This is a genomic window from Dyella sp. Tek66A03, from assembly GCF_052567735.1.
On record NZ_CP199584.1, the window covers coordinates 3,033,228 to 3,088,609 of the forward strand.

Annotated in this window: 52 protein-coding genes, 3 tRNA genes, 1 other RNA gene and 1 riboswitch (2 of these 57 cut by a window edge); of the genes, 21 read left to right on the forward strand and 35 right to left on the reverse strand. The window is 63.3% G+C overall.

The window, feature by feature from the left end; genetic code table 11:
* Positions 1-424, forward strand: partial view of a carbon-nitrogen hydrolase gene (locus ACT01B_RS13340; protein WP_445143740.1) — the 3' end only. 467 nt of this gene lie to the left of the window's left edge; 424 of the gene's 891 nt are visible here — the last part of the coding sequence; its start codon lies beyond the left edge, outside the window; the stop codon is at positions 422-424.
* 93 nt (positions 425-517) lie between these two features.
* Positions 518-1,750 (forward strand): TraB/GumN family protein, encoded by a 1,233-nt coding sequence (locus ACT01B_RS13345; protein WP_445143741.1) that lies wholly within the window; start codon positions 518-520, stop codon positions 1,748-1,750.
* 101 nt (positions 1,751-1,851) lie between these two features.
* Here the strand turns inward: ACT01B_RS13345 and ACT01B_RS13350 are convergent, their stop codons facing one another.
* A complete protein-coding gene (locus ACT01B_RS13350; protein ID WP_445143742.1) occupies positions 1,852-2,949 on the reverse strand; it encodes a glycoside hydrolase family 18 protein in 1,098 nt (365 codons plus the stop codon).
* 255 nt (positions 2,950-3,204) lie between these two features.
* On the opposite strand from ACT01B_RS13350, the gene ACT01B_RS13355 reads away from it, so the two are divergent.
* Together ACT01B_RS13355 and ACT01B_RS13360 are read left to right on the forward strand one after the other, a co-directional pair.
* Positions 3,205-3,528, forward strand: a complete 324-nt coding sequence (locus tag ACT01B_RS13355) for a c-type cytochrome (protein WP_445143743.1) — start codon at positions 3,205-3,207, stop codon at positions 3,526-3,528.
* A gap of 18 nt (positions 3,529-3,546) precedes the next feature.
* Positions 3,547-3,900 carry a c-type cytochrome gene (locus ACT01B_RS13360; protein WP_445143744.1) on the forward strand — a complete coding sequence of 118 codons (354 nt, stop codon included), beginning with the start codon at positions 3,547-3,549 and terminating at the stop codon, positions 3,898-3,900.
* A gap of 79 nt (positions 3,901-3,979) precedes the next feature.
* On the opposite strand, the gene ACT01B_RS13365 is transcribed toward ACT01B_RS13360, so the two are convergent.
* Entirely contained in the window at positions 3,980-4,588 is a 609-nt protein-coding gene (locus tag ACT01B_RS13365) for an NfuA family Fe-S biogenesis protein (RefSeq protein ID WP_445143745.1), read from the reverse strand.
* A 138-nt stretch (positions 4,589-4,726) separates the two neighbouring features.
* Here ACT01B_RS13365 and ACT01B_RS13370 point away from each other — a divergent pair, with 138 nt between their 5' ends.
* Together ACT01B_RS13370 and ACT01B_RS13375 are read left to right on the forward strand one after the other, a co-directional pair.
* A complete protein-coding gene (locus ACT01B_RS13370; RefSeq protein WP_445143746.1) occupies positions 4,727-5,068 on the forward strand; it encodes a 4a-hydroxytetrahydrobiopterin dehydratase in 342 nt (113 codons plus the stop codon).
* A 32-nt stretch (positions 5,069-5,100) separates the two neighbouring features.
* Entirely contained in the window at positions 5,101-6,606 is a 1,506-nt protein-coding gene (locus ACT01B_RS13375) for a CPBP family glutamic-type intramembrane protease (RefSeq protein ID WP_445143747.1), read from the forward strand.
* Here the strand turns inward: ACT01B_RS13375 and ACT01B_RS13380 are convergent.
* Positions 6,574-7,494: an RluA family pseudouridine synthase gene (locus ACT01B_RS13380; RefSeq protein ID WP_445147484.1), complete on the reverse strand. Its 921-nt coding sequence runs from the start codon at positions 7,492-7,494 to the stop codon at positions 6,574-6,576. The genes ACT01B_RS13375 and ACT01B_RS13380 overlap by 33 nt on opposite strands.
* A gap of 431 nt (positions 7,495-7,925) precedes the next feature.
* Between ACT01B_RS13380 and ACT01B_RS13385 the strand changes: the two genes are divergently transcribed.
* Entirely contained in the window at positions 7,926-11,084 is a 3,159-nt protein-coding gene (locus ACT01B_RS13385) for an Rne/Rng family ribonuclease (protein WP_445143748.1), read from the forward strand.
* 185 nt (positions 11,085-11,269) lie between these two features.
* Here ACT01B_RS13385 and ACT01B_RS13390 read toward each other — a convergent pair whose 3' ends face one another.
* The 6 genes from ACT01B_RS13390 to ACT01B_RS13415 form a co-directional block, all read right to left on the reverse strand.
* Positions 11,270-11,935, reverse strand: a complete 666-nt coding sequence (locus ACT01B_RS13390) for a response regulator (RefSeq protein WP_445143749.1) — start codon at positions 11,933-11,935, stop codon at positions 11,270-11,272.
* A gap of 234 nt (positions 11,936-12,169) precedes the next feature.
* Positions 12,170-12,415, reverse strand: a complete 246-nt coding sequence (locus ACT01B_RS13395) for a hypothetical protein (RefSeq protein WP_445143750.1) — start codon at positions 12,413-12,415, stop codon at positions 12,170-12,172.
* A 154-nt stretch (positions 12,416-12,569) separates the two neighbouring features.
* A complete protein-coding gene (locus tag ACT01B_RS13400; RefSeq protein WP_445143751.1) occupies positions 12,570-12,908 on the reverse strand; it encodes a hypothetical protein in 339 nt (112 codons plus the stop codon).
* A 24-nt stretch (positions 12,909-12,932) separates the two neighbouring features.
* A tRNA-Leu gene (locus ACT01B_RS13405) sits at positions 12,933-13,019 on the reverse strand.
* 114 nt (positions 13,020-13,133) lie between these two features.
* Positions 13,134-13,207 (reverse strand) — tRNA-Cys (locus ACT01B_RS13410).
* Positions 13,208-13,290: 83 nt separating this feature from the next.
* Positions 13,291-13,366, reverse strand: a tRNA-Gly gene (locus tag ACT01B_RS13415).
* A gap of 290 nt (positions 13,367-13,656) precedes the next feature.
* Between ACT01B_RS13415 and ACT01B_RS13420 the strand changes: the two genes are divergently transcribed.
* Both ACT01B_RS13420 and ACT01B_RS13425 read left to right on the forward strand, forming a co-directional pair.
* Positions 13,657-14,358: a pirin family protein gene (locus ACT01B_RS13420; RefSeq protein ID WP_445143752.1), complete on the forward strand. Its 702-nt coding sequence runs from the start codon at positions 13,657-13,659 to the stop codon at positions 14,356-14,358.
* Between the two features lie 105 nt (positions 14,359-14,463).
* Entirely contained in the window at positions 14,464-15,408 is a 945-nt protein-coding gene (locus ACT01B_RS13425) for an MBL fold metallo-hydrolase (RefSeq protein WP_445143753.1), read from the forward strand.
* Here the strand turns inward: ACT01B_RS13425 and ACT01B_RS13430 are convergent, their stop codons facing one another.
* The 10 genes from ACT01B_RS13430 to cmk all read right to left on the reverse strand — a co-directional run bounded on the left by ACT01B_RS13430 (position 15,409) and on the right by cmk (position 25,689).
* Positions 15,409-15,765, reverse strand: coding sequence for a tRNA-binding protein (locus tag ACT01B_RS13430; RefSeq protein ID WP_445143754.1), 357 nt, complete (start codon positions 15,763-15,765; stop codon positions 15,409-15,411). It lies immediately after the preceding gene.
* A complete protein-coding gene (locus ACT01B_RS13435; protein ID WP_445143755.1) occupies positions 15,762-17,051 on the reverse strand; it encodes an NAD(P)/FAD-dependent oxidoreductase in 1,290 nt (429 codons plus the stop codon). The genes ACT01B_RS13430 and ACT01B_RS13435 overlap by 4 nt, the downstream gene beginning before the upstream one ends.
* 334 nt (positions 17,052-17,385) lie before the next feature.
* Positions 17,386-18,258 (reverse strand): UTP--glucose-1-phosphate uridylyltransferase GalU, encoded by an 873-nt coding sequence (gene galU, locus ACT01B_RS13440; RefSeq protein WP_445143756.1) that lies wholly within the window; start codon positions 18,256-18,258, stop codon positions 17,386-17,388.
* A complete protein-coding gene (locus ACT01B_RS13445; RefSeq protein ID WP_445143757.1) occupies positions 18,259-20,154 on the reverse strand; it encodes a polysaccharide biosynthesis protein in 1,896 nt (631 codons plus the stop codon).
* Positions 20,144-21,172 (reverse strand): MraY family glycosyltransferase, encoded by a 1,029-nt coding sequence (locus ACT01B_RS13450; RefSeq protein WP_445143758.1) that lies wholly within the window; start codon positions 21,170-21,172, stop codon positions 20,144-20,146. The genes ACT01B_RS13445 and ACT01B_RS13450 overlap by 11 nt, the downstream gene beginning before the upstream one ends.
* Before the next feature lie 7 nt (positions 21,173-21,179).
* On the reverse strand, positions 21,180-22,355 hold the full coding sequence (gene lapB / locus ACT01B_RS13455) for a lipopolysaccharide assembly protein LapB (RefSeq protein ID WP_445143759.1): 1,176 nt from the start codon (positions 22,353-22,355) through the stop codon (positions 21,180-21,182).
* Positions 22,352-22,618 carry a DUF1049 domain-containing protein gene (locus tag ACT01B_RS13460; RefSeq protein ID WP_445143760.1) on the reverse strand — a complete coding sequence of 89 codons (267 nt, stop codon included), beginning with the start codon at positions 22,616-22,618 and terminating at the stop codon, positions 22,352-22,354. The genes lapB and ACT01B_RS13460 overlap by 4 nt, the downstream gene beginning before the upstream one ends.
* A gap of 182 nt (positions 22,619-22,800) precedes the next feature.
* Positions 22,801-23,088, reverse strand: coding sequence for an integration host factor subunit beta (locus ACT01B_RS13465; protein WP_445143761.1), 288 nt, complete (start codon positions 23,086-23,088; stop codon positions 22,801-22,803).
* A 79-nt stretch (positions 23,089-23,167) separates the two neighbouring features.
* On the reverse strand, positions 23,168-24,844 hold the full coding sequence (gene rpsA, locus ACT01B_RS13470) for a 30S ribosomal protein S1 (protein ID WP_445143762.1): 1,677 nt from the start codon (positions 24,842-24,844) through the stop codon (positions 23,168-23,170).
* A gap of 164 nt (positions 24,845-25,008) precedes the next feature.
* Positions 25,009-25,689 carry a (d)CMP kinase gene (gene cmk, locus ACT01B_RS13475; RefSeq protein WP_445143763.1) on the reverse strand — a complete coding sequence of 227 codons (681 nt, stop codon included), beginning with the start codon at positions 25,687-25,689 and terminating at the stop codon, positions 25,009-25,011.
* A gap of 115 nt (positions 25,690-25,804) precedes the next feature.
* On the opposite strand from cmk, the gene ACT01B_RS13480 reads away from it, so the two are divergent.
* The 4 genes from ACT01B_RS13480 (at position 25,805) to ykgO (ending at position 30,414) form a co-directional block, all read left to right on the forward strand.
* Positions 25,805-26,062, forward strand: a complete 258-nt coding sequence (locus ACT01B_RS13480; RefSeq protein ID WP_445143764.1) for an acyl-CoA-binding protein — start codon at positions 25,805-25,807, stop codon at positions 26,060-26,062.
* A 205-nt stretch (positions 26,063-26,267) separates the two neighbouring features.
* Positions 26,268-28,286, forward strand: a complete 2,019-nt coding sequence (locus tag ACT01B_RS13485; RefSeq protein ID WP_445143765.1) for an FAD-dependent oxidoreductase — start codon at positions 26,268-26,270, stop codon at positions 28,284-28,286.
* Between the two features lie 1,024 nt (positions 28,287-29,310).
* The gene (locus ACT01B_RS13490; protein ID WP_445143766.1) at positions 29,311-30,207 is read left to right on the forward strand and encodes a LysR family transcriptional regulator; all 897 of its coding nucleotides are present in this window, start codon (positions 29,311-29,313) and stop codon (positions 30,205-30,207) included.
* 81 nt (positions 30,208-30,288) lie between these two features.
* On the forward strand, positions 30,289-30,414 hold the full coding sequence (gene ykgO / locus ACT01B_RS13495; protein ID WP_029213509.1) for a type B 50S ribosomal protein L36: 126 nt from the start codon (positions 30,289-30,291) through the stop codon (positions 30,412-30,414).
* 255 nt (positions 30,415-30,669) lie between these two features.
* Here ykgO and greA read toward each other — a convergent pair whose 3' ends face one another.
* The 3 genes from greA to carA are packed head-to-tail and all read right to left on the reverse strand — an operon-like array spanning position 30,670 to position 35,499.
* Positions 30,670-31,146 carry a transcription elongation factor GreA gene (greA, locus tag ACT01B_RS13500; protein WP_445143767.1) on the reverse strand — a complete coding sequence of 159 codons (477 nt, stop codon included), beginning with the start codon at positions 31,144-31,146 and terminating at the stop codon, positions 30,670-30,672.
* Complete coding sequence (carB, locus tag ACT01B_RS13505) at positions 31,143-34,370, reverse strand: carbamoyl-phosphate synthase large subunit (RefSeq protein ID WP_445143768.1); 3,228 nt, start codon at positions 34,368-34,370, stop codon at positions 31,143-31,145. The genes greA and carB overlap by 4 nt, the downstream gene beginning before the upstream one ends.
* A gap of 1 nt (position 34,371) precedes the next feature.
* Positions 34,372-35,499, reverse strand: coding sequence for a glutamine-hydrolyzing carbamoyl-phosphate synthase small subunit (gene carA, locus ACT01B_RS13510; RefSeq protein ID WP_445143769.1), 1,128 nt, complete (start codon positions 35,497-35,499; stop codon positions 34,372-34,374).
* A gap of 212 nt (positions 35,500-35,711) precedes the next feature.
* Here carA and ACT01B_RS13515 point away from each other — a divergent pair, with 212 nt between their 5' ends.
* Positions 35,712-36,407: a 2OG-Fe(II) oxygenase gene (locus ACT01B_RS13515; RefSeq protein ID WP_445143770.1), complete on the forward strand. Its 696-nt coding sequence runs from the start codon at positions 35,712-35,714 to the stop codon at positions 36,405-36,407.
* 56 nt (positions 36,408-36,463) lie between these two features.
* Here ACT01B_RS13515 and ACT01B_RS13520 read toward each other — a convergent pair whose 3' ends face one another.
* The 6 genes from ACT01B_RS13520 to hrcA form a co-directional block, all read right to left on the reverse strand.
* Positions 36,464-37,471, reverse strand: a complete 1,008-nt coding sequence (locus ACT01B_RS13520) for a sodium:calcium antiporter (RefSeq protein WP_445143771.1) — start codon at positions 37,469-37,471, stop codon at positions 36,464-36,466.
* 77 nt (positions 37,472-37,548) lie between these two features.
* A riboswitch (yybP-ykoY riboswitch) is annotated at positions 37,549-37,709 on the reverse strand.
* A 153-nt stretch (positions 37,710-37,862) separates the two neighbouring features.
* Positions 37,863-38,666: a 4-hydroxy-tetrahydrodipicolinate reductase gene (dapB, locus tag ACT01B_RS13525; protein WP_445143772.1), complete on the reverse strand. Its 804-nt coding sequence runs from the start codon at positions 38,664-38,666 to the stop codon at positions 37,863-37,865.
* A gap of 123 nt (positions 38,667-38,789) precedes the next feature.
* Positions 38,790-39,914 carry a molecular chaperone DnaJ gene (dnaJ, locus tag ACT01B_RS13530; RefSeq protein WP_445143773.1) on the reverse strand — a complete coding sequence of 375 codons (1,125 nt, stop codon included), beginning with the start codon at positions 39,912-39,914 and terminating at the stop codon, positions 38,790-38,792.
* A gap of 125 nt (positions 39,915-40,039) precedes the next feature.
* Positions 40,040-41,968: a molecular chaperone DnaK gene (dnaK, locus tag ACT01B_RS13535; RefSeq protein ID WP_445143774.1), complete on the reverse strand. Its 1,929-nt coding sequence runs from the start codon at positions 41,966-41,968 to the stop codon at positions 40,040-40,042.
* A gap of 158 nt (positions 41,969-42,126) precedes the next feature.
* Positions 42,127-42,645, reverse strand: coding sequence for a nucleotide exchange factor GrpE (grpE, locus tag ACT01B_RS13540; RefSeq protein ID WP_445143775.1), 519 nt, complete (start codon positions 42,643-42,645; stop codon positions 42,127-42,129).
* An 87-nt stretch (positions 42,646-42,732) separates the two neighbouring features.
* Positions 42,733-43,794, reverse strand: coding sequence for a heat-inducible transcriptional repressor HrcA (hrcA, locus tag ACT01B_RS13545; RefSeq protein ID WP_445143776.1), 1,062 nt, complete (start codon positions 43,792-43,794; stop codon positions 42,733-42,735).
* Between the two features lie 120 nt (positions 43,795-43,914).
* On the opposite strand from hrcA, the gene recN reads away from it, so the two are divergent.
* The gene (gene recN, locus ACT01B_RS13550; RefSeq protein ID WP_445143777.1) at positions 43,915-45,585 is read left to right on the forward strand and encodes a DNA repair protein RecN; all 1,671 of its coding nucleotides are present in this window, start codon (positions 43,915-43,917) and stop codon (positions 45,583-45,585) included.
* A 37-nt stretch (positions 45,586-45,622) separates the two neighbouring features.
* On the opposite strand, the gene ACT01B_RS13555 is transcribed toward recN, so the two are convergent.
* Positions 45,623-46,258, reverse strand: coding sequence for a response regulator (locus tag ACT01B_RS13555; RefSeq protein ID WP_445143778.1), 636 nt, complete (start codon positions 46,256-46,258; stop codon positions 45,623-45,625).
* A 121-nt stretch (positions 46,259-46,379) separates the two neighbouring features.
* On the opposite strand from ACT01B_RS13555, the gene ACT01B_RS13560 reads away from it, so the two are divergent.
* The gene (locus tag ACT01B_RS13560) at positions 46,380-47,936 is read left to right on the forward strand and encodes an MASE1 domain-containing sensor histidine kinase (protein ID WP_445143779.1); all 1,557 of its coding nucleotides are present in this window, start codon (positions 46,380-46,382) and stop codon (positions 47,934-47,936) included.
* A 403-nt stretch (positions 47,937-48,339) separates the two neighbouring features.
* Here ACT01B_RS13560 and fur read toward each other — a convergent pair whose 3' ends face one another.
* Complete coding sequence (fur, locus tag ACT01B_RS13565) at positions 48,340-48,756, reverse strand: ferric iron uptake transcriptional regulator (protein ID WP_266151316.1); 417 nt, start codon at positions 48,754-48,756, stop codon at positions 48,340-48,342.
* 76 nt (positions 48,757-48,832) lie between these two features.
* On the opposite strand from fur, the gene ACT01B_RS13570 reads away from it, so the two are divergent.
* Positions 48,833-49,285, forward strand: coding sequence for an outer membrane protein assembly factor BamE (locus ACT01B_RS13570; protein WP_445143780.1), 453 nt, complete (start codon positions 48,833-48,835; stop codon positions 49,283-49,285).
* Positions 49,286-49,312: 27 nt separating this feature from the next.
* Here ACT01B_RS13570 and ACT01B_RS13575 read toward each other — a convergent pair whose 3' ends face one another.
* Positions 49,313-49,588 (reverse strand): RnfH family protein, encoded by a 276-nt coding sequence (locus ACT01B_RS13575; protein WP_445143781.1) that lies wholly within the window; start codon positions 49,586-49,588, stop codon positions 49,313-49,315.
* Positions 49,581-50,012, reverse strand: coding sequence for a type II toxin-antitoxin system RatA family toxin (locus tag ACT01B_RS13580; protein ID WP_445147485.1), 432 nt, complete (start codon positions 50,010-50,012; stop codon positions 49,581-49,583). The genes ACT01B_RS13575 and ACT01B_RS13580 overlap by 8 nt, the downstream gene beginning before the upstream one ends.
* Positions 50,013-50,094: 82 nt before the next feature.
* Between ACT01B_RS13580 and smpB the strand changes: the two genes are divergently transcribed.
* On the forward strand, positions 50,095-50,583 hold the full coding sequence (smpB, locus tag ACT01B_RS13585; protein WP_445143782.1) for an SsrA-binding protein SmpB: 489 nt from the start codon (positions 50,095-50,097) through the stop codon (positions 50,581-50,583).
* 15 nt (positions 50,584-50,598) lie between these two features.
* Here the strand turns inward: smpB and ACT01B_RS13590 are convergent, their stop codons facing one another.
* Positions 50,599-51,051: a GNAT family N-acetyltransferase gene (locus tag ACT01B_RS13590; protein ID WP_445143783.1), complete on the reverse strand. Its 453-nt coding sequence runs from the start codon at positions 51,049-51,051 to the stop codon at positions 50,599-50,601.
* Between the two features lie 119 nt (positions 51,052-51,170).
* Between ACT01B_RS13590 and ssrA the strand changes: the two genes are divergently transcribed.
* Together ssrA and ACT01B_RS13600 are read left to right on the forward strand one after the other, a co-directional pair.
* Positions 51,171-51,561: a transfer-messenger RNA gene (gene ssrA / locus ACT01B_RS13595) on the forward strand.
* Positions 51,562-51,841: 280 nt separating this feature from the next.
* Entirely contained in the window at positions 51,842-52,021 is a 180-nt protein-coding gene (locus ACT01B_RS13600; protein WP_445143784.1) for a hypothetical protein, read from the forward strand.
* A 620-nt stretch (positions 52,022-52,641) separates the two neighbouring features.
* On the opposite strand, the gene ACT01B_RS13605 is transcribed toward ACT01B_RS13600, so the two are convergent.
* The gene (locus tag ACT01B_RS13605) at positions 52,642-52,977 is read right to left on the reverse strand and encodes a hypothetical protein (RefSeq protein WP_445143785.1); all 336 of its coding nucleotides are present in this window, start codon (positions 52,975-52,977) and stop codon (positions 52,642-52,644) included.
* Positions 52,978-53,579: 602 nt separating this feature from the next.
* On the opposite strand from ACT01B_RS13605, the gene ACT01B_RS13610 reads away from it, so the two are divergent.
* Complete coding sequence (locus tag ACT01B_RS13610; RefSeq protein WP_445143786.1) at positions 53,580-54,854, forward strand: SGNH/GDSL hydrolase family protein; 1,275 nt, start codon at positions 53,580-53,582, stop codon at positions 54,852-54,854.
* Between the two features lie 90 nt (positions 54,855-54,944).
* On the opposite strand, the gene ACT01B_RS13615 is transcribed toward ACT01B_RS13610, so the two are convergent.
* Positions 54,945-55,382 carry the 3' portion of a DUF4337 domain-containing protein gene (locus tag ACT01B_RS13615; protein WP_445143787.1) on the reverse strand. The gene runs 150 nt beyond the window's last position, so 438 of the gene's 588 nt are visible here — the last part of the coding sequence; the start codon falls outside the window, past its right edge; its stop codon occupies positions 54,945-54,947.

Sequence of the window (55,382 nt, forward strand, 5' to 3'; positions counted from 1 at the left end):
GGACCAGTGGTATCCGGAAGCCGCGCGCCTGATGGCGCTAGCCGGCGCCGACCTGCTGCTCTATCCCACCGCCATCGGCTGGGACCCGCAGGACGACCAGGGTGAAAAGGATCGCCAGCGCGACGCCTGGGTCACCGTGCAGCGTGGCCACGCCGTGGCCAACGGTCTCCCGCTGCTGTCCTGCAACCGCACCGGCTATGAAGCCGATGTGTCGGGTGTGGGCCGGGGCATCCAGTTCTGGGGCACCAGCTTTGTGGCCGGTCCGCAGGGCGAATTCCTGGCCCAGGCAGGTACCGACGGGCGTGAACTACTGGTAGTGGACGTGGACATGGCCCGTAGCGAGCACGTACGACGTATCTGGCCGTTCCTGCGTGACCGCCGCATCGACGCCTATGGCGATCTGCTCAAGCGGTTCCGAGACTGACCCTGACCCCTTGCCCGTGATCCGGTGGCATGGCTTGTGCCATGCCCCGGCCAACCCCATGCAGGGAGTTCCCCTGCCAGATCGACGCCGCGCATGACCGTGACTGATATCGCCGACTCCCTCCCGCCCATACTGCGCGACCAGCCCATCGAGCGGGTCACTCGCGATGGCGTGGAATACGTCGTGCTGGGCACCGCGCACGTCTCGCGCGCCAGTGTCGAGGCGGTTGACGCCCTGCTCGCCCACGAGCGTTTCGACGCCGTCGCGGTGGAGCTGTGTGACAGCCGCGCCCAGGGCATGCGTGATCCGGACGCGTTCAAGCAAATGGATCTGTTCCAGGTGATACGCCAGGGCAAGGCCGGCATGGTCGCCGCCAGCTTGGTGTTGTCCTCGTTCCAGAAGCGCCTGGCCGAGCAGTACGGGATCCAGCCGGGCGCCGAGATGAAGGCGGCGATGGACGGCGCCGAGCAGCGCGCACTGCCGTTGTGGCTGGTGGACCGCGAGGTCGGCACCACCTTGCGCCGCGCCTGGCATAGCGTTGGCTTCTGGCAGCGCTTTGGCCTGCTCGGCGGCTTGATCGCCAGCGTGTTCGAACGCGAAGCGATCGAGGAAACCGAAATCGAGAAGCTCAAGCAGGGCGACATGCTGGAGAGCGCCTTCAGCGAATTCGCCAGCGAATCGGCGCCGTTGTTCCGCAGCCTCATCGCCGAACGTGACGCCTATATGGCCGCCCGTTTGCGCGAACAGGCCGCACGCTCAGGCTTTGGCGAGGGGCGCCGCGTGCTGGTGGTGATTGGCGCAGGCCACCTGAAAGGCCTGTGCGAACTGCTGCGCACGCAGCAGGGCGATCCCACCGCCGAAGCGGCCGAGTTGGCCAGCACGCCGGCCAAGGCGCAATGGCCGAAGTGGCTCGCCCTCGCACTGGTGTTGGCCGTGTTCGCCGCCATCGGCTTTGCGTTCCATCGCGACGCGGCGCTGGGCACGGCGGCGCTGCGCGACTGGGTGTTGCTCACCGGTGGCTTCGCCTTGCTCGGCGCGGTGATCGCGGGGGCTCACCCGTTAAGCATGCTGTCGGCGTTTATTGCGGCGCCGATCAAACCGTTCCGCCCCGGCATTCCCTCGGGCGGTATCAGCGCGATGGTGGAAGCCTGGGTCCGCCGTCCGCGCGTGGCCGACTTCGAGACCTTGCGTGACGACATCGGTCACTGGCGCGGCTGGTGGAAGAACCGCGTTGCGCGCACCTTGCTCAATTTCTTCCTGGTCAGTCTCGGCACCATCGTCGGCGAGTACATCGCGGGCATTCATATCCTCAAGAGCCTGCTTTGACTGTCGTCGTCTGTGTGAACGCCCGGACCCAGTGACCGTGCCGTCATCCCAGCGTTCGCTGGGATGACGATGTGGGCGCGCTGGGTCGACACAGTGAGAGATCAGGGCTTGTTCAAGGACTGATCCAGCACACCCAGCAGTTCCTCGTTCTTGTCGAGGCTTTGTTCCCAATACATCACGCCCCCGAGACCCTTCGCCTTGATGAAGGCCGCCTTGGCGCGCAGCGACTGCGGGTCTTCATAGCTCACAAAGGTCTTCGTGGCGGCATTCCACAGGTACGGTGCCTGGGCCTGGGCATCCCAATGGCGCACGTAGCCATGCTTGTCGATGTAGTCAGCGACCAGCTCGCGCCATGACGGATCGCCCATGTATTTGTCGTACTTCTGATACAACCCGTTGTCTTGCGGATTCACCCCGGTGAACGCGCGCCCATAGAACGCCGCGCCCAGGTTGAGCTTCTTCGCCGGCACGGCAGCCGCCAGAAATTGTTCGACCGCCTTGTCGCCGGCGCGATCGTCCGTCGGCGCCAGCTTCGACAGATGCAGCCCGGCGTGGTGTCCCGTGGTGGGCGTCAGGCTGTTGTGGAAGTCGTAGGTCATCAGGTTGATCCAGTCGAGCGAACGCGCCACGCGCTCCAGCTCGATGCCCTGTACAAACTCGCCATCGGCTGCGGCAATCGACAGCAGGTAGTGACGGCCGCCGTGCGCGGCACCGAGCTTGTCCAGGCGGGCGCGCAGGGCTTCCAGCAGCAAGCTGAAATTGCGCTTGTCCTCGGGGCGATGACCGATACCGGCACCGGGCAGCGTGGGATATTCCCAGTCGAGATCGATGCCGTCGACATCGTATTTCTCGACCAGCACGGCGGCACTGTCGGCCATGTGCTGACGCGAGGTTTCCGTAAGTGCCGTGTCGGAGAAATGGTCAGCGCCCCAACCACCGATGGAAACGAAGATTTTCAGTTTCGGATTGATCTTGCGCAGGCCCACGAAGGTGGCCAGCGTCTGTTCAACGATGGGGCTGGGAAACACCACATTGCCCTTGGGATCGAGCTGGGCAAAGGCATAGTTGATGACGTCGAGCTTGTCGGCGCTCACCGGCTGCAATGGCTTGGCATCCATCACGTAACCGACGATGCGGTAATGCGTCGGCGCTTCCGTGGCCACGGCGAACGTGGCAAATCCGCCCACCAGGCCAACCATGAGTACCTGCAGAACCGCCCTCTTCCAGCAAGGCCGACGACCCTGCAACCAACCCGTCCAATGCGACATTAAAGTTCCCCTTCGGTCTGCTTGTGACACGGCCCGGCCGTGCGCCCCCGAGCATGACTCCACCATTGTCGTGCTCCATTTTGATCAAGATCAGTGGCTTGCGACATGTTGTCGGTTTGTGAATGCAACCACTATACTTTTGCGACTTTTCACCATGGACCCGCCGGACTCGTGGGAATGATCTCGATGACTCGATTGCAACTGCTTGGCCTCTCCGTGGCCGCAGCTTTTCTCGCCACTGCCAGCGTGCATGCCGAGGGTGACAAGGCTGCCGGACGCAAATTGATCTACACCTGCAACGGTTGCCACGGCGTGCCGGGTTACTCGAATGCCTACCCGAACTACCCAGTGCCGCAGATTGCGGGTCAGAACCAGCAGTACATCGTCAACGCGCTCCACGAGTACAGGGCTGGCGAACGCAGCCATCCGACGATGACGGCACAGGCGCAGAGTCTGTCCGACAAGGACATCGACGATATTGCCGCCTATCTTTCCAGCCTCGCCAAGTAAGCCAAGGACCATTACCGCATGAAACGTGCGCTTACCCTGCTTTCATTCGGCGCCGTCCTGGCGTTCGCTTCCACCCAGCTGCTCGCTGCCGCCAGCATCGATAACGGCAAGCAGAAGGCTGCTGTCTGTTTCGCTTGCCATGGCGCCGACGGCAATGCGGTCGACCCGCAGTACCCGCGCCTGGCTGGCCAGTACAACGAGTACATCCAGCAGGCGCTGCGCGAGTACAAGACCGGCCAGCGCAGCAACCCGATCATGAAGGGCTTCGTCGCCACGCTGTCCGACCAGGACATCGAGGACATCGCCGCGTTCTTCTCCAGCCAGCCGAGCAAGCTCGGTACGCTGGAAGGTCACATCCAGGGCGACAAGTAATCGCACGGCGTCCCTGCATGAGCCCATAAAAAAGGCCCGCTCGATGCGGGCCTTTTCGTTGGACGCATGCCGGGGTCGATCAGCCGAGTGCCGACTGCCCTTCGTGCTTCGTGTAGTACGGGTTGCTGCCGCCACTGTGGTCGGTGGCATCGCGCACTTCGGTAATCTCCGGCACGCGCTCGCGCAAGGTCTTTTCCACCCCATGCTTCAGGGTGACGTCGACCATGCCGCAACCATGGCAGCCGCCGCCGAACTGCAACACCACCACGCCGTTGGCGTCGACCTCGAGCAGGCTTACGCGCCCGCCGTGCGAGGCGATCTTGGGATTCACTTCCGCTTCCAGGACATAGCGCACGCGCTCGATCAGGCCGGCTTCCTGTCCGGGTATCTCGCCCTTGATGCGCGGTGCGCGGATATTGAGCTGGCCGCCCGTGGCGTTCGGCTCGAAATCGATGTTCGCGCCTTCCAGCCAGGAGGCGCTGTCGCCCGCGACATGAAACTCGAAGCCGTCGCAAACAATGGTCCATTCCTGTCCGGTCAGCTCGTCGGGCTCGGCGAACTCCAGTTCGCAATTGGCCGCCGGCGTGCCCGGCGCGGTAACGCGAAGGCGGATACTCAAGCCGTCGATGCCCTGTTGGGAGAGCAGTCGCAGGAAGTGCCGCTGTGCGCGTTCTGAAATGTCGATCATGTCTACTCCAGCTAAAGCGGGTGCTGCCGTTCGAAACAGCACCATTTTAGTCCTATTTCAGTATTGCCGCTCGCTTTTGACTTTTATCCGGCAAGCTTCGACGCTTTGCATTTTCATCTCACGAACGGAACGACTGCCATGAGCACCAACACACTCGCCAGCCAGCACTGCACGCCCCGCAAGGGCAAGGAACACGCACTGGACCAGGCCAAGGTGGCCGAACTACTCGCCCAGCTGCCCGGCTGGCAGGTCGCGGCCGACGGCAAGGCCATCGTGAAGAACTTCAAGTTCCGCGACTTCCACCATACGCTCGGCTTCATTAATGCCGTGGGGTTCATGGCCAATCAGGAAGACCATCATCCGGATCTTGAAGCCGGCTACGGTCATTGCCAGATTTTGTGGTCAACCCATGACGTCGGCGGCCTGTCGCTCAACGATTTCATCTGCGCCGCCCGCGTCGAGACCCTGCTCGAGCATTGAGCACGCTGCGCGCCAAGCACCGGGTTCTCGCCATGGCCGGCTTCGGGACCGCGGTCGTGCTGCTGTTCTGGGCCATGGCCGCCCTGTCCGCCTGGGTAACACGCGAGCACCTGGCCAAGCATGCGCAGCTGGAACTGGCGACCCTGCGCAGCGGCCAGCCCTTGTGGCAATGGCGGCTGCGCGGCCCCGGCGACCTGGTCGCACATCGGGTGTTCGGTAACGCCGATATCGCGCGGGGCCCAAACGGCCTCCGCGTCACCAGTCGTGACGGCTCGACCTTCGATCTGGGTCTGCCCGTGGCTGGACCGGTCGACCTGGCGCACTGGCCGCTGCTCCACCTGCAACTGCAAAGCGACGCCGAAGGCACCCTGGGCCTGATCTATCAGACAAGCGAGTTCAGTACGGCCTGCACGGCCAATGCGGTCGGCCGCATTCCTCCTCATGGAAACGAACTGGTTATCGATCTTCGCAGTCTCAGCTGGCACTCAGACAGCGGAAAACCGTGCCGGCCACCCGACGTCGTTACCTATTTGCTGCGTCTTCGTCCCCAGCTGCCGGCGCATGCGGTGTTGCAGATCGGGAATGTCGACTTGCAAGCGGCGCAACCTGCCGCGCTGCCAGTCTCGATCGCTGCCGATATGGCCGATATCCGGCTGCCTTCGGCCCTGGCGGTGGCCCAGGCTGGGCTGACCGCTGCGTCAGCGCAGTACGGCGGGCGCAGCGCGCCGTTGGTCCGCCTGCCGGCAGGCATCTCCGCCGAAACCATGCTGTCGCTGCGCGATCTGGTGAAACGGCACTGGCCCGGTGCGCTGGTGCTTCCGTTCGGGCAAGCCTTTGCACCAGCACGCGAGGAGGCCCTGCCGGGGTGGCTGGACTGGGGTGTCTGCGCCGCGTACCTGATCGGCCTCGTGTGGATCGCCCTGCGCCAGACCCGGGAGGTCACCCGTCCCTGGTTGGAGATAGCGGCGATCGCTGCGGGTCCGCTGTGGCTGATCGCCGGTCTGCGCTGGGGCACCCAGCTCTCGATTCCGGGTGTCACCGCCTTCGTCGCCGCCCTGGTCTTTGCCGCCCAAAGCGATTGGCGCCGGCGCCCGGTGTGGTGGCGCTGGCTGGGCCGCAGCTGGGCCGATTGGCTGTGGCCGCTGGTCCCGCTCGCGGTGACGGTCGCCCTGACGCTGGTCGATGGCCACGGGCTGGTTCACCTCGAACCACGCCATATGCTGACCTATCTCGGCTGGGCGCTACTGCAGCAATGGGCCATGCTGGCTTTCGTGATGGGGAGATTGCGACTTACAGCGTTACCGCAACCCGTCATCATCCTGATCACGGCGGCGTTGTTCGGCCTGCTGCACACACCCAACGGGTCGTTGATGCAGCTCTGCTTCATGGCTGAATTGTGGTGGGCGTGGCGTTTTCTGAAATCGCCTTGCCTCGTCCCGATCGCCGTTGCCCATGCCATTTGCGCCCTGCTGGTCGAAAGCGGGCTGACCGGTCACATGCTGCGCTCACTTGGAGTCAGTGCGCGCTTTTTCCTGTAGGTATTCCTGCACACGACGGATCCTTTTGCCTTTGACGGCAAGGACATCCAGGAAATCCTTCAAGTCATCGGGCAAGGGTGCGGAGAAGCTGTAAGAGCGCCCATCGAGCTCGAAACTCATATGCGCGGCGTGCAGGAATAAGCGATTAAGGCCTAAATCCTTGAATTTCTTGTTCATTTCCTTGTCGCCGTACTTCGGGTCGCCGGCCAGCGGATGACCCACGTGCGCGGCATGGACGCGGATCTGGTGGGTCCGACCGGTACCCAGGGTCGCCTGCATCAGGCGAGCGGCCGGGTACTGCTCCATCTCGCGGAAAAAAGTGAGCGAGGGCTTGCCGTTATCGGCCACTCTTACCATCCGTTCGCCGCCCTGGAGCACCGACTTGATCAGCGGTGCATTGACGTCGAATTTCGCCTTGGAAGGGTGCCCCACCATCAGGCAGAGGTACTGTTTGATGACCGTGCTCGCGCGGATTTCCGCCTGCAGCCCAATGAGACCTGCGCGCGTCTTGGCAAACACGAGTACGCCGCTGGTGTCCCGATCGAGCCGGTGCACCAGTTCCAGATGTTCGGTCGGACGGGCGGCGCGCAGCAACTCGATGGCGCCGTGGCTGACGCCGCTGCCACCATGACTGGCGATACCGGCCGGCTTGTCGATGGCCAGGAAGTGCTTGTCTTCGAAGATGACCGCGTCGGCCACGGAGGCCACCATAGCGGGTGCAGGCCCCTTTTCGGCAACCCTCTCGGCGGTCCGGACCGGCGGGATGCGCAACATATCACCCTCCGCGAGACGCGTATCGGGCTTCGCGCGCTTGCCGTTCACGCGCACCTGGCCGGTGCGCAGAATGCGATAAATCATGCTCTTGGGAACCCCCTTGAGCAGGGTCACCAGGGCATTGTCGATACGCTGACCGTCCCGTTCGGGTCCGATCTCTACTTGACGCACACCGTGAGGTGCGTCGGGGGAAGTTGCCGTCTGCATTGAAAAAAACCTGACGAAATAGGATACTCGGCCGGCGTTATGTCCCCTCCTGCCGAAGTTCGGATGGAAATGGGGCGCCCGCCCGCGACGTCGGCGAGGATAGCGCCGGTCGCCTGTACGGCAGCCGGTCGCTGCTCCCTTTCATCGTAACGGTTTGGGCTGTCGTTTGTCCGGTTCCATGGGGTTCCGGGGCGACGAACGCATTGCCCGAATCACCCCGGCACCGGAAACGATGCCGTCATTTGCCGCTTAACCGCAGCGGCGCGATCCCCGGCAGGCCGCCGAAGTTACGGCGCCACTGGGGCACGCGACGCGCGGCAAGCTGAGGAAAAACTACAATGAAACGTATGCTGATCAACGCAACTCAGCGTGAAGAGTTGCGTGTGGCCATCGTCGATGGCCAGACCCTTTACGATCTCGACATCGAAATCCCTTCCCGCGAACAGAAAAAGGCCAATATTTACAAAGGCCGCATCACGCGCGTTGAACCCTCTCTCGAAGCCTGTTTTATCGACTATGGCGCCGAACGCCACGGCTTCCTCCCGCTGAAAGAAATCGCCCGCGAGTACTTCACGCAGGGCCTTGATCCGAACAAGTCCAACATCCGCGACCTGCTGAAGGAAGGCCAGGAAGTGGTGGTGCAGGTCGAGAAGGAAGAGCGCGGCAACAAGGGCGCCGCTCTCACTACCTTCATCAGCCTGGCCGGCCGCTACATGGTGCTGATGCCGAACAACCCGAAGGCCGGCGGCGTCTCGCGCCGGATCGAAGGCGAAGATCGGCAGGCACTCAAGGAAGCGCTGGAGCACCTGACCGTTCCCGACGATGTCGGCCTGATCGTGCGTACCGCCGGCATGGGCCGCGACGCCGAAGAGCTGCAGTGGGATCTGGACTACCTCCTGCAGCTGTGGAAGGCGATTTCCAACGCCGCCAGCGCCCAGAAGGCGCCGTTCCTGATCTACCAGGAATCGAAGCTGTTCATCCGCGCCCTGCGCGACTACCTGCGCAACGATATCGGCGAAATCCTCATCGACGAGGAGTCGCTGTTTAACGATGCGCGCGAGTTCATGCAGCAGGTCATGCCCAATGCCCTGCGCAAACTCAAGCTGTACCGTGACGACACCCCGCTGTTCTCGCGCTACCAGATCGAGACCCAGATCGAGAGCGCGTTCGACCGCCAGGTGCGCCTGCCGTCGGGCGGCTCCATCGTCATCGACCAGACCGAAGCGCTGACCGCCATCGACATCAACTCGTCGAAGGCCACCAAGGGCAGCGACATCGAAGAAACGGCGTTCAACACCAACTGCGAAGCGGCGGTGGAAATCGCGCGCCAGCTGCGCATCCGCGACGCCGGCGGCCTGATCGTGATCGACTTCATCGACATGGACAGTCCCAAGCACCAGCGCGAAGTGGAAGAGCGTCTCAAGGACGCCCTGAAGCTGGACCGCGCCCGCGTGCAGATCGGCCGCATCTCGCGCTTCGGCCTGCTGGAGATGTCGCGCCAGCGCCTGCGTCCGTCGCTGGGCGAAGCGACCCAGATCGTTTGCCCGCGCTGCGAAGGCCACGGCCACATCCGCGGTGTGGAATCGCTGGCGCTGTCGACCTTGCGACTGATCGAAGAGCACGCGATGAAGGACAACACCGGCCAGGTGCTGGTGCAGGTCCCGCCTGCGGTTGCCAACTTCATGCTCAACGAAAAGCGCGCCAGCGTGGTTGAGATCGAACTGCGCAACAAGGTGCACGTGGTGATCGTGGCTGACGACAATCTCGAAACGCCGCACATCGAGATCCAGCGCATCCGCGAAGCGGACATGGGCGAGCACAGCAAGCCCAGCTACGAACGCCTCACCGCCATCGAGCCCTCCGCCCTGCCGAAGATGGGCCAGGCGCTGGGCAGCGGCGAGCAACCGGCCGTCAGCGGCATCGTTCCGTCGACACCGGCTCCCGTTCGCGAAGAGACGGCAGAGGCACCCGCACCACAAATCCAGCCGGCACGCCAGGCCGCGACCGCGCCAGCACCCACGGGCGGCGTGATCTCGCGCCTGCTCGGCTGGTTCCGCAGCGGGGCAGCTCCTGCAGCTCCGGCTCCGGTCGCCAAGACCGAGTCCGCAACGGCCAGCGCCCGCGGCAATCGCCGCGATGAGCGCGGTCGCCAGGCTCAGGGCGCTCAGTCGGGCAATCGCCAGACACAGCAACAGCGCCGTGAGCAACAGCCGCAGCAGCCAGGCCAGAAAGGCCAGCAGCAGGCCAAGGGCAATCGCCAGCGCGGCAATGATCAGGCTCAAGCACCGCGCCAACAGCAAGGCCAGAGCCAGGCGGGCAAGCAGGAGCCTCGCCAGCAGCAACAGAAGTCCGCCGCTGACATCACCGGCACTCAGGCCCAGCCTGAGCGCAAGCAGCCGTCGCAGCAGCCACGACAGGAGCCGCGCCCGCCGCGCGCGCAGCAGCCCGCTGCCGCAACGCAGCCGTCGCAGCCCGCCCAACCAAGCGAACAGCGACCGCTAGTCGCTCCAGTCGCCGAGGCCGCTGAGGCCGCCAAGGAAGCGGCAGCCGCCAAGCCGGTGGCTGAGGCCATCACGAACGACGAACTGGCGAATGAGGATAGTCCCGAGACCGAGGGCAGCCAGGCGCGTCGTCGTCGCGGCCGTCGCGGTGGCCGTCGCCGCCGTCGCCATGAAGACGCCGCAGAGGCCGGTGCGTTGCCCCAGGAAGCTGCGGACGGCGGATTCGATCTGGACGACGAAGATCGTAGCCAAGACGGTGGAAGCCCCACCGGGATGGCTGGCCCGGCCCTGGTAGACGCACCGGTCGCACCGGTGGCCGCTGCCGCGGCCATCGCCACCGTCGTGTCGGTAGAGATCGCCGAGCGCTCGGCCCGGCCTGCCCCCTTGACTGAAGAAACCATCGCCGCGGCATCGGCTCCGGCCCAGGCGCCGGAGCAGAGCCACGAGCCGGTGCTGAGCGCCGTAGCGCCGACATCCTTCAATCTGCCAACGCTGCCGCCGATTCCGGAAATCCAGGCGGAGAAGGTCGAGGCGGAAACCGTCAAGGTCGAAGCGCCTGCCGTCGAGCCGGTGACGACGGTGACGCCGGTTGCCGTTGCTGCCGCCCGGGTCACGGTGACCGACGAGGTCATCGAAGTGCCGACGCCGGTCACACCCGACGTCGAAGCGACGGTGGTCCATGCGCACGTCAGCGCAGCGGCCGTTGAGCCAGCGCCGACGATGGTGAGCACGAGCATCGATTTCCACACCCATTTGGAAACCGCGGCTCAGATGGACGAACCGCACCGGCATGCGGCCGCGCCAGCGACCTCGGACAGCGTGACCGTGCAAGCCGAGCCGGACGCCGTGGCCGAAACCGCGGCACCGATCGCGCCAGCGCAGGGCGATCTGCTGGCTCACGCCGAACATCCGCTTGCAGCGGCCATCCCTCCAAAGGAAGAAGCCGCAACGGGTGAGGACGCCGACACGGTGAAGAAGGACGCTTCGCACGGCTGATCACCGCGCCCGCTTCACGCCCCACAAAAAAAGCCGGACTTAAAGTCCGGCTTTTTTTTGCCTGGCTCCTGTTGGCCAAGTCGGGCTAGGGAAGGTTTGAATAAGTCGTCATCCCGAAATCGTCATCCCAGTTTGACCAGCCCTTCGGCTGTTGAGAGCCGCAGGAATGACGAACAAAGTTTTATTTAGACCATACCCTGGCCGCCGACCTGGTTGTTATGCGTGTCGAGCAGGCCGTGAATGGTCATCAGGTGCGCCAGGCTGATCACGTGGTCCACTTGCAGCTTTTCCATGAGTCGCTGCTTGTAGGTGGAGACGGTCTTGGGGCTGAGATTCAATTGCTCGCCGATCATGGTGAGCGGCTTGCCACGCACCAGCATCATCGCCACCTCAAGCTCGCGGCTGGACAAGGCATCGAACGGCGAGCCATCACCATCGAGCGTAGCCAGCGCCAGCTGCTGCGCCACTGTCGGCGCCAGGTAACGGCGACCGCCGGCCACCTGGCGCACCGCTTCCAGCAGTTCATCGGCAGCGCAGCCCTTGGTCAGATATCCGAGCGCACCGGCGTCAAGCAGGCGCTTTGGGAAGCGCGCATCGTCCACCACCGTCACAATGATGATGAAGGTTGGCAACTTGGAGCGTGCCACGCGCTCGGTAAGCTCGATGCCACTCATGCCGGGCATGTGCACGTCGACCAGGGCGATGTCGGGTGTCTTGGCGCGGATCAGGCGCAAGCCTTCCTCGGCCGTGCCGGCTTCGCCGCTGATGATGATGTCCGGCTGTTGCTGCAGGATCATCCTGAATCCCGTGCGCACCAGCTCGTGATCGTCGATTAAAACTACCTTGATCACCGGCTTCCCTCCTTGGGTTGAGCACTCGAACATAGGCTGCGACATGGCTTTGCGCAAGCCGCCTGGGCCACCGCTAAGCCGATGACCGATTATCACCTACGCCACGACGTGATATTCGCCTACATCGACTTTCGTCAGGATGTCCGGGAACTCCCTACCTGCTGCCATCGACCATGCTGGAGAGCGGTCGTAAGCGGTCACAGCGTCACGGAAAGCATCGTCTGATCGACGCGTTTACTCCACGCCTGTCGCCCAGTTCCTGAGGCCCGCTTCATCAAGGTCGAAGTCCTCGACATTCACGGTAATGGCATGACCATCCCCGTCGGTCCATCGCTGCTCGCCAACGCGCCGAAAGACACCGGTGAGAGATGCTCCCTGCCCGATCACGCAATCCTCCGCACAGGTGCCGACCACATAGCCTTCGGCCAACTCGGCGGCGACTCGGTCATCGTAGGGTCCAAGAAACCTTACCACTGACATGACGACTCCCGCGGCCTGGCAACGAGACACATCGTACGCGGTGCTGGACGGGCGCGCCCACTGCCAGCCAGCCTCGCTGGCGCCGCCATGGTGGATGCCCCCGTATCCGGGGTAGGCCTGGGTAGGCGTGTTCGTCGGCGCGGCGCGTAGCGGCTCAAAGGCAGGCTCGAGCCGTATCCCGATACGCCCGCATGGCAAGAATCTCGATGCGCTCGTGGAGGGCCACGTCAGCGCCATTCGCCTTGCTGCGCACGACGAGCAGTTCGTCCATGCCGGCCGTGGGATCGGGAACGATCACGCGGAATCCATCCTCGGCTTCCACGGCGTGCGCCGCGGGCGCGATCTTCACCCAATGCGCGACGACACACATGGCATAGATTTTGTCGGTCTTGGTTGTGCTGGCCTCAAACGTCGGCTTTCGCTGTTCAAGGCTACTGGCCGTGGCGCACCCGACCAGCGTCACAGCCGCGAAGATTGCCGTGCCCATGCGCATGATGGACGTCCTTGCAGGACCACTTGGTGCCCGGAGCGGGGGTCGAACCCGCATAACCTTGCGGTTGAGGGATTTTAAGTCCCTTGCGTCTACCAATTTCGCCATCCGGGCGGAAGGCTTGAGGCTGCGCATCCTAACATGCGCCCTCGTCGAGCCCAGGGTAGAGCAACGGCAACCCCAGCCATAAAAAACCCGCCGTAGGGCGGGTTTTTGCTCGACGCGCAATGGAGGCCTGGGTCGGAATCGAACCGGCGTACGCGGCTTTGCAGGCCGCTGCATGACCACTCTGCCACCAGGCCATTGCGCACGGATCGTAACCTGAAAAGGTGGCCACGAGCCGCTTAAAAAACAAAACCCCGGCAGTCCGAGGTTTGCTGGAAACTGGAGCGGGAAACGAGACTCGAACTCGCGACCCCGACCTTGGCAAGGTCGTGCTCTACCAACTGAGCTATTCCCGCATCAGAGTCAGAAATAATAACAGATCGATGGCATTTGTGAAGAGTCAGGAGGCAATTTCCAGTCCTGGTCCGAACCCGCCACGTCGCCGCCAACCGCTCCCAGGCTGGGGCGACATCATCACTCACGGCCATCGACAGCTTTCACGACAGCATCGCGACGGCTCGGCAAGGCTGCGCAGTGGGAGGCTTTTCGCAACAGTCCGTTCCTTGATCAACGGCTGGCGTTCTGCGTGCCGCGCCTTATCTTAGTGCCATGCCAATCCGGCGCAGCCAATACACGGGAGTACAGCATGATCGAACGTCGACCCTTCGATAGTCTGGGTGGAGCAGACCACGGCTGGCTCAACGCCAAGCATCATTTCTCCTTTGCCAATTATTACGATGCCTCCCGCATGGGCTGGGGCGCGATGCGCGTCTGGAATGACGACACCATCGCGCCGCAGACCGGTTTTCCGCCGCATCCCCATAGCGATATGGAGATCATCACGTATGTGCGCGAGGGAGCCATCACGCACCAGGACAACCTGGGCAACAAGGGCCGCACGATCGCGGGCGACGTGCAGGTCATGAGTGCGGGTACGGGCATCACCCATGCCGAGTACAACCTTGAACCCGGTACCACGCGCATCTTCCAGATCTGGATCATGCCGAACCAGCAAGGCAACCCGCCGTCGTGGGGTACCAAGCCTTTCCCAGTCGGCGAACGCTCGGGCCGTTTCGTCGCCCTGGCCAGCGGCTTCAAGGAAGACACCGACGCCCTGCCCCTACGTACGGATGCACGCGTACTCGGCGCCACCCTCAAGGCTGGCGAGAAGGCGGAGTACCAGCTCGGTCCGAAACGCGTGGCCTATCTGGTCCCTTCAAAAGGCAAGGTCGAGGTCAATGGCGTCGCGCTCGATACGCGCGATGGTGCTTCCATTCGTGACGAGTCGACGCTGACCGTCACGGCACTTGAAGATGCCGAACTAGTGCTGGTCGATACAGCTCCGTAATCGTTGGCCGCAGCCACGCATGTCGCCGCTGCTCGACCAAGGTGGGAGTGCCGCGCTAGGCGTGGCTTGCTAACCTCGCGTGACCCGTCCCACGCGAGGTTAGCCATGAGCCACGGCATTCACACCATCGATACCGGCTTTGTACGGCCACAGTTCGATGCGGCGTATCTCATGGTTGAGCATGGTCGCGGCGCCTTTATCGACTGCGGCACCAACTTCGGCGTGCCGCGCATGCTCAATGCATTGCAGGATGCAGGACTGGCGCCAGCCGATGTCGATTGGCTGATTCTCACCCACGTGCATCTCGATCATGCCGGTGGCGCCGGCGAGCTGATGGCGCGCTTGCCTCACGCCAGCTTGCTCGTGCATCCGCGCGGTGCGCGCCATATGGTGGATCCGAGCCAGCTATGGGCGGGTGCCAGCGCCGTTTACGGCGAATCGGTGATGGAAACGACGTACGGACGCTTGCGCCCGATTCCCGCCGAACGGGTGGTGGAAGCACCTGACGGCCACGTCGTGGAACTGGCTGGACGCAAGCTCCTTTGCCGGGATACGCCGGGGCATGCCCGCCATCATCTTTGCGTTTACGACGAACAGGCCAACGTGTGCTTCACCGGCGATACCTTCGGTTTGTCCTATCGCGAGTTCGATACGGCGAACGGGCCCTTCGTCCTGCCGACCACATCGCCCGTGCAGTTCGACCCCGATGCCTTGCATGCATCCATCCATCGACTCATCGCATTGAAGCCGGAGGCGATGTATCTCACGCACTATGGCCGCGTGACGGACCTCGAGCGACTGGCCGTCGATTTGCACACACAGATCGACGCCATGGTGGCGATTGCCCATGCCGCGCAGCAGAGCGGTGGCGATGCCACGCAACGGCACGAGCTGATGAAGTCAGCACTCACCGACCTCTATGGCACACGCGCCCGCGCTCATGGCTGGTACGGCGAGCGCGCCGCCTTGCTTGCCATCCTGGGCATGGATATCGAGCTCAATGCGCAGGGCTTGGGTGTCTGGTTGGACAATACGCAGCAACGCACCTGATCAGGCCAGTCGCGTACCGTTCGGCACAGGGCGTTCAAGCGTCGTGATCACGACGCCTTCGTCGGTAGGAAAACCCGTCAACAGGAACTGTGAGCGGAAGGGGCCGATCTGCTTCTCGGGGAAGTTGATCACCCCCACGATTTGTCGACCCAGCAAGTCCTCGGCGCAATAAAGTTGAGCGATCTGCGCACTGGTCTTCTTCTCGCCATAGGGGCCGAAATCGACCCACACTTTCCAGGCTGGCTTGCGCGCTTCAGGGAATGCTTCCACGCGTGTGACCGTGCCGGCCACCAGCAGCACCTTTTCGAAATCGGCCCAGCTGATTTCAGCCTGGGCGGGCGTATGGGTCTCACTCATCCTTCCAGCCTCGTCTTGAACCAGTCCTTGCCTTGCTCCCACCAGTAGCTCGCCTGCGCTCCGAGATAGCCAAACGGACGATACGTGCGTGCCAATCCGTAGTCGGCAAATTGCTTCCAGCGATCATCGCCTTCTGCGATGGCGGAGGCCAGCAGGTCGCCGGCGGCGCAGGTCGGCGCGACGCCATGGCCGCCGAATGCCTGCGCCCACCACAGGCCATAACCGGCCGAGCCGATCTGCGGCATCTGGTGGCGGGCGTAGCTCATCAGCCCCGACCAGGCGTAGTCGACGCGGGTTCCCTTCAGCTGGGGAAATACGCGCAGCAAATCACCCATGAGTAGCTTTTGCACCGCCCGTGGCGAGCGGTCGCGGATGGAGATACGTCCTCCCCAGAGCAGACGCGTATCAGGCAAAGGCCGGTAGTAGTCGAAAGCGAATCGCGTGTCGTAGATGGCGGACTGCGTGCCCAGGCATTCGGCGAGGCGATCGCCCAGCGGCTCGGTCACCATCACGTAAGTGGCAATGGGCAGGATCGCCCGATCCACCTGCCGGCGCAGGCCCGCCAGGTAACCGCCACAGGCGAGCACGACCTGGTCCGCATGGACCGCGCCCTGTGCCGTTTCGATGCGCCAGCGTGTGCCATCGCGGTGCAATTGCCACACGTCGGTGTTCTCGTGAACGCGCACACCCTGCGCCGCCGCGGCGGCGGCCAAGCCAATCGCAAAGTTGAGCGGATGCACATGCAGCGCGTTGCGTTCGTAGAGTCCGTCGAAGTAGCGCGACGTCCGGATGCGCTCGCGCAGTTCGTCCTGTGGCAGCCAATCCCACTCGACGCCATAGTGTTTGGCCAGCAGCTCCTGGCGGACGCGCAGCACCGCGGGATCGCGGAACCAGTTCGCCCAGATCACGCCCTGGTCCACGGCATCGCAGGGTATGGCATAGCGGGCCACCTGCTGGCGAATGCGCTCCACGGCATCCGTGGTCAGCCTGAACAGCGCTTGCGCCTTCGCCTCGCCGCGCTGGTCGAGTAGCGACTGTTCGCCTAGCGAGTAACCGCCGAAAACGAAACCGCCATTGCGCCCGGATGCGCCGAAGCCAACCTGTTCGCGCTCCAGTACGACTACGTCGCGTACGCCACGCTCGGCCAGCCCGAGCGCCGTCTGCAGGCCTGCATAGCCGCCACCGATGATGGCGACCCGTGCGTCGGCCTGCCCTTGCAGTGGTGCGAAAGCTTCATAGCGCGTCGCGGTGGCGCGATAGTAAGAAGGTGCCGGTGACGGAGTCATGCGTCGTGCGCGTTCCTGTCTCGGTGAAGACGGGCAAGCATAGCGCAGGCCGGTGGCCCGACCTCGGCATGACGCATGGCATGGTCGCCGACTATTCGACCAGGCTCACCCCGAGCGGCCGCTCGTCGCTGCGGTCGCGATCATCGACCACGCGCACGTCGTCATTACCGGCCGTCCGCGGCTGCCAGAACAACGATTCACCCGGCATGCTACGTCCGACATAGGCATCGTTACGAACCAGTACATCGCTCGCACCGAAGCATCCGCGTTGGCGATCAAGGCGATCGGTTGTCGTCCGAGGGCGCAACGCGTAGATGCTGTCACGAGCAGCGATTCAGAGCTCGGCGAGAAACTCGCGTACCACGGGGGCGAGCTTGGGATCCTGCATGGCCATATGCATGGTTGCGCGCACCAGGCCGGCCTTGTTGCCGCAATCGAAACGCGTGCCCTCGAAGCGATAGGCCAAGACCTTGCCCTGCTCCTTGAGCAGGGCCTCGATGGCATCGGTCAACTGGATTTCGCCACCCGCACCCGGTGTGGTCTGCTCCAGCAGCTCGAAGATGCGGCCCGGCAAGACATAGCGCCCCACCACCGCCAGATTGGATGGCGCGTCTGCCGGCTTCGGCTTTTCCACCATGTGGCGGATCTGCGCGCTACGCTCGTCGACCGGCGTGGCGTCAACGATGCCGTACTTGTCCGTGTCGTTCTGCGGAACTTCTTCGACGGCGATCACGCCGGCCTGCTGCGTGTCTGCCAGTTCGGCCATCTGCCGCAACGCACCCTTGCCCTTGGTCCAGATCAGGTCGTCGGGAAGGACCACGCCGAACGGCTCGTCGCCCACCACTGGCTTGGCGCAAAGCACGGCATGACCAAGGCCCAGCGCCTCGGGCTGGGTCACGAAGATCGCGCGGACATGCCTGGGCAAGGTGCCCTGCACCAGCGCCAGCAACTCGTCCTTGCGCTTTTCCTGCAGCTTCGCCTCGAGCTCGTAGGCCTTGTCGAAATAGTCGGCGATGGCGTGCTTGTAGCGATTGGTGACAAAAATCAGGGTATCGGCGCCGGCATCCACCGCCTCATCAACCGCGTACTGGATCAGCGGTCGGTCCAATACGGGCAACATTTCCTTGGCCACCACCTTGGTGGCGGGCAGAAAACGCGTGCCGAGACCGGCAACGGGGAAAACCACCTTGCGCAAAGGCTTGCTCACTCACTTCTCTCCTGATTCATTGCGACGAAGCGACACCACGTTGCCAGGCTGCCCCGAATCGCTCCAGCGGAACGTCGGCAACAGGGTGGATACGCAGTGCCGCAACGTGTCCTCGTCATAAACCGCCACGGCCTCGGTAGCCTTGGCCATCTGCACGTTCAACAGCTCCCAACTCACCGGGCGATACTGCGCGAGGAAAATCTTCGCGTGCGTCGTCTCGCTGTAGTTCTCCAGTGGATGGAACAGCTCTTCGAACAATTTCTCGCCGGCGCGAAGGCCGGTATAGATGATGGGTATCTCGGTACCGGGCTTGCGACCCGCCAGGCGTATCATCTGCTCGGCCAGGTCACGGATCTTGATCGGCTCGCCCATGTCCAACGCGAAAATCTCGCCACCTTTGCCCAGGCTGGCCGCCTGCAGGATGAGCTGGCAAGCTTCGGGAATGGTCATGAAGTAACGCGAGATCTCCGGGTGGGTGATCGTCACCGGGCCGCCATTGCGAATCTGCTGGCGGAACAGCGGCACCACCGAACCGGCCGAATCGAGCACATTGCCGAAACGCACCGTGATGAAATGCGTGCTCGAATGCGCGTTGAGATTCTGGCACCAGATCTCCGCCATGCGCTTGCAAGCGCCCATGACACTGGTCGGGTTGACCGCCTTGTCGGTGGAGATCAATACGAAGCATTCGACCTGATGGCGATCGGACAGGTCCGCTACGTTGCGCGTGGCCAGCACGTTGTTGCGGAAAGCGGCGCGCACCTGCCCCTGCAGCATCGGTACGTGCTTGTAGGCCGCGGCATGGAACACCACCTGCGGCTTGTACTCGCCAAACAGCTTGCGCATCGCGGCGGCATCGCCGCAGTCGGCCAGGATGCTTTCGTAGATCAGCTCCGGGTACTCGGCACGCAATTCCTGCGAGATCTTGTAGAGATTGAACTCGCTGTTGTCGACCACGCACAGCGACTGCGCGCCCAGGCGCGCGATCTGGCGGCACAGTTCCGAACCGATCGATCCGCCGCCGCCGGTGACCAGCACGCGCCGGTCGGTGAGTGTGACGCGAATAGCCGTCCAATCCAGCTCGACCGTATCGCGGCCCAGCAGATCCTCGATGGCCACTTCCTTGATCTCGTTGAATTGCGCGCGTCCCGAAACGACGTCTTCGAGCTTGGGCACGGTGCGATAAGGAAGACCGCTCTGATCGCAAAGCTCGACCACGCGACGCATTTCCTGGGTCGACGCACCCGGCAAGGCGATCAGCAGCATTTGGGCGGCCACTTCGCGGGCCAGTTCCGGCAGCTGATCGATATGTCCAAGCACCGGACGACCGTTGATGCTTGCGCCGCGCAGGCTTTCCTTGTCGTCGACAAAGCCCACCACGGTGTAACCGTTGTCGCGCTGCACATCGCGCGACAACGCTTCGCCCGCGCGGTCGGCACCGACGATCAGTACGCGCTGCAGCGGCTTGGCCTGGAACAGGTCACTGCGACTGTCCTTCCAGTAACGGTAAGCCAGTCGAGGGGCTCCGAGCAGGACGGCAAGCACCACCGGGTAAAGCAGCAGTACCGAGCGCGGCACGTCTGCCAGGCGGTTATAAAGAATCAAGGCGGCCGCAATGGCCAGCGCGCCCAACACCGCCGCGCGCAGGATATTCCACAGGTCCGGCAGGCTGGCGAAGCGCCAGACGCCCTTGTACAAGCCCGTCCAGCTCAACACCGCGCCCTGCACCAGCAGCACCAGCGGAAACTCGAGCAAGTGGAAACTGATGGCCGAATCGTCGATCAAGGCGTAACGAAGCGCCTTGGCCACCCACCAGGCCAGCGCTGCCATGAACAGGTCATGCAGCACCACGGCAGTGCGCGGATGAATGACCCCGATTAGCTTACTAAGCGACATGACTGCCCTTGTGCAAAACGCGCCGCAAACAGTGACGCTTCATGAGTATCCATACAGTGATCGCTACCAGGTACGCACCCACGCATATCAGCACCGCTCCCTCCGGCCAGGACCATGCAAGCGCCGCCAGCGGCGCCGCTACCAGCAGGTTCCAGGCCAGATAGCACGCCCCCCCGGAGGCGTGCGTGAAGCCACTGCGAACCAGCCATTGATAAAGGTGCTCGCGATGCGCAGTGTACCAACGCCGGCCACTCACCATACGGCCCAAGAGAGTAAGGCTGGCATCCGCTACAAAAGATGAACTGAGGATCGCGGCGGGCCATAACAGGCTGGTATCCACCCGCCAGAGCAGCCCGCTAAGGGCAAACAGCAGGAACCCCATGGTGCCGCTGCCCACATCCCCCATGAAGATCCGTGCCCGCGGCCGGTTGTAGTACCAGAAGCCCAGTGCAGCCGCTGCCAGACATGCCGCAGCCGCCGCCAATGCCGTTTGGGACGCGGCCCAGGCCAGCAGGGCTAGTCCGCTGCCGACAAAGATCACCTGCTGGGCCAACAGGCCGTCGATGCCGTCCATGAAATTGTGCAGGTTGATGCTCCATGCCCCTGCGAGCATCAGCAGCGGGACCCACCACCACGACATGCCCGTCGCAGCCAACGCCAGCGCGAACAGCGCCGACGACAGCAGTTGGACGCCCAGGCGAGGCAATACCGGCAAGGCGCGGTGATCGTCCCACCAGCCCACCGCAGCGACCAGGATCGTGGACAGTGCCAGCGCCAGGGCGACTACCGCAGGCCATGCTGCAGGCATCAGGTAAAGGCTGGCCGGCATCGTCAGCAACGCAGCTACCACGATGCCGATACCGCCACCGCGAGGTGTGGGGATCGTGTGCGAACGCCGCTGCCCGGGCAGGTCCAGCATGCCTTGCCGATGCGCATAGGCGATCGCGCCGCGCACCACCAGCAAGGCGATCAACCACGCAGCCAGCACCATCCCTATCGCCAGCGTAGAAGACGTCATGCCGACCTCATTCGTTGGCGACGCCGTGGATCGGACGAATCGTGCTCCAGCTCTTGCAGCTCGGGCATTGCCAGTGATGGGCCTTGGCGCCGAAGCCGCAACGGCTGCAGCGGTACATGGCCTGTCCTTCGAGCAGCTTCTTGGTGAGGTCGCGCAGGATCAGGAAATTTTCGCGCGCCTCACCCTCGATCTTGTCCATGGTGGCGTCGATCAAGGCCATCAGGCCGCGCACGGAGGGGCGCTGGCGCAGCTGCGAGGTAAGAAATTCGATGGCCGTCCGTTCGCCGTCGCGTTGCTGATACAAGCGGGTGAGCGCGAGCACCGGCGAGATGCCGTGATAGCGCTCGAGGATCTCGCGCAGGAAATGTTCGGCATGCTCCATTTGCTGGGAGCGCGCGTAGCTGTTGAGCAACGGCGGGAGAATTTCAGGCACGAAGGCGATATCGGCGTCCACCGCCTGCTCGTAGACCTTCGCCGCCTCCGCATGCTGCCCTTCCTCGGCATACAGTCGGCCGGTGAGCATGAAGGCGCGCACGCAATCAGCCTGGCAAGTAAAGGCCTGCCGCAGATATTCGCGCGCCTCCTGGCGGGCACCATGCTGGCGCGCCTGCTCGGCAAGCTCGCAATAGAACTGCGCGATCATTCCCGCCTCGTCTTCGCCGGTCATCGCCTCCAGCCGGCGCGCATGCTCGATGGCCTTGTGCCAATCGCGCTCGTGCTGGTAGATCGCAATCAGATGGCGTAGCGCCGATGGCGCGTGCGCGTCCATCGCGACGAGATCGGAAAACAAAGTCTCCGCTCGATCGAGCAACCCCGCACGCATGTAGTCCTCGCCAAGCTCCAGCAAGGCGACGGTCTTCATGGCATCGGAAAGACCGGGGCGCGATACCAGGTGCTGATGCAGGCGGATCGCACGATCCACTTCGCCACGACGGCGAAACAGATTGCCCAGCGCCAGGTGCGTCTCCACCGTATCGCGGTTGTACTCGGCCAGCTTGAGGAAAACCTCGATCGCCTTGTCCTGCTCTTCATTGAGCAGGTAGTTCAGGCCGCGGAAGTAATCGGAAGAGAGCTCACTGACCTGCGCGCCGGAGCGCCTGACGCCTGCTCGACGGGCCGTCCACCAGCCACTGGCGAATGCCGCAGGTACCAGCAGGACGAGGACATACAGGAGCGCGCTCATACACCGGCCGACGAGGTTTTGGCCTTGTCAGCGCCAGCCGGCCCCCGACGCCGCAGGCGGCGATGTTTGGTGCTGACCCCGAGCCAGGCGGTGAGCCCGCCAAGTAGCCAGCCAATCACCAGGGCCAGCAGCAAGGCCGCCCCCTTGGGCAGCTCGACCCGCGTGAAGCCAAGGTCATAGCCAATGAGATCAGCGTTGAGTGCGCCCAGCACGACGCCGGCGGCAATGAACAGCAGGAGGATCAACGTCACGATCAGTCGCATGCGGCGACTTTACCCGATTGCCCATGACCGTCACAGGCGTGCGCTTACATCTTCTTCAGGAACCCGGCGGACCGTCATCGTTTCCAGCCCGGCCGCAACGAGCTGCGGGCAAAAAAAAAGGCAGGAACGGCTCAACGCCGCCTGCCTTCATCTACTTGTCGTGCATCCCTGCGAGAGGGACGTCAGTCCAGGTCCATATTGACTCGCTCGCGCAATTCCTTGCCCGGCTTGAAATGCGGTACATGCTTGCCCGGCAGAGCCACGGCATCACCCGTCTTCGGGTTACGGCCCATGCGCGGCGGACGGTAGTGCAGCGCGAAGCTGCCAAAACCGCGCACTTCGATGCGCTCGCCGCTGGAAAGGGCGTTGCTCATCTGCTCGATCACGCTCTTGACCGCCAACTCCACGTCGGCGAACGCAAGGTGAGTCTGACGCCGCGCCAGCGCCTCAATCAGTTCGGATTTGGTCATGGGTCCCCAATGTCCGTGACGTGAACCAAACGGGGCGGCCGAACGCCGCCCCGCAGTACTTTCGCTTGCTACAACAAGCTTAATCAGCCTTGTTGAGCTGCTCCTTGAGCAGTGCACCGAGCTTGGTCGTACCGGTGGAGGGGTTCGAGGAGTACTCGGCCATAGCGTCGTGCAGCTCCTCTTCGTCCTTGGCGCGGATCGACAGCTGAAGCTGACGGCCCTTGCGGTCCATGCCGGTGAACTTGGCTTCGACCTTGTCGCCCACCTTCAGATGCTGCGTAGCATCGTCGATGCGCTCCTTGGCGATGTCGTTGGCGCGCAGGTAACCCTCAACGCCCTCGCCCAGGTCGATCACTGCACCCTTGGCGTCGACTTCCTTCACGGTGCCATTGACGATGGTGCCGCGCGGATTGGTTGCCATGAACTGACCGAACGGATCCTGCTCCATCTGCTTGATGCCGAGGGAGATGCGCTCGCGCTCCGGATCAACGGCCAGAACCACGGCCTCGATCTCGTCGCCCTTCTTGAAGTTGCGCACGAGGTCCTCGCCCGAAACCTGCCAGGAGATGTCGGACAGGTGGACCAAACCGTCGATGCCGCCGTCCAGGCCGATGAAGATGCCGAAGTCGGTGATCGACTTGATCTGACCGGACACCTTGTCGTTCTTCTTGTGCATCGCTGCGAAGGCTTCCCACGGGTTCGAGCGGGTCTGCTTGATACCCAGCGAGATGCGGCGACGCTCTTCATCCACGTCCAGGACCATGACCTCGGTCTCGTCACCGACCTGAACCACCTTGGCCGGGTTGACGTTCTTGTTGGTCCAATCCATTTCGGAAACGTGCACGAGGCCTTCGACGCCCGGCTCGATCTCAACGAAGCAACCGTAATCGGTGACGTTGGAAACCTTGCCGAACAGACGGCTGCCGACCGGGTAGCGACGGGCGATGGCGACCCACGGATCGTCACCCAGCTGCTTCAGACCCAGCGACACGCGGTTGCGCTCGCGGTCGTACTTCAGCACGCGGACGTCCAGCTCGTCGCCGACGTTGACGACTTCGGACGGGTGACGCACGCGCTTCCAGGCCATGTCGGTGATGTGCAGCAGACCGTCGATACCGCCCAGGTCCACGAACGCGCCGTAATCGGTGAGGTTCTTGACCGTGCCCTTGACCACGGCACCTTCGGTGAGGCGCTCAAGCAGCTTCTCGCGCTCCTCGGAGAACTCGGTCTCGACGACGGCGCGGCGGCTGACCACAACGTTGTTACGCTTGCGGTCGAGCTTGATGATCTTGAACTCGAGGTCCTTGCCTTCCAGATAAACCGGATCGCGGACCGGACGCACGTCGACCAGCGAGCCCGGCAGGAATGCGCGGACGTCCTTGATGTCGACGGTGAAGCCGCCCTTGACCTTGCCGGAGATCTTGCCGGTGATGGTCTCTTCCTTGTCGAAGGCCTGCTCGAGGTCGTCCCATACCATGGAACGCTTGGCCTTCTCACGGGAGAGCTTGGTCTCGCCGAAACCGTCTTCCAGTGCGTCGAGGGCAACCTTCACCTCGTCGCCCACCTGCACTTCCAGCTCTCCACTCTCGTCCTTGAACTGCTCGATCGGGACGATGCCTTCGCTCTTCAGGCCAGCGTTGATCACGACGACGTCGTTGCGGATTTCCACAACGATACCCGTGACGATCGCGCCCGGCTTCAGCTTGGAGATAGCCTGTTGGCTCTGTTCAAACAGTTCGGCAAAACTTTCAGTCATGTTGATTCCAGAAATGGGAAAAGGCCGTTGTCCCGTACGCGCCGTCGGAAGAAAAGCGCACGGACTCTCGACCCACCGGTTATGGGTGTCCTTCGGAATGTTCCGTCGGCACCGTTGACCAAAACCCCAACCGCGGTAGGGGCACGAACGGCTATCGGCAGCCCTCAGGACTGCGCGACAGCCAAAACTTTCGCAACGACAACGTCGATGCCCATGCCGGTGGTATCGATGAAAACCGCATCTGCGGCCGGCTTGAGCGGCGCGACGGTTCGCGATGCATCGCGGGCGTCACGCGCTTCGATCTCGCGCTGAAGGGTGGCAAGTGTAACGCTCAGGCCCTTTTCCTTCAACTGCTTATAGCGTCTTTTCGCACGTTCGGCCGCACTTGCGGTCAGGAACACCTTGAAGGGGGCGTCGGGGAAGATCACCGTCCCCATGTCACGCCCGTCTGCGACCAGCCCGGGGGCCTTGCGAAAGCCCAGCTGCATATCGACAAGTGCTTGACGCACCGAAGGAATCGAGGCAATTGCCGAGGCGACCGCGCCCGCCGCTTCAGTGCGCAGTTCGTCGGTGGCGTCATGGCCATTGACCAGCACACGGGTATCGCCGCCATCGGCGGCCGCATGGAAGCGGATCTTGGTGGTCTGGGCACAGCGGGTCACCGCCTCGGCGTCGGACAGGTCCAGGCCTTCCATGCCCGCCGCATAGCCCACCGCCCGATACAGCGCCCCCGAATCCAGCAGCCGCCAGCCCAGCTGGTCGGCCACCCGCCGACTGATGGTCCCCTTGCCCGATCCCGACGGCCCGTCGATGGTGAGGATGGGAACGGACGACGATGGGCTCATGGGGACTCCTGACGGTGGCGGACGAAAACCCCTATGCTATCGCGTTGGTCCCGCATGGAACGCGCGATGCCCCTCCTGCTTCTTTAAATGCGCCAGGCCCATGCAAGCGTTAACCATGAATGATCTCAGTCGCGAATTCGAACAAGCCGCCGAAGCTATCCAGCGGCTCGGCCAGCGACCTGACAACGACACGTTGCTCAAGCTCTACGCCCTCTACAAACAGGGCTCGGAGGGCGATGTGCACAGCAATCAACCCGGTTTCTTTGATTTTGTCGGCACGGCCAAGTACGAGGCGTGGGCAAAGTTGCGCGGTCTGTCCAAGGACACTGCGATGCAGCGCTATATCGAGCTGGTGCGCGACCTTCTCTCCTGAAGCTGGCTGGAGCCGGGCTGGGAGATGGGTGGCGGGGACGCTAAAGCCAGCCACCTGAGGTAACCCCGGACGGCACGACCATCCTCTGTCGACCACCAGTCGCTTACCTCCAGGGGTCGGACTTTGGGCCCCGCTACGCCTCGCCCTTGCTTTCAAACGCCCACACCGGGCACATTCATACGACCGTTTGAACCTTCCGGCCCGTATGAACTATCCCCATCTGTTCGCCCCGCTCGACCTTGGGCACACCACCCTGGCCAATCGCATCCTGATGGGATCGATGCACACCGGGCTGGAAGACAAGTCCGCCGACTACGACAAGCTGGCCGTCTATTTCGCCGAGCGCGCGCGTGGCGGCGTGGGGCTGATGGTGACGGGCGGCATCGCGCCCAGCATCCAGGGTTGGCTGAAACCGCTCGGCGGCCGCTTGTCGATGCCCTGGCACGTGGCGCGACACCGCAAGCTCACCCGCGCGGTGCAGGCCGAGGGCGGCAAGTTGTGCATGCAGATCCTGCATGCAGGCCGCTATGGCTACCACCCGCTGTCGGTGGCGCCATCGAAGATCAAATCTCCGATTACACCGTTCACGCCCAGCGCGCTTTCTACCGGTGGGGTCGAACGCACCATCAAGGACTTCGTGCGCTGCGCGAAACTCGCCCAGGATGCCGGCTACGACGGTATCGAGGTGATGGGTTCGGAAGGCTATTTGATCAACCAGTTCCTGGTGGCGCGGACCAATCAGCGCAGTGACTCGTGGGGCGGCGACGCCGCACGGCGCATGCGCTTCCCGGTGGAAATCGTGCGCCGCACGCGCGAAGCCGTGGGCCGTGACTTCATCATCATCTACCGCTTGTCGATGCTGGACCTGGTGGAAAACGGCCAGGACTGGAGCGAGATCGTGACGCTGGCCAAGGCCATCGAGGCCGCTGGCGCCAGCATCATCAACACCGGTATCGGCTGGCATGAAGCGCGCGTACCCACCATCGTTACCAGCGTGCCGCGCGCGGGCTTTGCCTGGGTCACCAAAAAGCTCAAGGGCGAAGTCTCGATCCCGCTGATCACCACCAATCGCATCAACATGCCCGACGTGGCCGAGCAGATTCTCGCCACCGGCGAGGCCGACATGGTGTCGATGGCGCGCCCCCTGTTGGCCGATCCCGCCTGGGCCAACAAGGCGAAGGCCGGACGCAGCGATCGCATCAACACTTGCATCGCGTGCAACCAGGCCTGCCTGGACCATGTATTTCAGAATCGGCGCGCCAGCTGCCTAGTCAATCCCCGCGCCTGCCACGAAACCGAGCTGCAGATCACTCCAGCGAGCACACCCAAACGCTTGGCCGTGGTGGGCGCAGGCCCCGCCGGGCTTGCCTGCGCCAGCACGCTGGCGGAACGTGGCCACCAGGTCACCCTGGTCGATCAGGCCAGTGAAATCGGTGGCCAGTTCAATGTCGCCAAACGCATTCCCGGCAAGGAAGAATTCCACGAGACCTTGCGCTATTTCCGCCATCGCCTGGATGACGCTGGCGTGGATGTGCAACTGGGGCAGACAGCCGATGCCGCCACGCTGGTCGCCGCCGGCTATGACGAAGTGGTCGTGGCCACCGGCATCACGCCGCGTCGCGTCAGCTTCCCCGGCAGCGACGACAACCGTGTGCTGAGTTATCTGGACGTACTGGCGCGCGACAAGCCGGTGGGACCGCGCGTGGCCATCATCGGCGCCGGCGGCATCGGCTTCGACGTGGCCGAATTCCTGGTCGAGCATCCACCCTCGCCTGCCCTGGATCTCACGCGCTGGACCCGCCAATGGGGTGTCGACATGCAGCTCGATACGCGTGGCGGCCTCACCCCTCCGCAGCCCGAAGCACCGGCCCGTCAGGTATGGTTGCTTCAGCGCAGCGAAGGACGCCCCGGCGCGCGGCTCAACAAAACCACCGGCTGGGTCCATCGCGCCACCCTCAAGGCCAAGCGCGTGAGCATGCTTGGCGGCGTCACCTACGACCGCTTCGACGACCAGGGCCTGCACATCACCGTCGACGGCAAGCCCCAGCTGCTGCCGGCCGACAACGTGGTGATCTGTGCCGGCCAGGAGCCGAATCGCGCCCTGGCCGACGCGCTGACTGCCGCCGGCATCAAGACGCACATCATCGGCGGCGCCGACGTGGCCGCCGAACTCGATGCCAAGCGGGCCATCGACCAAGGCACTCGCCTGGCTGCAACTCTCTGAAACGACAACGCCCGGCCAAGGCCGGGCGTGTCTGGAAAAGAAAGCGCCCCGCTAAGCGACGCGTCGATATGGGTCAGGGGGGAGGAAGACCAGATATCGAGGGGATAGCGTCGCCGCGGGGCGAGGGTCGGCGCCACCTGGGGGAGGGGACGGTGGCGCGACGGAGGCAATAATACGAACGACAGGTTATAGAAACAAATATATATTAACAGGACAACTAAGACGAAAACCCTATAACTGCGCCATTTCCGTCAGCCTCATCTCAACCGAATGCCACCACAGGTGCCGTTTCCAGGTGCCGCTGGTGCCGTCGGGTTGCCACCGCTGGGTGCCGCGAGCCCAAAAAGCGTAGCCCGGTCAAGGGTTAGCCAGCGATGTGTGCTTCGGGTCGAAAGCCGACGTTACGGCGCGGCAACAAGTCGAGCTTTTCGACGCCCCATCCAACGCGTGCTCACACCAGCAAGCCACCAATAGAGAACTGCCCATATAGCGACGCTCCAGAGATCTCCTGCCAGATTTGGAATGGGTATCGCCGGGGCTACCGTAACCGGTGTCCCCAACCACGCGAGCGGCAGGCAAGGCAGCCAACTGAAGAAGGCTATAGCCCCAGGTAACGGGCCGGGGAGAAGCGCTGCGAAGTGAAACAACAATGCATGGATACCGCCAAGAATGGCGAACCATGCACCTCGCTTGGCGAAAAAGGCTTTATTCGGCGTTCGGTCCATCGTCCCCTCAGCGACAGCCACCCGAGATACAAATCATATCCGAAGCCTAAGCGTCCGCCCCGGATCGAAAGCCGACACTCCAGAGCTTGCCGCCACAAGTCCCGCTCGGCAACGATGATTGATTCGATTTGTTCATCACAAGACAGCTAGCTTTGATCTAACTTCATATTTGTTCTCTCATATATCGCTAAACCTTTGATCCACTTGGATAGCGACCCCTCGCGAAAAAATACTATTTGTTTCTAGAACAGCCCGAGCAAATATATATTTAGGCCGTCACTTATTCGATATCCATATATATGTTCGACTTCCGTCAGCTTCGCTACTTCGTCACCGTGGCCGAGGAACTCAGCTTCACCCGTGCGGCTCAACGCCTGCACCTCTCGCAACCCCCACTTTCGCAGCAGATCCAGGCACTTGAGGCGGATTTAGGGGTGCGCCTGCTGGAGCGGACCAAGCGCCATGTGGCGCTGACCGAGCCAGGAAAACTGTTCCTGGAGCAAGCCCGCCAGATTCTCGACAAGGCCGAAGAGGCACGCAGCCAGATGGCCGACGCCGCCACTGGCTTCAGTGGCAAGCTACGCCTGGCCTACACCGTGTCGGTCACCTTCCACCCCGCCCTGCCCCAGACGCTGTTGCGTTACCGGCGCTTTGCGCCCCAGGTGCGGTTGATACTCAGCGAGATGTATACCGAAGCCCAGTACGCCGCCCTGCTATCCGGCGACCTCGACGTCGGCTTCGTGCGGGATTTGCCAGGGCACGAAAGCATGGCCAAGGATGTGCGCCTGGATGTGATCGACCACGAGCCCTTGCTGCTGGCCCTGCCCTCCGGGCACCCGCTGGCGCAGAAAGAAAGCATCTGGCTGCGCGAAGTGGCCATGGAGGCTTTTGTGGTGCAGCCGCGCGAACTGGCCGCGACGCTATACGACCGCCTGACCCAGGTCGCCGCGAAGGCCAATTTCCACCCGCTGATCCGCCAGCATGCTCAGCAGATCAACGGTCTGCTGGTGCTGGTGGCGGCCGGCATGGGACTGGCCCTGGTACCCGCGTCCATGAAATCGGTGAGCCTGGCCGGCGTCAGCTACCTGCGCCTGGAAGACCCGGATGCCTATATGCTGCTGGCCTTGGCCAGCCGGGCGGACAATCCTTCGCCTGTAGTCAGGCGCTTCCTGAGCGCCATGACTGAACCGCTGTAGCGTGAGACTTGTATCAAGCGAATCCGCCGGTTACAATTCCGTTCTTGTATTTTTTCTTTCTATTAGTTCCAGGAGCTGGCCGTGAAGGTGCTTTCCTCTTTGAAGTCCGCCAAGTCGCGGCACCGTGACTGCAAGGTTGTGCGCCGTCGCGGCAAAGTGTTCGTGATCTGCAAGAGCAATCCGCGTTTCAAGGCTCGTCAGCGCTGATTTTTCAGCAGCGATGAGTAACGAAGAGGCCGCGCAAGCGGCCTTTTTTATTGCCCGCGAGACGTGCCTAGCGTTTTTTGTAGGAGCGCGCCCTGTGCGCGAGCAGCCTACAAATAGCAGTAACGCTGAAAGTCCTATCGCGCACAGGGTGCGCTCCTGCAGAAATGAGGTGCGCGCGCCGTTCAAGAAAAAGGGCCGCAGAGCGGCCCTTCTCTGTGGCCCGCGGAACATGCCGGGCTGCTTTTCCACAACAGATCAGACGTAGCGCACGCCGGTGATCTCGTAGCGCTTCACGCCGTTCGGCGCCTTGAACTCGAAGCTGTCGCCCGAGCTCTTGCCGATCAGCGCGCGCGCGATCGGCGATGACACGGCAATCAGACGCTGCTTGATGTCGGCTTCCAGATCGCCAACGATCTGATAGGTCACAGCGTCACCGCTGTCCTCGTCTTCGAGGTCGACGGTCGCACCAAATACCACGCGGTTACCCGCCGTGAGACGGCTGACGTCGATGACTTCCGCGGTGGACAAGGCTGCTTCCAGCTCGGCGATACGACCTTCGGCAAAGCTCTGCTGTTCACGCGCCGCGTGGTACTCGGCGTTCTCCTTCAGATCACCGTGGGCTCGCGCTTCGGCGATAGCCGCGATGATCCGCGGCCGATCGGTGAACTTCAGCTTTTCCAGCTCGCCGCGCAGACGCTCTGATCCCGTCTTGGTGATGGGAGCTCGACTCATGCCTTCAGTTCCTTATGCAGTTCCTGCAGGCTGTTGACCTGGTCGTCGCCGTGGTAATCCAGCGAATGCACCAGCGCCCGTGCGCCTGCCACCGTGGTGGAGTACGTGACGCGCCGCTGCAAGGCCTCGCGCCGGATCGAGAACGAGTCGGCGATCGCCTGCTTGCCCTCGGTCGTGTTGACGATATAGACGATTTCGCCGTTCTTGATCAGGTCGACGATATGCGGGCGACCTTCGATCACCTTGTTGATGCGCTCGCAGGCCACGCCATGCTTATCGAGATAGGCCGCCGTGCCTTCGGTAGCGACCAGGCTGAAGCCACGTTCCAGCACCTCGCGAGCGACCGGCAACAGGCGATCCTTGTCGGCATCGCGCACCGACACGAACACCTTGCCCTTCGGCGGCGTCTTGATGCCGGCGGCATCGTGACCGCGCGCAAACGCGGCACCGAAGCTGCGACCCACGCCCATCACCTCGCCGGTGGAACGCATCTCGGGACCGAGGATCGGATCGACGTTCTGGAACTTCAGGAACGGGAAGATCGCTTCCTTCACCGAGTAGTAGCTCGGGATGACTTCACGCGTGGTGCCTTGAGCCACCAGCGACTTGCCGGCCATGGCGCGTGCGGCGATCTTGGCCAGCGGCACGCCGGTAGCCTTGGAGACGAACGGCACCGTGCGCGAGGCGCGCGGATTCACTTCGAGGATAAACACGGTGTCGCCCTGGATCGCGAACTGCGTATTCATCAGGCCAATGACCTTCAGCTCCTTCGCCATCATCGCGACCTGGCGGCGCATCTCGTCCTGCACCTCGGCCGACAGCGAATACGGCGGCAGCGAGCAGGAGGAGTCGCCGGAATGCACGCCGGCCTCTTCGATATGCTCCATGATGCCGCCGATCAGCACGTTACCCTCGGCGTCGGCGATGATGTCGACGTCGACCTCGACGGCATGGTCGAGGAAGCGATCGAGTAGCACCGGCGAATCGTTGGACACCTGCACGGCCTCGCGGATATAGCGCGACAGGTCGGCGTCGTCATAAACCACTTCCATGGCACGACCGCCCAGCACATAGCTCGGGCGCACCACCAGCGGATAGCCGATCTGGCGAGCCATCGCCAACGCTTCGTCCGCGGTGCGGGCGGTGCGATTCGGCGGCTGGATCAGGCCCAGCTTGACGATCATCTGCTGGAAGCGTTCGCGGTCCTCGGCCAGATCGATCGAGTCAGGCGAGGTGCCGATCACCGGCACACCGGCGGCCTCGAGCGCACGTGCCAGCTTCAGCGGCGTCTGGCCGCCGTACTGCACGATCACGCCCTTCGGCTTCTCGAGGTCGACGATTTCCAGCACGTCTTCGAGCGTAAGCGGCTCGAAGTACAGGCGATCGGAAGTGTCGTAGTCAGTGGAAACCGTCTCCGGGTTGCAGTTGACCATGATGGTCTCGAACCCGTCCTCGCGCAGCGCCAGCGCGGCGTGCACGCAGCAGTAATCGAACTCGATGCCCTGGCCGATACGGTTCGGGCCACCGCCGAGCACGATGATCTTGTCGCGGTTCGTCGGCGTGGCTTCGCACTCTTCTTCATAGGTCGAGTACATGTAGGCCGTCGTCGTAGCAAACTCGGCAGCGCAGGAGTCGACGCGCTTGTACACCGGGCGCACGCCCAGCGTGTGACGCAGATGACGCACGGCGGCTTCGTCGGTACCGGTCAACTCGGCCACGCGCGCGTCGGAGAAGCCCATGCGCTTCAGCTCACGGATGCGCGGTGCGTCGAGCGCGGTGAGGCCCTGAGCCTTTACCTCGCCCTCGGTCAGCACGATGTCTTCGAACGCCGCCAGGAACCAGGGATCGACGCGGCTGAGGTGGTACACCTCTTCCAGCGAGAGTCCCGCACGGAACGCATCGGCGAGATGGAATACGCGGTCCGGACGCGGCTCGCGCAGCTCGCGCTTGAGCACGGCCAGGCCATCTTCAGTGCTGATGTCCAACCCGGTCGGGTTGAGCCCGGTCTTGCCGATCTCCAGGCCGCGCAGGGCTTTCTGCAGCGATTCGTGGAAGGTGCGGCCCATCGCCATGACTTCACCCACCGACTTCATCTGGGTGGTGAGGCGGGCGTCGGCCGACGGGAACTTCTCGAACGCGAAGCGCGGAATCTTGGTGACCACGTAATCGATGGTCGGCTCGAACGAGGCCGGCGTGAGACCGCCAGTAATGTCGTTCTTGAGTTCGTCCAGCGTATAGCCCACGGCCAGCTTGGCGGCGATCTTGGCGATCGGGAAGCCGGTCGCCTTGGAGGCCAGCGCCGAGGAACGCGAGACGCGCGGGTTCATCTCGATGACCACCACGCGACCGTCCTCGGCATTGATGCCGAACTGCACGTTGGAGCCACCGGTATCCACGCCGATCTTGCGCAGCACCGCGATCGAGGCGTCACGCAGGCGCTGGTATTCCTTGTCGGTAAGCGTCTGTGCCGGCGCCACGGTGATCGAGTCGCCGGTGTGCACGCCCATCGGATCGAGGTTCTCGATCGAGCACACGATGATGCAGTTGTCCGCCTTGTCGCGGACCACTTCCATCTCGAATTCCTTCCAGCCGAGTACGGATTCCTCGACCAGCACTTCGCCCACCGGAGAGAGTTCCAGACCGCGCTTGACGATCTCCTCGAACTCTTCGCGGTTGTAGGCAATGCCGCCACCGGAACCGCCGAGCGTGAAGCTGGGACGGATGATGGTCGGATAGCCCACCTTGACCTGCGCTTCCAACGCCTGCTCGAACGTGCGCACGACCTCGGCCTTCGGGCATTCCAGCCCGATCTCGGCCATGGCGACGCGGAACAGTTCGCGATCCTCGGCCATGCGGATGGCTTCGCGCGAAGCGCCGATCAGCTCGACGTTGTACTTCTCGAGCACGCCGTGATCGGCCAGGTCGAGGGCGCAATTGAGGCCGGTCTGGCCGCCCATCGTCGGCAGCACCGCATCCGGGCGCTCCTTGGCGATGATGCGCTCCACCGTCTGCCAGTTGATCGGCTCGATGTAGACGGCGTCCGCCGTCTCCGGATCGGTCATGATCGTGGCGGGGTTGGAGTTCACCAGGATGACGCGGTAACCCTCTTCCTTCAGCGCCTTGCATGCCTGCGCGCCGGAGTAGTCGAACTCGCACGCCTGACCGATGACGATCGGGCCTGCGCCGATGATGAGGATGCTCTTGATATCGGTGCGCTTAGCCATCTCAGCGGGCCTCCTGCATCAGTGCGGCAAATCGATCAAAGAGGTAGCCGATGTCGTGCGGACCAGGGCTGGCTTCGGGATGACCCTGGAAGCAGAACGCCGGACGGTCGGTGAGCGCGAAGCCCTGCAGCGAACCGTCGAACAGCGAGACGTGAGTCACCCGCACGTTCCCCGGCAGCGTGGCCGGATCGACGGCGAAGCCATGGTTCTGCGAGGTGATCAGCACGCGGCCATCATCGACATCCTTTACCGGATGGTTCGCGCCGTGGTGGCCGAACTTCATCTTCAGCGTCTTGGCGCCTACGGCGATGCCCATGATCTGGTGACCCAGGCAGATGCCGAACAGCGGGATCTTCGCTTCAAGGAACTCGCGCGTCGCCGCAACGGCGTAGTCGCAAGCCGCCGGATCGCCGGGGCCGTTGGACAGAAACACACCATTCGGCTTCATCGCCAGCACGTCGGCTGCTGGCGTCTGCGCCGGCACCACCGTGATGTCGCAACCCTGCTCGGCCAGCAGACGCAGGATGTTGTGCTTCACGCCGAAGTCGTAAGCCACCACCCTGAAGCGTTTGGACGGCTGATTGAACGCCTTGCGGTCGAGGTCGTAGACGCCTTCGTTCCACGTATAGGGCTCGCCGACGCTGACGACCTTGGCGAGATCCATGCCGTTGAGGCCGGGGAAGGCACGCGCCTTGGCCAAGGCCGCGTCAACATCGACGTGTTCGCCGGCAACGAGGCAGCCGGACAGCGCACCCTTGTCACGCAGGATGCGGGTGAGACGACGCGTATCGATACCGGCGATGGCCACGATGCCGTGGCGCTGCAGGTAATCGGGCAGGCTCTCGCTGCTGCGCCAATTGCTGTGTCGACGCGGCACATCGCGCACGATCAGGCCGGCGGCGTGCACCGTGTTCGATTCGGCATCTTCGACGTTGACGCCGGTGTTGCCGATATGGGGGTACGTAAGGGTGACGAGCTGTTGGGCGTACGAGGGATCGGTGAGGATCTCCTGGTAGCCGGTCATGGCGGTGTTGAAAACCACCTCACCAACGGTTTCACCAGTGGCGCCCACGGCGTAGCCGTGAAACACACTGCCGTCTTCGAGGGCAAGCAGAGCGGGGATAGGCATGGGAATTCCGCCTTTTAGGTGCAGCAAAGTCCGCAAGCCGCACGTTGCAGGCTTGTGGACCTTGATCAAGGAAAGTCGTAGGGCGGGTTGAAATGATAGGTGCAAGGGCCGTTTCTGTCCACCAAAAACAGCTGAACGAAGCGCCCGGAAAGGGCCCAACGACGGTCAATCCGGGCGCTACACTAGCGCCGCCAAGCCAAAGACCGATCTCGATGAATTCAGCTGTACTGCTCGATCCCGCCCGCCTTGACCGCCCGGACACGGATATTCGGCGGGAGCCGTTCCCGTTCCTGATCGCGCACGGCCAACTGCCGGACGAGGCGCGCGGTGACCTGGAGCGCGATTTTCCGCGCTACACGAGCGCCGGCTTCTTTCCCTACGACGCCGGCGATTGCGGCCCTTCGGTCAATGCCCTGGTGCAGCGCCTGAGCTCGGGCGAATTTGCCAGCGCGGTCGGCCAGCGGCTGGGCATCCCCAACCTCGGACAATTCCCGACCCTGATCACCTTGTGCCGATCGCTCAACAAGCGACACGGCACCATCCATACAGACAGCAAGTCCAAGGTGGCGACGGCCCTGCTCTACCTCAACCCCATGTGGCCCGACATCAGCGAAGGTTGCCTGCGCTTCCTTGGCCGCGTCGACGACATCGATAGCGTCCTCGCACCCGAACTCAAGCCGCTCTATGGCGAGTTCGCCATGTTCAAGCGCTGCGACAACTCCTTCCATGGCCATCTCCCCTACGAGGGCGAGCGTCGCGTGATCCAGGTCGCCTGGCTCACCAGCGAAGCGGAGAAGCAGCGCAAGACCAAGCGCGGCAAGTTCGCCCGCGCGTTCAAGTGGATCTTCGGCTCACTCGACCGCCAGCTGGGTGCCGATCGCGACCGCAACGCGTCGCACCCCGACTGAAGCAAGCCCAAGGAGAGGGTTTCGTCGGCACCACGCGACCGGCGTTCGACGCCAAATCAGAGCCTGCTGCTGAAATGCCAGGCGACGTAGACAGCGAAAACACCATAGAGCGCCGCCACCGGCCATAGCAAGCGCGCGTCCACACGTCCCTTGCGGAACAGCCACCACAGGTAGACCACGGCGATCGCGGTCAGCAGGCCGGCCACCATCAGCGGCGCATCGAACAGCCAGGGCGTGGCGAACAACGCCAACGCGCTCGGGATGGTCGCCTGGATCATCATGGCGCCGGAGATATTCGCCAAGGCGAGCCGCTCCTTGCCCTGGCGCACCCAGATCAGCGCGTTCATCGTTTCCGGCAGTTCGGTGGCCACGGGGCTCAGCACCAGGGCGACCAGGTGCGGCGATAGCTGCCAGGCGATGCCGATGGCCTCGATCTGCTTCACGAACGTGTGCGAGGCAAACGCGATCACCAGCAACGCGAGCGTGGTCTGCAGGATCACCCACGACAGCGCCGGGTCGACCGCCTTGGGCCGGAACTTCAGCGGTTCGAGCTCCTCCTCTTCCGGTGCGGTGCTGTCGTCCTTCAGCTCGCGCCACACATACACGGCGTAGGCGCCGAGAAACAACACGCCCAGCCAGGGCTTGAACGCAAAGGCGACCAGGCCCAGTCCGCACTTGATCACGAAGATCCCGAGGAACCAAGACTGGTCTCGCGCCAGGCGACCGTGTTCGACCCGGACCAAGGCATCCGCGCGACGCAGCTTGCGGCGATTCATCCACAAGGCCACGCCCACCACGGCATAGGCGATCGTGGCGAGCACCAGTGGCCCGCCCAACGCAGCGCCCACACCGATGTCTTTCTGTTCGGGCGTCTTACCGAGGATCACCGCGACAAAGGTGACCGCGCTTTCGGGCAAGGCCGTACCGAAAGCCGCCAAGACCGTGCCTGTGGCGGTCGCACCAAGGCTGAGCTTCCGGCCGAACCATTCCACGCCATTGACGAAGAATTCGCAGGCGACATAGATCGCACCGGCCGAAAGCAGGAACAACAACGCGGTAAGCATGCGTATTTCCAAGGCCGGGCGAGCGGAAAACCATTGGCTCGACGACGCGAGCTCGCCCGGCAGGGTAAGCGCGTCGCGGCCAAAGGTCTCGCCGGGCTACCGACACCTGACGGTGATCGGTGGGCCATCCACGCCATGAAGCCGAAGCCTCAAGTCTGTTGACGCGGATTCCTCTGGAATCGCAGGCCGACATCGCCTGCGAATGGGGTGAGGATGGCTACTCCCCAATGACAATGGTTGGAATGGTAACTGTGGTAGCTCGGGCGGACAAGCGACCGGCCGGCCGGTGCTGGACGGAATCAGGCAATCGTGGATCGTCATCCAAGCGGCTCTCAACAGCCGAATGGCTGGTCAAGCTGGGATGACGTGTCCGCATTAGTTTTGGCGTTCCTTAGCGCGCGGCGCGTTCGCTAAGCATGGCGTCGAGATCGTAGGCACCTGCCGTGCGCCCACTCAGCCAATGCGCCGCTTCCAACGCGCCACGCGCGAAAATGGATCGATCCGTGGCGCGATGCGCCAGTTCCACGCGCTCGCCCTGCCCCATCAGCAAGGCGACATGCTCGCCGACGATGTCGCCACCGCGCACCACCGCAAACCCGATCGTGCCGAGTTTTCGTGGACCCGTGCGGCCTTCACGCGCATAGACGGCGCTTTCCGCGAGCGTGGAGTCGCGCGCATCAGCGGCGGCCTCACCCAAGGCGAGCGCCGTGCCTGAAGGCGCATCTTCCTTGCGATTGTGATGCGCCTCGATGATGTCGAGATCCCAATCAGGCAGCGCTGCCGCAGCCTGGCGCAGCAAGCGCGTCAGCACCGCCACACCGAGGCTGAAATTGGCGGAACGCAGCAGTGCGATGCGTTGCGCCGTCGACGCCAGTCGCTGGTTGAAGGTGGAATCGACACCGGTGGTGCCGGTGACCAGGGCCACGCGGTGCGACTCGCAATAGGTCAACGCCTCGGCCAGGCCCGCGGGGCCGCTGAAGTCGATGACCACATCGAGCGTGTTGGCGCCCGGCCAGCCATGCGTGAAACGCAAGCTGTCGGCACCGACATAGACCGGCTGCCCCAGATGCGACGAGCCCGCTGACGTGATGGCAGCGACCAGGACGAAGCGCGCATCGTCCCTGATCAAGCCGAGCAAGGCCTGCCCCATACGGCCAGTGGCGCCATTGATGGCGAGTCGAACGGGACGGCTCATGCGGGGGCTCCTTCCGGGCGTAGCAGCAAAGGCGGAAGACGCGATGCTAGCGGCAGCCGGCAGCGGCGTACACGGGCAAGCCCGAATCGAGGCGCCCTTCCCGGTCGGGAAAGGCGCATGCACTTACGACGTGACGCGCGACCAGAACTGCTTGACGCCGTCGACCCAGCTCTTCGCACGCGGCGTGTGCTGATCGGCATCGCCGCCGGAGAAGGTTGTCTCGAGCTGCTCGAGCAAGTCGCGTTGTTCCTTGGTCAAACGCACCGGCGTCTCCACCACCACGCGGCAGATCAGGTCACCGGTACGACTGCTGCGCACCGACTTCACGCCGCGCCCGCGCAAGCGGAACAGCTGACCCGTCTGCGTTTCCGGCGGAATGGCCATGGGTACCTCGCCTTCCAAGGTCGGCACCTGCAGCTCAGCGCCCAGCGCCGCCTGCGAGAAGCGGATCGGCAACTCGCAATGCAGGTCGTTGCCGTCGCGCTGGAAGATCGCATGCTCGCGCACGCGCACTTCCACATACAGGTCGCCCGCTTCGGTGCCGGCCGGGCCGGCTTCGCCCTGCCCCGCCAGGCGAATGCGGTCGCCATTGTCCACGCCCGCGGGAATGTTCACCGACAGCGCGCGGGTCTCTTCCAGACGGCCTTCGCCGTCGCATTCCTTGCACGGCTTCTCGATGGCGTGGCCGCTGCCGCCGCAATGCGGGCAGGCCTGCTGGATCGAGAAGATGCCGTTCTGCATGCGCACGCGGCCATGCCCCTGGCAGGTGCGGCACTGCACGGTCTTGCCGTCCGCCGAACCCGAGCCATTGCAGTGATGGCAATTGACCTGGGTGGGAATCTCGAACTTGCGCTCGACGCCGAACACGGCTTCCTCGAGATCAAGCTCCATGATGTAGCGAAGGTCCGAACCACGGCGCGCGCGACCGCGACCGCCGCCGCCAAAGATGTCGCCAAAAATATCGCCGAAGATGTCGCCCATGTCGCCGAAGCCGGCGCCACCGCGACCACCACCCATGCCGTTCTCGAAAGCGGCGTGGCCGTGCTGGTCGTACCTCGCGCGCTTCTGCGGATCGGACAGCACTTCGTAGGCCTCTTTGGCCTCTTTGAATTTTTCCTGCGCGTGCGGGTCGTCCGGGCAGCGGTCGGGATGAAACTTCATCGCCAGCCGGCGGAAGGACTTCTTCAGCTCGACCTCGGTGACCGTGCGTTCGACGCTCAGGATTTCGTAGTAATCACGCTTGCTCATTGTTGCATCCGACATGGATCGCTCTCTCACATGAATCGCGCGATCCATGTCTCCTCAAAAAACAGCCCGCGCCTAGGAGTCCCGGGCGCGGGCTGCGTTAGATCGGCAGCGCCGACCGGGACATCTTACTTCTTGTCGTCCTTGACTTCAGTGAACTCGGCATCGACCACGTCGTCCTGGTGGCCGCCGGCCGAGCCCTGCGGGCCAGCCTGGTGGGCGCCAGCGTCGGCCTGACCGCCGCCCTGGGCCGCGGCGTACAGCGCCTGGGCGACCTGCTCGAGCTTCTCAAGCTTGGACTCGATGGCAGCCTTGTCGTCGCCGTCCTTGACCTTCTCTAGGTCGGACAGTGCGCCTTCGATGCTGCTGAGCTGATCAGCCGGCACCTTGCCGCCATGCTCCTTCAGCGCGGTGCGGGTGGCATGGACCAGCTGGTCGGCCTTGTTGCGGGTGCTGACCAGTTCGTGGAACTTCTTGTCCTCTTCCTTGTTGGCTTCGGCGTCGGCGACCATGCGGTTGATCTCGTCTTCGGACAGGCCCGAGCCTGCCTTGACCTCGATCTTCTGCTCCTTGCCGGTCTTCTTGTCCTTGGCCGACACGTGCAGGATGCCGTTGGCGTCGATATCGAAGGTGACTTCGATCTGCGGCATGCCGCGCGGCGCCGAGTCGATGCCCTGCAGGTCGAACTTGCCCAGCGACTTGTTCGCGCTGGCGCGCTCGCGCTCACCCTGCAGCACATGCACGGTCACGGCGGTCTGGTTGTCGTCGGCGGTGGAGAACACCTGCGAGGCCTTGGTCGGCACGGTGGTGTTCTTTTCGATCAGCTTGGTCATCACGCCACCCATCGTCTCGATACCGAGCGACAGCGGGGTCACGTCCAGTAGCAACACGTCCTTGACGGTACCGCCCAGCACGCCTCCCTGGATCGCCGCGCCCACGGCGACAGCCTCGTCCGGGTTGACGTCCTTGCGCGGCTCCTTGCCGAAGAAGTCCTTCACCGACTCCTGCACCTTGGGCATGCGGGTCTGGCCACCGACGAGGATGACCTCGTTGATGTCGGACACGCGCAGGCCAGCGTCATTCAACGCGGTGCGGCACGGGTCGATGGTGCGCTTGACCAGGTCTTCCACCAGCGCTTCGAGCTTGGCGCGGGTCAGCTTGATGTTGAGATGCTTCGGACCGGAAGCGTCGGCCGTGATGTACGGCAGGTTCACCTCGGTCTGGTGGCTGGACGAGAGCTCGATCTTCGCGCGCTCGGCGGCATCCTTCAGGCGTTGCAGGGCCAGCGGATCCTTGCGCAGGTCCATGCCCTGGTCCTTCTTGAACTCCTCGACCAGGTAGTCGATGACGCGCATGTCGAAGTCTTCGCCACCCAGGAAGGTGTCGCCGTTGGTGGCCAGCACTTCGAACTGCTTCTCGCCGTCGACTTCGGCGATCTCGATGATCGACACGTCGAAGGTGCCGCCGCCGAGGTCGTATACCGCGATCTTGCGGTCGCCGCCCTTCTTGTCCAGGCCATAGGCCAGGGCAGCCGCGGTCGGCTCGTTGATGATGCGCTTGACGTCCAGGCCGGCGATGCGGCCGGCGTCCTTGGTGGCCTGGCGCTGGCTGTCGTTGAAGTAGGCCGGTACCGTGATCACGGCTTCCGTGACCGGCTCACCGAGGTAATCCTCGGCGGTCTTCTTCATCTTCATCAGCACCTTGGCCGAGATCTCCTGCGGAGCCATCTTCTTGCCATCGGCGGTCTGCACCCAGGCGTCGCCGTTCTCATGGGCCACGATGCCGTAGGGAACGATGTGCAGGTCTTTCTGAACTTCAGCATCGGTGAACTTGCGGCCGATAAGGCGCTTCACCGCGTAGAAGGTGTTCTTGGGGTTGGTCACGCTCTGGCGCTTGGCCGGCGCGCCCACCAGGACTTCGTTGTCCTTGGTAAAGGCCACGATGGACGGCGTGGTGCGATCGCCCTCCGAGTTCTCGATGACCTTGGCGGTGGTGCCATCCATCACTGCCACGCACGAGTTGGTCGTGCCCAGATCGATACCGATGATTTTGCCCATTGCTGTCTACTCCCGAATGCTTTAAGCGACCCCTCGGCCGCAACTGGTTTCCAGATGGGGCCCGACGCCTGGCATCTCAATGCCGGCAAGACCTCCGATCCTTTTAGCTAGGCCCGAAGGGGGACGCGGTTCAGGCGTCCTCTCCCCCCAGCCACGCGTCAATCCTTCGCGACCGCCACCAGCGCTGGGCGCAGCAGTCGATCGTTCAACACATAACCCTTCTGCAGCACGTTGACCACGGTATTGGGAGCAGCACCCGGGGCATCGACCATGCTTACGGCATGATGCTTTTCCGGATCCAGCGGCTGGCCCAGCGGATCGACCTGAACCAAGCCATTGTTTTCGGCAATCTTCAGCAGCGACTTGAGCGTGAGCGAGATGCCCTCACGCACCGTGGCGACATCGCCGCCCTCCACTTCCAGGCCACGCTCGAGGCCGTCGTAGATCGGCAGCAGCTCGTTCAACAGCTTTTCGTTGGCGAAGCGGCGGGCTTGCTCCACATCACGCTGCAGGCGGCGGCGCTGGTTCTCGATCTCGGCCTTTTCGCGCAGCACGGTATCGCGCAGCTCGCTGTTGCTGGCCTCGAGCTCGGCGACGCGCGCCTTGAGTGCGTCCAGTTCGACGTTGGGCGACTCGCCCTGCGCCTCGTTCGGTGCCTGTGGATCGTTGCTCTGCATGAATGACTCCAAGCCTTATCCGTGGCCGGTGCCCCAGGGCGCCAGCCGTCAACAAATTCTGCGGGTAAATCCCGCCTCCCGAGCGCGTTATAGGGTCGTAGCGGCGCGATTCAAGGCATCGCTGAGCAAACCGGCCGTCGCCTGGACCACCGGGATCACCCGTTCGTAGGCCATCCGGGTCGGTCCGATCACGCCCACGGCCCCCAATACCCGTCCCTGCGCGCCATAGCTGGCGGTCACCACACTGCAGCCGTCCAGCGCGGCAAAACCCGATTCCTCACCGATAAAGAGCCGCACGCCAGGGGCCTTGGCGCAGACCTCCATCAGCTGCAGCAGCTCGTTCTTCTTCTGGAATGCCTCGAACAGTTCGCGCAGGCGTTCCAGGTTGGCCAGCTCGGAATAGCCCATCAGGTTGGTCTGGCCACTGACCAGGACGTCGTCGCTCTCGGTCTGCGGCGCAAACGAAGCCGCCGCCAGCTCCACCGCACTGGACAGCAGCCGGTTGAGCTCGCTGCTCGCCTCACGCAGTTCGCGCAACAGATGGGCGCGGATATCGTCCAGGCGCAAGCCGGCGAAGTGGCTGTTGAGATAATTGGCGGCCTGCTCCAGCTCGCGGCCGTCGAGCGGCTTGGCCAGCTGGACGATACGGTTCTGTACCTGGTTGTCCGAGAACACCAGGATCACCAACACGCGCTCGTCAGGCAGCGGCACGAAGTCGATATGACGCAGCGGGAAATCAACCTGCCGCGGCACCGTGACCACCCCCGCAAAGCGGGTCATCGCCGACAACAGGGTCGATACGTTGCCCAGCAGGTCGCGCGTGGTGGTCGGGCCGGGCGGCAGTTCGCGGCGCAGGCGGGCCATCTCTTCCAAGGGCAGCGGCTGCAATTCGATCAGGCTGTCGACGAACAAGCGCAGGCCGCGCGGGGTAGGCACGCGGCCGGCCGAGGTATGCGGCGAGGCGACCAAGCCAGCATCTTCCAGGTCGGCCATGATGTTGCGGATGGTGGCCGGACTCACATCCAGGCCGGATGAGCGCGACAGCGTGCGCGAGCCCACCGGCTCGCCATCGACCAGGTACTGGGCGATCAATGTGCGCAGCAGGCGTCGCGCGCGGGCATCGAGTTCGTGGCCAAAGGACAGAGGCATGCTGTAGCAATCCGTGAGATAGACAAGAAATAAGGTCTGCCGCGCCTGCGCGCAAGCCCGGACACAGTCAACCGGTCCAACCAACCGCTACAATCCACCGACTTCACCATACCCTCGCCCATGCTTACTTCGCTCTACGTCCGCCATTTTGCCGTCGTTGAAGAAGCCGAGATCGCCTTCGGCCCGGGCCTTACCGTCGTCAGCGGCGAGACGGGCGCCGGTAAATCCCTGCTGGTCGACGCCCTGATGCTGCTGGCCGGCGCCCGCGCCGACAGCGGCATGGTGCGCGCCGGCAGTGATCGGGCCGAACTCACCGCCGAGTTCAGCCTGGACGACCTGCCCGAAGCCCGCGAATGGCTCAAGCGCGAAGAATTGGACGAGGAAGATACCTGCCAGCTACGCCGCGTCATCCGCGCCGAAGGCAGCTCACGCGCCTGGATCAACGGCCGTCCCGCCAACGCCAGCCAGCTGGGCGAGCTGGCCACGTTGCTGGTCGAGATCCACGGACAGCACGAGCATCAGGCCCTGCTGTCGCGCGCCCATCAGCTGGAGCTGCTCGACGCCTATGCCGGCAACGAAACGCTGGTCGGGCAGGTCCGCGAGCTGGCCCAGCAATGGCGCGACCTGGGTGGTCGCATCCGCAAGCTCAGTGGTGGCGACGATCGCGAGCAGCGTATCGAACTGCTGAGCCACGAGCTGGGCGAGCTGGAGAAATGGGCACTGCCGCCCGCCGCATTGACGGAACTGGAAGCGAGCCATCGGCGCCTGGCCAATGCCGGCCGCCTCGCCGAAGGTGCCAGCGGCGTAGTCGAACTGCTCGATGGCGATAGCGAATTTGCGTTGCGTCGGGCGCTGAGTCGGGCCCATATGGAACTGGGCAAGCTGGCGGCGTTGGACGACAAGCTGGCGCCAGTGCTGGAGCTGCTGGACAACGCCTCGATCCAGCTGACCGAAGCCGCCGATGCCTTGGGTCGCTATGCGCAGGACGTCGACCTCGACCCCGAGCGCTATGCCGATGTCGACACCCATCTCACCAAGCTGCACGAGCTCTCCCGGCGCCATCGCCTGCCGGTCGTCGAATTGCACGACAAGGCGTCATCGCTGCGTGTCGAACTCACCGAACTGGAAGGTGCCGGCGATGCGCTCGAACAGCTCGCCGCCCAGCGCCAGCAGCTGCAGCAGAACTACGACGCTACCGCCGCCAAGCTGAGCGAATCGCGACGCGACGCGTCCAGCCGACTCGGCAGCGAAGTCAGCCTACTGATGGCCGAGCTTGGCATGAGCGGCGGCCGTCTGGTGGTCGAGCTGGAGGCCTCCACGGATCATGAGCCCGATGCCCAGGGCCGCGAACGCTGCGAGCTACTGGTCAGCGCCAACCCCGGCCAGCCACCGCGCCCACTGCGCAAGGTCGCATCGGGCGGCGAACTGGCCCGCATCAGCCTGGCCATCGAAGTGGCGACCCTGGGCAAGGACACGGTAGGCACCATGGTGTTCGACGAGGTCGATACCGGCATCGGCGGCGCCGTGGCCGAGGTAGTCGGCCAAAAGCTGCGCGCCCTGGGCGGCCAGCGCCAGGTGTTGTGCGTCACCCACTTGCCGCAGGTCGCCGCGCAGGGCCACGAGCATCTGCGCGTAAGCAAGGCCAGCGATGGCCAGTCCACGCGTACGCAGATCGAGAAGCTGGACGCCAGCGGACGTCGCGATGAGCTGGCGCGCATGTTGGGCGGCGTTGAGATCACGCGCGAAACGCGTGCCCACGCCAAGCAGATGCTCGATCGCGCCCAAGCCTGAGCTACTTGCCCCCCTCCCCGGAGGGGAGAGGAAGCAGTTAGGCGCTGCGCGGCAGCAGGCCGCGTTCGCTGGCCATGCGATAAAGATCCAGTTCCGAGCCCGCCCCCAGCTTGCCCATCAGGCTGGCCCGGTGGATGTAGACCGTCTTCTGTCCAATGCCTAGCTCGCCGGCTACCTGCTTGGGCGCACGACCCGCCGCCAGCAACAGGAATACCTCGCGCTCGCGCGCGGTCAGGCGGTGAATCGGATCGAGCGACTCACTCGGGCGCTCCGCGCGACGGCGGCGCAAGTCGGAGCTGAGGAAGCATTCGCCCTGCATCACGGCGCGCAGGCCGGCCACCAATTCCTCAGGTGCCACACCCTTGGTCACGTAGCCACTCGCCCCACGACGCAGCGCCTCGGATACGTAAGGCTCACCGTCATGCATGCTCAGCACCACGATGCGCGTGTCCACCGCGACGCTGCGCAAATGCTCGATCAACGGCAGCCCGCTGCCATCAGGCAGTGAGAGATCGAGCGCCACGAGATCGGGCCGCCGCAAGCCAACCGCTTCCACCGCATCGTCGGCGCAGCGGCACTCCGCCACCACCTCGAGATCCGGTTCCATTTCGATCAGCCGCTTGAACCCCTCGCGGACGATGGCGTGGTCATCGACCAGGACAATGCTGTACATGGCGACATGTATAGCAGTCCCGGTGATGGCCGCCTATACCCCTGCGCATATCAGCCGGCGGGCGCCATGTAACATCCCGCGCATGCCATCGAGATCATCATCACTCCCCGGTTCCGCCCTCATGCTTGGGCTCGGCTACTTTCTGCTCTGGCTGCTGCTATGGCCGACTGAACAGCCCTACTGGATGCTGCCTTACGGCCTTCGCTTCGGCGCGCTCTTGCTGGCTCCCATCCGCATGTGGCCCTGGCTGCTGGGCGCGGAGTTCGCGGCGACCGGGTTGATTGGCTTTGCCAATGGCCTGCCCTTGGGCTGGCTGGGCTTCTTTTTGGGCGAGTTTCCCGAGCCCATCGTGGTGACCATCTGCCTGGCGTTGATGCGGCGAGCCAATCTCCACGCCAGCCTGCGTGATCCGGAGGACGTTGCCCGACTGCTGCTTTCGGCGGCTTTCACGGTAGCGGCCACCACTGCCACCGACGCCATTCTGCTCGCCCTGGTCCACGCCAGCCCCACCTCGGACCTCCTGGTCCAGGCCATGGGCCAGGATCTGCTCGGCAATTATGTGGGCGTGCTGCTGGTCGTCCCGTTGCTGGTCATGCTGCTGCGGGCACGGTTGCGCAAGCGCGCCTTGGGCAGCCTGTTGATGGACGGTCTGCTGGTGCTGCTGCCGTCGCTGGCGATCCTGATGGTGCTGTCCTCGCACGGCGCGCCGCAGCCCCAGTTCGCCCGGGTGCTGTCGTTGGCGCCGGTGCTGTTCTTCGCCTTTCGGCATGGCTGGCGCGGCGCCAGCCTGGCCATGCTCATTTCCAGCCTCGGCATGACCGTGGTCGACCACATATCAGGCCACGGCGCCCCCGGCGCCGCCGGCGAGCTGTTCCTGGCGGTGGCCGGTACCGGCGCCTTGATGCTGGGCTCGGCCACGGATGCGCTGCGCCGCAGCAGCGAGCGCGTCGCCGAACAGAACGTCTATCTCGCGGCGGTCAATCGCCGGCTCGATCATCTCGCACGCCAGCTACGCGATGCCGCCCGCGGCAACCTGCAGGCCGAGGAAAATCAGCGCCGCCACATGGCCGCCGAGCTGCACGATGAGCTGGGCCAGAACCTCACCGCCATCCAGACCCACGTCAAGCTGGCGCAATCACGCCTGACGCAGGCCGGCATGGACGATATCGGCATCTCGATCAACGCCATCCTCGGCCATATGCGACGTGCCCTGCACCGGCTGCTGGACGACCTGCGCCCCGCCGTACTGGATGAATTCGGCCTGCTGCGAGCGCTGGATGAAGGCCCTATCCGCGATCTGCTCAACGCCGCGGGCGTCGCTTATCACACCGAATTGCATGGCGACCCGCGCCTGCTCGACGACGACACCCGCACGGTGATCTATCGCCTCGTGCAGGAGAGCGCCACCAATGCCGTCAAGCATGCCCAGGCGGACATGTTCCAGCTGCGCCTGCGTATCGGCGAGCGACAAGGCGTCGCCATGGCCCTGCTCGACATCCGCGACAACGGCATTGGCCTGCCAGCCCGCATGCCACGAGGTGGCCGGGGCATGCAGGGCATGCGCGACCGGGTGACCTCATTGGGCGGTTTGTTCCGCGTGCGCCCCGAATCGCAGGGGGTACACCTGCGCATTTTGTTGCGAAGCAGCACAAATATTGCCGATTTGTCGCGGGCTTAGAGCACAGGCATAGGAAATTTTCTGATACCCGCTTCGTGAAGGGTTCGTTAGTCTCAGTTCATCGATGTGGGGGAGCCACCATCGCAAGATGGTGAGCCATGTCAACCGTGGGGACGGTGGGCATGAAGAATGGCAGGATGCCGTTCCGCCGGAATCGGTGGCGTATCCAGGTTGAGCGAGCAACTCGCCTTCATATGGAGCCATCCGGTAACGGATCAGCCGCAGGGCGGACAGGAGTCCTCCCGCGGCTTTTTTTATGGGCGCTTTCTTTAATAAGGTGGGCGCTTTTTTTATGGGCGATGCTCAGGGATACCCCCCTCAGCCTGCCCCGCCCACGAAAAAGGCCGGCAGTGTGAACGCCACCGGCCCTCCAAGCTCTAACTTGTTATGCCCTAAGCGAGCCTTACTTGGTCCGATGCTTCGGACGCACGTACAGCACCAGGCTGTGATCCTCGATGACGTAACCGTGGCGTGCCGCAATTTCGTGCTGCAGCCGCTCGATCTCCTCGCTCACGAACTCAATCACTTTTCCGCTGTCCACATCGATCATGTGGTCATGGTGCTTGCCGCGATCCAGTTCGTAGACCGCCTGGCCACCTTCGAAGTTGTGCTTGACGACGATACCGGCTGCCTCGAACTGGGTCAGTACCCGGTACACCGTGGCCAGGCCGATGTCTTCCTGGTGGGACAGCAGGCGCTTGTAGATATCTTCGGCGGTGAGGTGGTGAGCCTCCTCGTCTTCGAAGATCTGCAGGATGCGCATGCGGGGGTGCGTCACCTTGAGTCCGGCTTTGCGAAGTTCTTTAGTTTCCTGTTCCATAGCAAACTCCACGCACACGGCGCCACGAGGCCGTTAGTGTATCATCCGACACCTTTACGATCCGGACGCAACACGCATGCAAAAGCTGATTCGCACGCTGGGTTTTGCCATGCTGGCCCTTTCTCTGGCCAGCTGCCGTCTTATCTATACCCCAGACGTGTACCAGGGCAACCTGCTCGACAAGAAAACCGTGGATCAGCTGCAACCCGGCATGACCAAGCGTCAGGTAGTGGTGTTGATGGGCTCCCCGTCGGTGAACTCACCGTTTAGCCAGAACCAGTGGAACTACGTGTCCACCCAGCAGCACCGCGGCGGCCCGGTCAAGATCCGCACGTTGACCTTGACCTTCAACAACGACGCCCTGGTCCGCACCGATGGCGACTTCTTTGCCGAAGACGCGCAGAAGCTGGTGAACGACACCAAGAAGTACCACGCCAGTTACCCGGTCGATGAAACCTCCGGTGACAAGAGCACGGGTGGTGGCTCGGACAAGGGTGGCTCGGACAAGAAGGACGGTGGCGGCAAGTGATGTCGCCATGCCGGTGCCGCATCAGCCCTAGCGGGCTCGGCGCCGGCGTGCCTCCTTCGGATCGAGCGTGAGCGGCCGGTAGATCTCCACCCGGTCGCCCTCGCCTAGCACCTGATCCGGCGCCGCCTTGCGGGAAAAAATGCCCAGGCGTTCCTGATCGATCACCAGGCCGGCAACGGCCTGGGCGATGCCTGAAGCCTGGATCGCCTGCATTACCGTGCTGCCCACCGGCAAGGTCACGCGACGCACGAGCTGGCGTTCCGGCCCCGCATAGACCACGTTGACAGTGATCTGCTCAGCCATAGGTGCGCTCGGCCTCGCGGCAAAAGTCGTCCACCATGCGACCGGCAAGTCCCTGGAAGCCCAGTTTCAGCGCTGTGCCACCCAGGCGACCGGCATAGTCGAAGTCGAGCGCAAAGGACACCTTACAGCCCGCGTCGCCCAGCGCGATGAACTCCCACAAGCCGTCAAGGCTGCGGAAAGGACCATCGACCAGGCTCATATGCAGTCGCTGCGGAGGCACCGTGGTATTGCGCGTGGTAAAGCTCTGCCGAAAGCCGGCGTACTTGAGATCCAGCCGCGCCACCAGCACATCTTCCCCACGCTCGAGAATCTCGGCGGCGACACACCAGGGGAAACGCTTTGGGTATGCTTCGACTTCGTTTACCAGGTTAAACATCTGGGCCGGCGAATATCGCACCAGGGCGCTGCGGCGGATCTCGATCACATCAGCCTCTTTCGGAATCATCTGGATCCAGGCCAATTCGGCCGGATCATCATCAGGGCAAGCAGCCCGAAGTTTAGCGGACATGGCCAAGGCTAAGGACAAAGACAAGAAGGCTGGCGGCACCATCGCGCTCAATAAGCGCGCCCGCCACGAGTACCACATCGACCAGCGCTTCGAAGCCGGCCTTGAGCTGCAGGGCTGGGAAGTGAAGTCGCTGCGTGCCGGTCGCATCAATTTCGGCGACAGCTACGCCATCGTGCTCAGGAGCGAAATTTTCCTGATCGGCACCTCCATTCCGCCGCTGATCAGCGCCTCCACCCACGTCGTGGCGAACGACCGCCGCACCCGCAAACTGCTGCTGCATCGCGCGGAGATCGACACGCTCATCGGCGCCGTCGAGCGCAAGGGCTACACGCTCATCCCCATGGCCTTGTACTGGAAGGGCAACAAGGTGAAGGTGGAAATCGGCCTCGCCAAGGGCAAGCAGGACCACGACAAGCGCGACGCCGAGAAGGAACGCGACTGGCAGCGCGAGAAACAGCGCACCATGCGTGCGCACAATCGCGCCTGAGGCAGCGCTCGTCGATCAGGCGAGCGACATGCTCATGGCGTCCTCCGACACTCGGAAGCCGAAGCGCTCGTAAAGCCCGCGTGCGCTGGGTTCGCTATGCAGGCTCAGCACATCCACGCCCTGCTCCCGTGCCGCTGCACCAACTGCCGACAACAGCGCAACGGCGATACCCGCCTTGCGGTTCGCCGGTTTCACATACACGTTGTGCAGATGCCATCCGATACCGTTCGGATAATTCGCGGAAGGCATGCGTGCATACGTATTGATTGCCGCGCAGCCCGCCACACGACCGTCCAGTTCGGCCAGCCAGAGTTGCAGCCGACCATCGGACAGCGCTTCATCGATCCAGCTGCGCAAACGGTCGGCGAAGCCGTCTTCAAGGCGTTGGCCAATCTCTTCGAGAAAGGCGCAGCGTAGATCGGTCATCAATCCAGCGTCAGCCAGGCCTGCCATACGTATCCGCACCATGGTCCCTTCCCTTCGGTAGCCATGCTGCCAACCATAGATGCTGAGGCCCTGCGGTGCGCGGCCTTGATGTATCCGCACGAACCTCCATATACTGCCTGACCAGCAATACGATCTTCCCCGGGGGTGTCCTGGCTTCGACGGGGGTAGTGAGATGGCTTGGTGCATGCCGAGGGGGTAGCTTTCCTCGTTAATCCAGCTGCAAACTCATAGTTGCCAACGACGACAACTACGCTCCCACCGCTCTCGCCGCCTAATAAGCTGCGATAACGGCATGGTCGCTTAAGACCGAGCCCCAAACCTACTTGTGTCTGTGCTCGTAGCAATTTGGGTCACTATCACGGAATCGCCCGAAACTGCCGCCTGTCGGTTAGGGTTAAATCAAGCAGGCTGGCCCTTCGATGCGCTTCGCACATCGTGCTGTCGCGGGGCGAGATCTAACGGTGAGCTAAGCATGTAGTACCGGGCGTCAAACGCCTTCGGACGCGGGTTCGACTCCCGCCACCTCCACCAATAGCAAAGCGCCCGGCAAGTGATTGCCGGGCGTTTTTGTTTGGCACTTGTGGCTGACCAGACGGCATACGAAGGTGTAGGGGGCGAAGCATCGAACTGATCGGAAACAAGTCAACCTGACTCCGCTCCTCCATCTAAGGTTGATCTGATCCTTCAGAACGACGACAACTCCAGAAGAGCCTCCGCGGCAAACGTTGAATTAGTTGACGGTTACTTGGCCGAATCCTACGATCACGCCACGCTCTCGCGAATTCTTCCCTGATAGCAGGGGCTTACGACCATGATCAATATCTTTGGCGCCAAGAAAGGCGTTAAAACACCCATCTCAAAGTTCATCCGCGAAGCTTCGTCCCAGGAGAAGACCAGGGTCTATCGCAAGGTGATGGAGTCGACTTCGGCTAGCCAGCGCGAGGTCATTCGTAAGGCCGCCCTTGCTACAAAGCTTAGTCACTGCGCCTGATTGGCTGCGGCGGCCCGATAGAAAAGCTCCGCCGAAAGCGGGGCTTTTCTTTACTGGACGACCAGCCCGCTGGTCGGCAAGCGCTAAATCAAGCAGACCGGTCCTTCGACGCGCTTTGCACACTGTGCTGTCGCAGAACGAGATCCAACGGTGACCGGACTCCACGCTTTGGCAGTTGGCCTGCATATCGCGAAAGGCTTCACTGTTGGCAAGAAGGCGTACCAGTGCGTGGATGTCGGTGCACGGCGCGTGCCCTGGCACCACGGCTTTCGGCAAGCATCCGGGGATGCGGCCTAGTGGATTGAGGTGCTTGTCGCCGATGGACTCGAAATGGCGTTCGCTCCACTTATGATCGGTTTTAGCCATGATCAAGACCTCAGTCATTGGTGGTGGTCAGTGAGCCGCATGCGTCGCCGCTCAAGCAGCCCGCGCTGGTTCTTTTCTCTGCGCGACGCGCGCTCCTTCAAGCAGAAGCATCTGCGTAAGGCACAGCGGATCTACGGATAAGCGCTTGCGGCGATCCGTGTAAGGCAAAACCCTGTCGCGGGGTAAGTCGTCACCAAGGTGCGGTGCATCGCCAAACCGGTCGATGCACCGCGGGGACGATCACAAGGACGCGCTTACCCGTTCATCGCTCGCTCGTCGCTAAGCTGCTTGGCGTACTGCTCCAGGCACTGGATCGCCACGGCCACTCCGTCCTTGAAAAGCGTTGGGAGTGGCCATGTCAGGGGCTCGGCGCCGGGGTGCTTTGCCTTCGCCTTTCGATACTGCTCGTCCTCAAACCACAGTCGCGAAAGCGCGTAGTGCGCTTGTGCAACGTCGTCGAAGGTCGTGCCGCGTGGCGAGGGTGCCTGTGGACGATGAGCCGGTAGACCGGCGGCGGGCGAGTCGGTGAACGAGTCACCCAAGGAGAGCAAAGACAGGCGTGCGGGTGCCGTATGATCGTGGACAGCCATGATCAACCCTAGTCAGTTGGTGATGGTTAGCGGGTCGTGGGTGTTTGTAGCACCTGCGGCCCGCGCCTCATGACATTGCTGCCATGGTCACTCGCGTTGCCCCATGGAATGAACGCGGCGAGTGACGGGCCGAAAATAGCAAACGCAAGGATCCCCGCCTGTCAGGGATTGCCGTTGCGACGTATCCCCTCGCGTGACATGGCTGTTGTGGTCCTTGGACTTCTGAGTTTCCTGATCGCCGGCTAATGCCGCCGTTTCCCCATAACTCAACCTGGTACCGTTTGCAGGAAGGCATCGACCCGAGGGGCGCCGATGTCATGATGATGCTGCTGCAAAGGGCCGATGGACTCGTGAGAAGAGGCCCCCGCTCTCAATGCCATGCGCATCGCCGACATGGCGCTCGCTGACCCATCGGATCTGGCAGTGGACCACATAGTTCGCTTGGCATATGCATGCGGCCCTCGATACCCGGACGATGATTGCGGGCACCGAAATCACCATGAGGCCCTCCCCTCATCCTTTCGGAAAAACTGATGACCCTACTCGACGCGCTGCTACAGACGAGACGACCTGGAAAAATCCTCTGTTGCCGAGCATTGCTCGTGCTCGTCTGGTTGGCGACGGTGTCCATTGGCCTGACGGTAAGTGTCACCGCCGCCGCTGCCGCTCTCCCTAGAACAGATTGGGTGGGCACCTGGGCCGCTGCCCCGCAACCGCCGATGCCCGGCACCATCGATCGCTACCGCGACCAGAGCCTGCGCTTGATCGTGCATGTCAGCGCGGGCGGCTCACAGGTGCGCATTCACATATCGAACCGTTACGGTAACTCGCCGTTGACGGTAGGCGCTGCGCATATCGCTCGCCGCACCACCGGAGCAGATAGCGATCCGGTGAGTGACCGCGCCCTGACATTCGGTGGACGAACATCCGTCACCGTGCCGGCGCATGCAACGGTGCTGAGTGACCCTGCCTCGCTGGAGGTTCCTGCGCTATCGGACTTGGCTGTTAGTCTCTATTTCCCGACGGCCGCCGAAACCACGACCGTTCATATCCTCGCCCAGCAGACCAGCTATGTCTCGCGCCCAGGCGATGTGACTGCGGCAGCACACTTTCCGGTGGCACAGCGCATCGATAGCTGGCCGTTCCTCGCCGGAGTGGACATCGTGGCTACGCCCACTGTATTCGCCGTGGTCCCTTTCGGTGATTCCACCGTGGACGGCGACGGCTCCACGCCCGACGCCAACCGACGCTGGCCGGATGCCTTGGCCGCGCGTTTGCAGCAAGCCGGTCGGAACGTGGCGGTGCTCAACGAAGGACTTATCGGCAACCGCCTGCTACATGACAGTCCACGTGGCAGCACTTTCGGCGCGGCCCTCGGCGAGTCAGGGCTCGCGCGCTTTCAGCGCGATGCGCTTGATCAGCCCGGGGCCAAGGTGGTTATCGTGCGCATCGGCGGCAACGATCTCGGGTTCCTGCACGCGCTGGCACCGTCGGGCGAAACTATTGACGCCAACGGCCTGATCGGAGGCTATCGGCGGCTTATCACGCTGGCCCACCAACATGGTTTGAGCATCATAGGCACCACCATTCCCCCATTCGAAAACGCCACCCTAAGAGGCTATTACACGCCAGCGAAGGAAGTCATGCGCCAGCAAGTCAACGCATGGATACGCACGGGAGGCGAATTTGACGCCACGCTTGATTTCGATCGAATTCTGCTCGACCCAAGCCAACCCGCACGACTGCTGCCCGCCTACGACAGCGGTGATCACCTGCACCCCAACGATGCAGGATATAGAGCCATTGCGGCAGCATTACCCCTGGCCACGCTCGACAAGCTAGCTTCAGCCGCGCCAACTCGCACCAAGCCGCCATAGGCAGTTCGATTACCCCAAATCACCCGAAGGCTCGCCGACCTCCAGGAGGCTCAGAACTGGCCCCGTTTTTTATATGGCGTACCAACAGGCTCAGCGGGCACTGACAAACGCATAAACGAACAACGCGCAGCCCACCAGTCCCAGCGCAATGGATGCCCACCAGGCAGCGCGCTTGCGCGTGAGTGCGGCCACCGCACCTAGTGCGATGCCGACTTGCAACAACGCCACCGATTCCGCAAAACGATGGTGTTGATGCATCAGATGATCGGCTTCGGCCGACTTCACGTCGCGCTCGTGCTCGAGATCGCGCGCCCGCTTATCTAGGTCGTGCTGTTCCTTGAGGTAGCGGGCTTCATCTTCCCCCAGGCTCACCGGGGGCGATTTGCCCGCTGCTGCCCAGGTCCCTTGTGCGTTGTGGGCAATCGCTGCCTTGATGCCTTTCGCTTGGTAATACGCCCATGCATCCGAAGCCTTCGCTTGTAAAACAGTCGCTTCGGTCTTGAGGATCAGGGCCTCGTTCGCCGTGCT

What these genes read in the sequence shown, in the direction of transcription:
- dapB (WP_445143772.1), bottom strand. Translation starts at nt 38,666, where the DNA reads ATGAGCCGTCCCGTTCGACTCGCCATCAATGGCGCCACTGGCCGTATG.
- rpsA (WP_445143762.1), bottom strand. Translation starts at nt 24,844, where the DNA reads ATGACTGAAAGTTTTGCCGAACTGTTTGAACAGAGCCAACAGGCTATC.
- ACT01B_RS13515 (WP_445143770.1), top strand. Translation starts at nt 35,712, where the DNA reads ATGAATTCAGCTGTACTGCTCGATCCCGCCCGCCTTGACCGCCCGGAC.
- ACT01B_RS13450 (WP_445143758.1), bottom strand. Translation starts at nt 21,172, where the DNA reads ATGACGTCTTCTACGCTGGCGATAGGGATGGTGCTGGCTGCGTGGTTG.
- carB (WP_445143768.1), bottom strand. Translation starts at nt 34,370, where the DNA reads ATGGCTAAGCGCACCGATATCAAGAGCATCCTCATCATCGGCGCAGGC.
- ACT01B_RS13355 (WP_445143743.1), top strand. Translation starts at nt 3,205, where the DNA reads ATGACTCGATTGCAACTGCTTGGCCTCTCCGTGGCCGCAGCTTTTCTC.
- ACT01B_RS13400 (WP_445143751.1), bottom strand. Translation starts at nt 12,908, where the DNA reads ATGCGCATGGGCACGGCAATCTTCGCGGCTGTGACGCTGGTCGGGTGC.
- hrcA (WP_445143776.1), bottom strand. Translation starts at nt 43,794, where the DNA reads ATGCCTCTGTCCTTTGGCCACGAACTCGATGCCCGCGCGCGACGCCTG.
- greA (WP_445143767.1), bottom strand. Translation starts at nt 31,146, where the DNA reads ATGAGTCGAGCTCCCATCACCAAGACGGGATCAGAGCGTCTGCGCGGC.
- ACT01B_RS13435 (WP_445143755.1), bottom strand. Translation starts at nt 17,051, where the DNA reads ATGACTCCGTCACCGGCACCTTCTTACTATCGCGCCACCGCGACGCGC.
- dnaJ (WP_445143773.1), bottom strand. Translation starts at nt 39,914, where the DNA reads ATGAGCAAGCGTGATTACTACGAAATCCTGAGCGTCGAACGCACGGTC.
- ACT01B_RS13350 (WP_445143742.1), bottom strand. Translation starts at nt 2,949, where the DNA reads ATGGTTGGCCTGGTGGGCGGATTTGCCACGTTCGCCGTGGCCACGGAA.
- recN (WP_445143777.1), top strand. Translation starts at nt 43,915, where the DNA reads ATGCTTACTTCGCTCTACGTCCGCCATTTTGCCGTCGTTGAAGAAGCC.
- ACT01B_RS13345 (WP_445143741.1), top strand. Translation starts at nt 518, where the DNA reads ATGACCGTGACTGATATCGCCGACTCCCTCCCGCCCATACTGCGCGAC.
- carA (WP_445143769.1), bottom strand. Translation starts at nt 35,499, where the DNA reads ATGCCTATCCCCGCTCTGCTTGCCCTCGAAGACGGCAGTGTGTTTCAC.
- ACT01B_RS13365 (WP_445143745.1), bottom strand. Translation starts at nt 4,588, where the DNA reads ATGATCGACATTTCAGAACGCGCACAGCGGCACTTCCTGCGACTGCTC.
- fur (WP_266151316.1), bottom strand. Translation starts at nt 48,756, where the DNA reads ATGGAACAGGAAACTAAAGAACTTCGCAAAGCCGGACTCAAGGTGACG.
- ACT01B_RS13575 (WP_445143781.1), bottom strand. Translation starts at nt 49,588, where the DNA reads ATGGCTGAGCAGATCACTGTCAACGTGGTCTATGCGGGGCCGGAACGC.
- ACT01B_RS13465 (WP_445143761.1), bottom strand. Translation starts at nt 23,088, where the DNA reads ATGACCAAATCCGAACTGATTGAGGCGCTGGCGCGGCGTCAGACTCAC.
- ACT01B_RS13425 (WP_445143753.1), top strand. Translation starts at nt 14,464, where the DNA reads ATGAGCCACGGCATTCACACCATCGATACCGGCTTTGTACGGCCACAG.
- ACT01B_RS13370 (WP_445143746.1), top strand. Translation starts at nt 4,727, where the DNA reads ATGAGCACCAACACACTCGCCAGCCAGCACTGCACGCCCCGCAAGGGC.
- lapB (WP_445143759.1), bottom strand. Translation starts at nt 22,355, where the DNA reads ATGAGCGCGCTCCTGTATGTCCTCGTCCTGCTGGTACCTGCGGCATTC.
- ACT01B_RS13445 (WP_445143757.1), bottom strand. Translation starts at nt 20,154, where the DNA reads ATGTCGCTTAGTAAGCTAATCGGGGTCATTCATCCGCGCACTGCCGTG.
- ACT01B_RS13570 (WP_445143780.1), top strand. Translation starts at nt 48,833, where the DNA reads ATGCAAAAGCTGATTCGCACGCTGGGTTTTGCCATGCTGGCCCTTTCT.
- ACT01B_RS13460 (WP_445143760.1), bottom strand. Translation starts at nt 22,618, where the DNA reads ATGCGACTGATCGTGACGTTGATCCTCCTGCTGTTCATTGCCGCCGGC.
- ACT01B_RS13375 (WP_445143747.1), top strand. Translation starts at nt 5,101, where the DNA reads ATGGCCGGCTTCGGGACCGCGGTCGTGCTGCTGTTCTGGGCCATGGCC.
- ACT01B_RS13605 (WP_445143785.1), bottom strand. Translation starts at nt 52,977, where the DNA reads ATGGCTGTCCACGATCATACGGCACCCGCACGCCTGTCTTTGCTCTCC.
- grpE (WP_445143775.1), bottom strand. Translation starts at nt 42,645, where the DNA reads ATGCAGAGCAACGATCCACAGGCACCGAACGAGGCGCAGGGCGAGTCG.
- ACT01B_RS13430 (WP_445143754.1), bottom strand. Translation starts at nt 15,765, where the DNA reads ATGAGTGAGACCCATACGCCCGCCCAGGCTGAAATCAGCTGGGCCGAT.
- ACT01B_RS13360 (WP_445143744.1), top strand. Translation starts at nt 3,547, where the DNA reads ATGAAACGTGCGCTTACCCTGCTTTCATTCGGCGCCGTCCTGGCGTTC.
- cmk (WP_445143763.1), bottom strand. Translation starts at nt 25,689, where the DNA reads ATGAGCCCATCGTCGTCCGTTCCCATCCTCACCATCGACGGGCCGTCG.
- ACT01B_RS13600 (WP_445143784.1), top strand. Translation starts at nt 51,842, where the DNA reads ATGATCAATATCTTTGGCGCCAAGAAAGGCGTTAAAACACCCATCTCA.
- ACT01B_RS13560 (WP_445143779.1), top strand. Translation starts at nt 46,380, where the DNA reads ATGCTTGGGCTCGGCTACTTTCTGCTCTGGCTGCTGCTATGGCCGACT.
- ACT01B_RS13485 (WP_445143765.1), top strand. Translation starts at nt 26,268, where the DNA reads ATGAACTATCCCCATCTGTTCGCCCCGCTCGACCTTGGGCACACCACC.
- ACT01B_RS13520 (WP_445143771.1), bottom strand. Translation starts at nt 37,471, where the DNA reads ATGCTTACCGCGTTGTTGTTCCTGCTTTCGGCCGGTGCGATCTATGTC.
- ACT01B_RS13555 (WP_445143778.1), bottom strand. Translation starts at nt 46,258, where the DNA reads ATGTACAGCATTGTCCTGGTCGATGACCACGCCATCGTCCGCGAGGGG.
- ACT01B_RS13395 (WP_445143750.1), bottom strand. Translation starts at nt 12,415, where the DNA reads ATGTCAGTGGTAAGGTTTCTTGGACCCTACGATGACCGAGTCGCCGCC.
- dnaK (WP_445143774.1), bottom strand. Translation starts at nt 41,968, where the DNA reads ATGGGCAAAATCATCGGTATCGATCTGGGCACGACCAACTCGTGCGTG.
- ACT01B_RS13590 (WP_445143783.1), bottom strand. Translation starts at nt 51,051, where the DNA reads ATGGTGCGGATACGTATGGCAGGCCTGGCTGACGCTGGATTGATGACC.
- ACT01B_RS13480 (WP_445143764.1), top strand. Translation starts at nt 25,805, where the DNA reads ATGAATGATCTCAGTCGCGAATTCGAACAAGCCGCCGAAGCTATCCAG.
- ACT01B_RS13490 (WP_445143766.1), top strand. Translation starts at nt 29,311, where the DNA reads ATGTTCGACTTCCGTCAGCTTCGCTACTTCGTCACCGTGGCCGAGGAA.
- ACT01B_RS13420 (WP_445143752.1), top strand. Translation starts at nt 13,657, where the DNA reads ATGATCGAACGTCGACCCTTCGATAGTCTGGGTGGAGCAGACCACGGC.
- smpB (WP_445143782.1), top strand. Translation starts at nt 50,095, where the DNA reads ATGGCCAAGGCTAAGGACAAAGACAAGAAGGCTGGCGGCACCATCGCG.
- ACT01B_RS13385 (WP_445143748.1), top strand. Translation starts at nt 7,926, where the DNA reads ATGAAACGTATGCTGATCAACGCAACTCAGCGTGAAGAGTTGCGTGTG.